At 43.5% G+C, this 42,952-nt stretch carries 16 protein-coding genes and 2 pseudogenes; 4 read left to right on the forward strand and 14 right to left on the reverse strand.

What is annotated here, in order from left to right; translation table 11 throughout:
• From NL647_RS26045 to NL647_RS26065, 5 genes are all read right to left on the reverse strand, one after another.
• Positions 1-474, reverse strand: a 474-nt coding sequence (locus NL647_RS26045; RefSeq protein ID WP_253650850.1) for an IS5 family transposase, incomplete at its 3' end; no start/stop codon positions are given.
• A gap of 1,089 nt (positions 475-1,563) precedes the next feature.
• Complete coding sequence (locus NL647_RS26050) at positions 1,564-15,531, reverse strand: non-ribosomal peptide synthetase (RefSeq protein ID WP_253650851.1); 13,968 nt, start codon at positions 15,529-15,531, stop codon at positions 1,564-1,566.
• A complete protein-coding gene (locus tag NL647_RS26055; RefSeq protein WP_101961081.1) occupies positions 15,528-22,250 on the reverse strand; it encodes a non-ribosomal peptide synthetase in 6,723 nt (2,240 codons plus the stop codon). Before NL647_RS26055 ends, NL647_RS26050 begins: the two co-directional genes overlap by 4 nt.
• Positions 22,251-22,253: 3 nt before the next feature.
• Positions 22,254-29,042, reverse strand: a complete 6,789-nt coding sequence (locus tag NL647_RS26060) for a non-ribosomal peptide synthetase (protein WP_253650852.1) — start codon at positions 29,040-29,042, stop codon at positions 22,254-22,256.
• 13 nt (positions 29,043-29,055) lie between these two features.
• Positions 29,056-29,970, reverse strand: coding sequence for a TauD/TfdA family dioxygenase (locus NL647_RS26065; protein WP_253650853.1), 915 nt, complete (start codon positions 29,968-29,970; stop codon positions 29,056-29,058).
• A gap of 172 nt (positions 29,971-30,142) precedes the next feature.
• On the opposite strand from NL647_RS26065, the gene NL647_RS26070 reads away from it, so the two are divergent.
• The 3 genes from NL647_RS26070 (at position 30,143) to NL647_RS27275 (ending at position 33,456) form a co-directional block, all read left to right on the forward strand.
• Complete coding sequence (locus tag NL647_RS26070; RefSeq protein WP_017189274.1) at positions 30,143-30,343, forward strand: MbtH family NRPS accessory protein; 201 nt, start codon at positions 30,143-30,145, stop codon at positions 30,341-30,343.
• 34 nt (positions 30,344-30,377) lie between these two features.
• The gene (locus NL647_RS26075; RefSeq protein ID WP_029790248.1) at positions 30,378-32,675 is read left to right on the forward strand and encodes a TonB-dependent siderophore receptor; all 2,298 of its coding nucleotides are present in this window, start codon (positions 30,378-30,380) and stop codon (positions 32,673-32,675) included.
• A 64-nt stretch (positions 32,676-32,739) separates the two neighbouring features.
• Positions 32,740-33,456: a thioesterase II family protein gene (locus NL647_RS27275; protein ID WP_079324616.1), complete on the forward strand. Its 717-nt coding sequence runs from the start codon at positions 32,740-32,742 to the stop codon at positions 33,454-33,456.
• On the opposite strand, the gene NL647_RS26080 is transcribed toward NL647_RS27275, so the two are convergent.
• The 8 genes and pseudogenes from NL647_RS26080 to NL647_RS26115 all read right to left on the reverse strand — a co-directional run.
• A complete protein-coding gene (locus tag NL647_RS26080; RefSeq protein WP_017817779.1) occupies positions 33,387-34,097 on the reverse strand; it encodes a 4'-phosphopantetheinyl transferase superfamily protein in 711 nt (236 codons plus the stop codon). The two genes, NL647_RS27275 and NL647_RS26080, sit on opposite strands and share 70 nt — an antisense overlap.
• A 45-nt stretch (positions 34,098-34,142) precedes the next feature.
• Complete coding sequence (locus tag NL647_RS26085; RefSeq protein ID WP_017189271.1) at positions 34,143-34,745, reverse strand: nitroreductase; 603 nt, start codon at positions 34,743-34,745, stop codon at positions 34,143-34,145.
• Positions 34,720-36,276 carry an ABC transporter ATP-binding protein gene (locus tag NL647_RS26090; protein ID WP_253650854.1) on the reverse strand — a complete coding sequence of 519 codons (1,557 nt, stop codon included), beginning with the start codon at positions 36,274-36,276 and terminating at the stop codon, positions 34,720-34,722. Before NL647_RS26090 ends, NL647_RS26085 begins: the two co-directional genes overlap by 26 nt.
• Positions 36,263-37,327 (reverse strand): ABC transporter permease, encoded by a 1,065-nt coding sequence (locus tag NL647_RS26095; protein ID WP_017817776.1) that lies wholly within the window; start codon positions 37,325-37,327, stop codon positions 36,263-36,265. Before NL647_RS26095 ends, NL647_RS26090 begins: the two co-directional genes overlap by 14 nt.
• Positions 37,324-38,379: an ABC transporter permease subunit gene (locus tag NL647_RS26100; protein ID WP_017189268.1), complete on the reverse strand. Its 1,056-nt coding sequence runs from the start codon at positions 38,377-38,379 to the stop codon at positions 37,324-37,326. Before NL647_RS26100 ends, NL647_RS26095 begins: the two co-directional genes overlap by 4 nt.
• Positions 38,380-38,381: 2 nt before the next feature.
• Entirely contained in the window at positions 38,382-40,193 is a 1,812-nt protein-coding gene (locus tag NL647_RS26105; protein WP_223295728.1) for an extracellular solute-binding protein, read from the reverse strand.
• Positions 40,193-41,842: a cyclic peptide export ABC transporter gene (locus NL647_RS26110; RefSeq protein ID WP_017817775.1), complete on the reverse strand. Its 1,650-nt coding sequence runs from the start codon at positions 41,840-41,842 to the stop codon at positions 40,193-40,195. The genes NL647_RS26105 and NL647_RS26110 overlap by 1 nt, the downstream gene beginning before the upstream one ends.
• Before the next feature lie 169 nt (positions 41,843-42,011).
• Positions 42,012-42,139: pseudogene (locus tag NL647_RS26115) on the reverse strand (IS256 family transposase); the annotation flags it as partial.
• A 97-nt stretch (positions 42,140-42,236) separates the two neighbouring features.
• Between NL647_RS26115 and NL647_RS26120 the strand changes: the two are divergent.
• Positions 42,237-42,326: pseudogene (locus NL647_RS26120) on the forward strand (regulator); the annotation flags it as partial.
• Between the two features lie 58 nt (positions 42,327-42,384).
• On the opposite strand, the gene NL647_RS26125 reads toward NL647_RS26120, so the two are convergent.
• Positions 42,385-42,952: IS5 family transposase (locus tag NL647_RS26125; protein ID WP_253650855.1), on the reverse strand; the 568-nt coding region annotated here is incomplete at its 5' end.

The following is a 42,952-nucleotide window of genomic DNA, read 5'->3' on the forward strand; positions in this document are numbered from 1 at the left end:
GTGGGTGCTTGTATCTACTGCGATATGCAGCTTACGCCAGACTCTGCGCTTCCCATCAGTACCATGCTTCTTGACCTTCCATTCACCTTCTCCATAAACCTTGAGGCCAGTGGCATCAATGGCCAGATGTTGTATTGCTCTTCTGGTTTTGGTTTTAAATGAAACTTCAACTTCCTTAGCTCGGCGGCTTATACAGGTGTAGTGCGGGCAAACAAGTGGGATGTTAGCCAGCTTAAATACTGAGTTTAGAAAACCTTGCAGCGCTCTCAGTGGCATAGAGAAAACGCGTTTCACCATCAGTGCGGTAGTAATTGCTAAGTCGCTGAATCGGCGAGGTCTACCTCGCTTGCCTTGTTTGTTTTGCTTCCACTTGGCTATCGCTTCCTCATCAATCCAAAAGGTCAGAGAACCACGGTTGATTAAGGCTTTATTGTACTGCTTCCAGTTAGTTGTTTTGTAACGAGGTTTAGGCATGAGGCTTCGACGATTGATGGGCGTAGCCGATCAGATCGTAGCTTCTTGATTTAGTTCCATCGAATTACGCAACAAAGCCTTATCCGATAAGAAAATCGTAATGCTTGCCGCATCAGAAGATGGATAAAGGAAAATAACATTAAAAATCATGTACAAAATGGCTGTGACGAAAGTTGTTCTGAAAAGCCAATTTAAACATCCTTTCTTTCGCGATTTTTGCTAATTATCAAATGCTTTACCATTCATTAACCCGTTCCTTTTTCGTTAATTGAAGCTAGATGTACGCCAAGATACTATCACTACTCAGTCGTTTATCTCATGTCACCTAACGAATGACATGGATTCCCCCTCCCGAGGATCTGCCACACTCAAGTGGTCAACACTATTACTGGAGGCACCATGTCTAATCTTTCTTATTGCGGTATAACAAGCAAAGGACCATGGAGAAGCTCTAAAACGGCGGGGATACAGCTAGCACTGAGTAATGAGTATTTGAAGCAAGTAGGATTAGCTAAGAGATGGATGGATCGCAGTTCATTATCCCAACCAGAAAGTAAGTTAGGTGTTCTAAATGAACCGCTCTGTGCGGAGCTGCATGCAGGGTGGTGGGGACTGGAGGCTAGACAACTCCGGCTACCCGATTAGCTTATTGGTCAAGAGAGTTGATGAAATAACCAATAACAACCCAACCAGTTTTACTTTTAGAGAGAGTTAAGGTTTCTGTCGATTGTTTACCCGAAAATATCGTTTGATTATGACGCTCTTGGTCGCATGCAGTATCACCCTGACTTTCACCCTAACCACGGTTTGCCTTGGAAAACGACAGAGCAAAAATATCTGATTGAGCGTTACGTGCTTGATGGACCTGAGTAAGTAAGCTTTGCGCTTGGTCGAACCATTCATACCGTGATGGCAAAAGCCTGTGAACTGCGAAAGCTTGGTCTCATGCTAAAGCCAGTCAAATTAAAACGCCATCGCCGAGTTCAACGTTCAGAAGGAAAAGTTGTTATGGAGAAGGTTTCAAGGCTGCGTAATTCAAGTCATAAGAGTGGAGTGCCTCTCTGATAAGAGGCACTATCATTACTAACTTTATGGTTCACTGATTAAAGTGGTTCGTAAGCGATTGAGTTTGTGAGAAATATCATTAGCTAATCGGACATCCCGGATAATACTATTATGGTCACCGTTTAAAATTGTTACATTCGTCTTTCCATACACATCCCACTCATATTCAGATGCCCCATGTTGATAGTCGCGATCTACGAGCGTATCGCTCGCCCACCAGACATCTATGGGCGAAGACACCGCTTCAAGTTGATGGTTTTGCATCAAAGTATGGCACTTCATAAATAGTTTCATTTGCAAATAATACAGTTCTTTATTTTCAATACCCATATTGTGACCCATCTCAACATCATGAATCACATCAGAGAAGGCATTAAAAGCAATATCATCGCGACTCGTATCAATTGCTGACTGCAAGCGCAACTCTAATTCATCTAGAAAAACAGCATGTTTGCCAAGAAGGAAGCGTCTCGCTTCATTATCTAAACACGCCAAGTAACGGCTAACATGAGGTAATGTCGGAAGTGTTAGCACTGCCCTTTGAGGATTTGCTCTCGCATCTACCAGCCCAAGCCACTCTACTCTTTCACCATCCGCTTCTAGTAAATGAGTCACTGAAACCGCCAGCCAAGCACCAAATGACCAGCCCAACAAACGTACTGCTCCCGTTTTTTGCACAGAGCGAATGAGATCAGCATACAGGCTAGCATAGCCGTTCACAGAGTTTGGTGCATTCTCCAAATTAACAAGTTGCGGTGATTGAATACCATATACGGTCTGTTCTTTTGGCAATAAGCTAACTAGTTCTTCATAAGCTTTTACATGACCACCCGCAGGGTGAAATACAAATAATGGAGGCTGCATTGACGAACCTCTATTCAAACATACCAGCAGGTCTGAATGAGGTATTTGGCTCGCTATTGGTACTTGTGGATCACTACAGTCATAGCCATGTTTGCTTTCACTTTGCTCTTCGATCAATCGCGCTAGATCACGTAGGACAGGGAATCGAAACAATTGTGTAAGGGATAGTTCAATACCTAGTTTCTTCTTGAGCCCAGATACAAAACGACCAGCTAACAATGAATTACCTCCGATAGCGAAGAAATCATCATCTGCAAATACATCCGCACTATCTAGTAAGGTTTGCCACTCCCCTGCTAGCCAAGTTTCTGTTTCCGTTGCTGGTAATAAACCAGATGGAATGGAATCGTCTGGTTCTGGCAATGCTTTGCGATCAACTTTGTTGTTTGCATTTAGTGGCATCGATTGCAAAACAACAACACGTTTCGGCACCATGTAGAAAGGCAGAGATTTACGTAATCTCTCTAAAACCTGTTCTGTATTTATCTCCTCTCCTGATGCGAGCGTTACATAACCAATTAAACATGCTTTCGCTGAGTCCGGGTAGCATAGCTTTACCGCAGACTCTTTTACTGCCGTAATTTTCGCTAGCGCAGCTTCAATGTCGCCAGCTTCGATACGATAGCCACGCAGCTTCAACTGAAAATCTTTCCTACCTACAAACTCAATCTGCCCCTTCATACCAATGCGGACAATATCACCCGTTGCATACATTCTCGCACCTTTTTGAGTACTAAACGGATCAGGGGTGAACGTTTGTGCCGTCAGGCTTGCTTGTCCAGCATAACCACGAGCTAGCCCTTGGCCACCGATGTATAACTCCCCTTCGGCTCCAACAGCGACAGGGTTTAGCCAATCGTCTAATACATAGAAATTGGTGTTAGCGATAGGTAGGCCCAGCGAAGGAGACTGTGCTTGCTGTTGATCAACATTAAGCATCGATGACCAAACTGTCGTTTCAGTCGGTCCATAAACGTTCATCACTTTCGCTCCCTGTTCTACCATGTAGGACGCTAGAGGCGCTGGTAATGCCTCACCTCCAGTCAGGACCGTCAGTGCTGACCAATTAACTGACTCGTGCTCCGCAAGCATCTGCCAGGTGACTGGCGTTGCCTGCATAAATGAGATGTCTCTTTCATCTATTAACCGAGCTAGTTGACTAGCATCACGGGCATCATCGTAACTCGCCACAAACACTTGCCCGCCGCTAAGCAAAGGTAGAAACATTTCTAGACCCGCGATATCGAAGCCAATGGTTGTTACAGCAAGCAGTCGGTCAGATGCTTGGATTTGGGTTAACTCCAACATGCTTTGCAGGAAATTAGCAAACGCAGCGCGAGAAATCTGAACTCCTTTAGGTACCCCAGTAGAACCAGAAGTAAAAATAATATAAGCCAATTGTTCGGGGTGATTCGCTGGTCTTGTGTTCATCCAACTTGGATCATAGGTACATTGATTTAATAGCTGCTGCGGCGACTTGACACAGCCATAATGGTCAAAGTCAGTCACTGATTCATCAGCTAACATTAATGCAGGACTCGCTTGCTCTAAAATCAACGCCAAACGTTCTTTGGGTTGATTTGGATCCAGTGGAATATAAGCCGCGCCAGACCAATAAACCGCTAGCAAAGATACCAACATATCAACGCCCCGACGCTGACAAACCGCTACTTTAGACTCACAACCAATACCTGACTCACTTAAGCTTTGAGCTAGATATGTCGCGCGCTCCACAAGCTGTTGATATGTCAAAGCGCCTTCAGTATCACTAACGGCAATACGTTGTGGAGATGTGTTCGCTACTGATAAAATTTCAGTTTCTAACGTCCAGCTTTCCGACCAATTTCGCAGGCTCTGCTCCACAAACTGTGATGGAAGCAAAGTAGGCTGATTCATCACATTTCCTAGCAGCTGATCACAGCTAAACACCATACTTTCAAGAACAGTTTTAAAGGTCTCTACCATTTTGATTACATGAGAATACGACAGTCTTTCGCCATCACAACCAACTCGTAAAACAAGCTCACTTCTTGGCATCACCGTAATAGATAAAGGATAGCTATTACGCTCATAACCGTCTAACGGTGTAACTGTAAGATGTTCAGCAATATTGCTTCGCTCTGACATCGCCTCGTTTTCAAACACAAGCAATGAATCAAACAGCGATTGACCGCGGTTGATTTCACTTTGAGCGATAATCTCACTTAATGGGGTGTACTCATATTCTCTTAACCTTACTCCTTGTTGATGGATATTTTGTAAAAGGGTTCCAGTATCGAGCATTGGGTTCAGTTGAACTCGAACCGGCAATGTATTAATGAAGATTCCCACCATTTGATGAGCTTCCGCCAGTTCAGCAGGTCGACCCGACGTTGTCATACCAAAAACAACGTCATGCTGACCGCTATGGTGCGCTAGGGTTTGTGCCCATGCAGCTTGGATCACCGCATTCAAGGTGACGCCTTTACGCTTAGCGAGTTCTTTTACGTTCTGTGTCAACTCATGAGACAAAGTATGATCTTCAAGGGTAAATTCTTCTCCACTCTGCCCGGGTACCAGTTTTAATGGTGAGTCAAAACCTTTTAACTCTTCATTCCAAAAGCGCTTACTGTGTTCTAAATCTTGCTGACCCAACCAATCTAAATATCGAGTGAATGGCGGCCTTTTCGAAGGCAAGCTCGCTACTTTTCCAATGAGATTGAGATAGCGATGAACCATATCTTTGATGATGATCGACGAACACCAAGCATCAACAATCAAGTGATGTCGGCTCCACACTAACCAATGGCGATTTTCATTTACTTTTATTAAATGCAGCCTCATTAAAGGCGGCTTGGCTAAATCAAACCCTTTCTCCCTATCTGTTTCACAAAGTTGCTTCAACTGAGCTTGTTGCCACTCCAGCTCTTTTCCACACCAATCGTGTCGGGACATGGGTAAAGATGAATGAGCCGAAAACCATTGAGTTGGCGCTTTGTCACCATGATCTTCGAAAGCCGCATTTAAGATAGCTTCCGCATCAACAGTCTGCTGCCAAGCCCGGACAAACGAATCAACATCAAGCTCTCCCTCAAGCTCGACGGTCGTTTGATTAAAATAGAGCGGTTCTTTTGCAGACGCACTATGTAAGAACATTCCTTGCTGTATTGGAGTCAACGGGTAATGTTTTATTTTCGTAACATTGCTCGAACGCTCTAAAGTAGCTTCGTTTTGTGACTCCGCTTTGCTTGCAACTATCGATTTCACGTTTGTTTCAAATTGTTCAAACATGTTTTTTAGTTTTGGTCCGATGTCAGATGGATATTGCCAAGAGACATAGAGTTGCCCTTCACGAATCTGTGCCGTCACTTCGATGAGTTGGCGTCGCAAGCTTTCAGGATGTCTTGATTTTCCAACACCGTCTGCGACCAACTGCCATTCACCATTAGTGCTCATAACTTGCCCTAGATAATTGAACACTAGTTGCGGGTGTACAAACGCTAATTCTTGTTTGAGGTAACGTAAAACACCGTATCCAACACCATTATTAGGCACTTGTGAAAGCGTCAATGCAGCCTCTTCAAGTGATTTCTGCTGCGCAGAAAAAGCGACAGGGTAGCGTGAAGTAAACCATCCTACTGTTTCAGATAAGTCAACATGCGAATCCAATAACTCACGGCCATGACCTTCTAGTTCAATCATTACTTTAGACTTATTGAACTGATTGCAAAGTGCTTGTGAAAGTGCGGATAACATAGCAACTTCACAGCCTGTCTTTCCGTGTATTGAACCAAGGCAAATAAGCGATTGAGTGACTCCCTCGTCGAAGACTTGTACTGTTTTGTCAGCCGTCGCAATCGTTCCATTCTGTGCCTCCGGGAGCAGTTGCCCGTCCAGTGAACGCGCTGCCATTGGTAACCAAAACTCACGAGCCCGCTTCAATACATCGGCAGAGCAATTCATTAGTGCATTATGCCAATCTGACACTGATGCCGATCCTTGACCAAGTTCGATGTTATGACCAAGACACTTTGCTTGATACGCGTGAGCCAGATCGTTTCCAATGATTCGCCATGAAACACCATCAACGACTAGATGATGGGCCACCAGCAACAAACGAGCTCCCCCTTGTTTGAGGTTAAAAGCGACCACTTTGAACACTGGGCCGGTAACTAAATTTAAGCTTTCTTGACAATGTTGTGTTAACTCTTCAACACTTTGTAATGTTTGGTTGTCAAAGGTGGTGTAAACGCCAGCAACTTGCCCACTATGACTTTGTCGTATTTCAGCGCCTTGCTTGTATGCAAAACGACTGGCCAGTGCAGCATGCTTCTCAATCAAAGCTTCAACCGCTGCCGACATCGCTTCATGATTCACAGCTTGTGGAAGAGCAAGCATGATTGCCTGGTTCCAATGATGAATTACAGGTTGCTCGACTTCATAAAACCAGTGCTGGATCGGCAATAAGTTGGACTGTTGAGAAGGCACAGTCGTTTCTATCAAAGGCGTATTAATAACGGAAGACGGCAGTACCTTGGCATCAGAATTATTCGGTTCAGAGATCACCTTATGTTCATTATCAACCAACATATCTACGAGTTCATTCAGGCGCGGCGAACTAAAGATTTGTTTAGGTGTTAACTTCAAATCGAATTTACTCAATCGAGCAATCAATTGAAGCGCCATAATCGAGTCACCTCCCAATTCAAAGAAGTGAGCATCAGGAACAATCGACTCTAAATTAAATAACTCTTGCCATATTTGAGTTAACTGACCAAGTACTTTACTACGTTCGGAGGCATTCAATGACTCTCGCGCTTCCAAATCAAAATCAGTATGTTCTTCGGTTGAAAACTCGGTATTAGATTCAATTATTGGTTCGACAGAAGATCTCGAAACGGTCGATAAGGACTGATTTTCACCCTTATCAGTTGCAGACTCTTCAAGGCGCTTAGCAAGCATACGAATACTTGGATCCTCGAAAACCATTTTAGGCGTCAATGTCAGACCTTGCTGTTTTGCTTTTGCAATCATCTGCAACGTAATGATCGAATCACCACCTAAGGCGAAGAAGTTATCATCCACATTTACTTTCTGTTTTAGAAGCTCCTCCCATAACGTTTGAAGAGTTGCTTCTGTTTTAGAGGTGGATTGAACATTCACCGCTTCAACTACCTTCGTAGCTAGTGCATTTTCAGTTTTGCGTGTTGCTGTAAACTCACTTAATTGCAGCAATGACGGCGCAGAGAAGATCTGCTTAGGCGTGAATTTAAACCCTTTACTAGCTGCTTTAGCGATAAATTGCAGGCAAATGATTGAATCGGCACCCAAGCTGAACAAGTTATCATTGGGCTGTGGCCGCTGACCCAGCAAACCTTCCCATAGTTCAGTTAATACGTGGAGGCTATCATCGTTTTCAACGTCAACCGCACTCGCTCCTCTTGGAGCGCTGCTTGAAGACTTGGATTGCTCTAACCACTGTGCGATTAGAGTACGATCAACCTTACCATTAGAATTCAGTGGTAAGGATTCAACGATCATCCAGAGCGATGGCACCATGTACTCCGGCAAAACTTCTGAGGCGCGTTGCTTAACCGCCGCCAACGAAGCTTCCTTTTCAATCACAACACAGGCCGCGAGACGCAGTCCTGAAGGCCCCGAAACTGCGGTTACGGCGCAATCAATAACAGATTCAAAACTACATAGTGTCTGTTTAACTTCATTAAGTTCTACACGATAACCACGTACTTTTACTTGGTCATCTATCCGTCCTAAGTAAATGAACTCACCATTGTCAGTTTTAGAAACTTTATCACCTGTTTTATAAGCACGAAGCATTTGCTCCTGACCTTTACTATCGATAACTGACACTGACGTAAAGCTGTTTGCTGTCTGTTCTGGCTTATTCAAATAACCTTTCGCGACACCTTGTCCTGCAATTAACAATTCACCTGGTATGCCTTGAGCAACAGGTAAGCCTTGTTCGTCGACGATTAGCGCAATACCGTTGCTAAGTTCAGAGCCCAACGTAATAGATGCTGCCCGATCGTCGACGACTTTAGCCATGCACCCAATTGTTGCTTCTGTTGGACCGTAGTGATTTGCAACATTGATTGTCGGTAATAATGCACGAACGTCTTGCACCAAATCAGTTGTTAATGACTCACCACCGGAAATCAACCATTGACGCGGAAGAAGACGCTCTGGTTTCTCTACAGCGAGTAACGCTTTTAAGTGCGACGGCACAATCTTCAGAACATCAATTGGGAAGCGCTCTAGATATTGTGCTAGTGCGGAAGGGTCAAAACTCAGTACATTCGGTATCAAAGCCAGCGTTCGACCCGTAACTAATGCGCCAAGTACGCAAGTCAAACCAAGATCCGCAGAAACTGTGGCTAATGTCGCCATCGTTGCGTTGGGTTCTATATCAATACGCTCAAACAATGCATCGACATAACTGATAGCATTGCCATGAGTCACTTCGACGCCTTTAGGTTGCCCTGTCGATCCCGATGTATAGATAACATAGGCCGTGTCTTTCGACTGTATTATTGCCGGAGGCAACAACGCGCCTGATTTCGCTGGTAGAGAGAGAAGAGTTCGAATATTTAACCAAATATAACGTTCATCCAACTCATCATTTTCCCAATACTCGGGGGTATCAAGCCCCAAGACACAGCATACGTTGGCATCCGCAAGCATGTAACTCACCCTCTCAGCAGGCAACTGCGGATCAATGCACAGCCACGCAGCCCCTTTCCACCAAGCTGCAAGCATCGCCACTATTTGTTCTTGCTCTCTTGGTAAGACAAGCGCAATGACACGTTTAGAGGCAGTAATATCTGGAAGATAACTTGCCAAATGTTCGGCTTGAGTTAGAAGATGCTGGTAAGTGATAGAAAGTTGTTCTCCCTTTTCATCAACCAATAAGCCAGTTGCAGAACCTGAGTTCGACATCACCCTTTCCAGTAGATTACCAACTGGCTTAGCCATGCTCGTCTGGAGTTTAGGGAACCCTCCTACAACCCAATCTTTAACGCGGGTTTGAAGCGTATTTGCGTCGTTGATTAATTTATCGACCGCTAATAACAATTCGTCGATCATTTTCGTAGCTATATTGTGATCAACACGTTCTAAATCTAGCAGCAGGTCAAATCTCAGGTCTTTTTGAGGTACAACGCGTAAAGTGAGAGGGAAGTTATTACGCACGTGATGATCGTCTAGCGTCAACGTCAAACCATGTTGAGGTTGTTCATCGGACGCAGGTAGGTTCTCAAACACCAATAGTGTTTCAAACAAGACTTGGTCTTGCGGAACTGAAGACGCTCGTTGAATACGAGCGATTGGTGTTTGTTCAAATTCTCGCATAACTAAGTTCTTATCTTGCAACTCAGTCAGCCACTCTAAAACCGACAGATCAGAGTTCAAATCCAATCTTAGTGGCAAGGTGTTAATGAACACGCCCAATATACGATCTGATCCTGGTAAGTCACTTGGTCGTCCCGCTGTCGTCACACCATAAACTACATCTCTCGAACCCATGTAACGAGCAAGAATACTTCCCCAGAGACCTTGAACAAGCGTATTTAGCGTCAATGAGTTTTGCTGACAGAGTCGTTCAATTTCAGCTGTACGCGCCTTACCCAGATACTGGTGAGTAATCAGATAAGCGTCTTCTTTTATTGCGTGTTTAGGTTTTGAACCTGCGATGTAAGCGGCAGGAAGTGAGTTCGTAGATGTAAAACCCGTTAGTTGCTCACGCCAAAACTTATTTGCACCTACTTCATCTTTTAACTCTAACCATTCAATGAAGTTTCGGAAAGGCACTGCAGGTTGTTTCGATATCTGCTCCCCCGATAGACGAGCAAAATACCCTTGCATCACTTCGCCTACCAGCATATTCAGGCACCACCCGTCCATGATCAAATGATGTATGGTCCAAACCAATTGGTGATGGTTTTCACTATGTTTGATAAGAACAACACGCATCATTGGTGCTTGAGAGAACTTAATCTGGGAAATTTCACGCTGACGTAAACTTTGCAGCATCAAATCTTTATCTGCCTGAGCGATGTCCTGCCAGTCTAGTTCCTCAAATGGCAATTTAGCGGACTGAAACACAACTTGATGGGGTTCGTCAACGTCATCAGTAATCACCGCAGTTCTAAGGGCTGGATGACGTTCCACGACGTCTATCCATGATTCTTGCAATTGCTGAGAGTTAAGCGCTCCCTCACACTTAGCAATGCTTTGGCTGATGTAAGCAGCATCGTGATCCAAACAATGGAAAAGCATGCCTTGTTGCACTGGGGTAAGTGGATAGACATCCTCTACCGCACAATCTACATATTTTCGAACGAGGTTAACCGCTTGATCATCGCTCAAATTCGCCAGAGGGAAATCAGCTGCAACCGCCCCCTTGAGGCTTGGGCTATTATCACATAGTGCATCCAACATATCGCCTAGTTGAGATACATACTCAGCCCCAAACTGGGCTATGGTTTCTGGAACAAATGAACTGCGCGAGTACTGAAGGTTAATTTTCAGCTGATTCTTACTGATAAACGCATTTACTTCGAGTAGCCATGATAATGGGTTCTGAGTGTCACGAAACCCTGTAAGCTTTTCCGGAGCCTGCTGCATGAAACCACTGCTTTGTGCATTATCAAGCTGCCCTAAGTAGTTGAAGACGAGTTGCGGCTCCAACGCATCGCTCAAGAATGATTTAACAGCACTAAAAGGAGTATGGGATTCTGGTAATGCACTCAACTGGCGGCGTACAGTAAGCACTCTTTCTTGCCATGAACCTAATTCACTGCTGATCAACGCTGGGTAAAGTCGAGTAAACCAGCCCACTGTTTCACTGACATCACAATCAACGAGATCACGCCCGTGTCCTTCTAGACTAATGAGGTGGTGCTGAGATTGAGTCCAATTTGACAGCGCCTTAGCGAGCGCTGTCAAACAAAGTTCGTCAATGCGAGCGCGCAGTGTACTTCCTGCATGTTTGAGCAATCGTTCGGTCTGGTCTGTCGATAGGCAAACTTGTGTGCTGCCTTGGAGACCTGCGGGGTATGGCACCTCAACTGGATCTGTTGGTAATGTGGTAGAAAGAGCCTCTCTTGATTCCGGCCTGTTTTGCCACTCATGCCACTTAATAATCCCTTCAGAGCTCGGTTTGTATTCAGCCACTTGCTCAGACCAGCGTTTGAATGGCTTAGTTTGGTATCGAGTTGGTGCCAATGATACTTTGTTACATAACTTGATATAGTCACTTTCCAACTGAGAAAGCAATATACGCCAAGAAACACCATCAACTACAAGGTGATGTGCTACTAGTAGTAAACGGCTTTCTGACCCACCAAAGTGAATTAATGCACATCGAAACACCTCTCCTTGAGCGAGCTTAAGCCGAGTCTGCTCAAATTCACTAATCTCTGAGACAGCGTGCTGTTTCTCTTCATCGGTTAGAGAGTGACGTTCATACACTGTAAACGCGATGTCTCTTTTCGCATCAGTCTCCGAAACACTTTGCACCCATTGCTTGGTATTCTCTTGGTAATTGAAGCGCGCGACTAACATTGGGTGAGCGTTTACCAAGCGCTGTAAAGCTCGACGCAAACAGGAGACATCAACCTCTGTATAACTTGCCAGCAAGAGTGCTTGATTGAAATGATCAGGGTTCACCAACGCTTGATTTAAGTACCACTGTTGAATAGGTGCCAATGGTACTTCACCAAACATATCCCCTACATCGTAATCTTGCTGCTTATCTTGTGTTGCAACAGACGCAAGCAACTCTACGGTTTGATTACGGAATATATCTTTCGGCTCAAGTTTTAGCCCCATATCTCGAGCGCGTGCTACGACCTGTAGGCTGACAATTGAATCTCCGCCAATGGCAAAGAAATTATCGTTAATTCCGATTTGCTCAACACCGAGTAGGCTTTGCCAAATCTCAGCAAGAATCTGTTCTTTCTCTCCTCTTGGTGCCACGAACTCGTTTCGATTCAATGCTGCTAAATTTGGCGTTGGTAGAGCTTTTCGGTCTACTTTTCCGTTCACACTCAATGGCATTGCATCCAATGAAACGAAAGCGGTAGGAATCATATACTCAGGTAGACTCTCTAGTAGATATGCTTGCCACTGTGTAAGTTCCGGTAGACTATGTTCACCTTTAGCTACGATATAAGCGACTAAGAAATCCGATAATTTCTCATCCTTACAAACTGCGACCACGACTTCTTTCACAGCAGAGTGCGCTGCTATTCTTGCCTCTATTTCACCAAGTTCGATACGTAATCCTCGGATCTTAACTTGGAAATCAGCGCGCCCTACATACTCTATGCTCCCATCTTCAAGGTAACGGGCGACATCACCTGTTTTGTAAAGCCGGCTGTATTGAGCATCACCCACCGCGCCGTCTTGAGCGAACGGATTAGGGATAAAGGTTTTAGCGGTGAGGTCTGGACGATTGAGATAACCGCGCGCTAAACCAATCCCGCTAAGATAAAGCTCGCCACTGGCACCGATTGGAACAGGATTGAGCTCTTCATCTAGAATCCAAGTTTGAATATTCGCAATCGGGGAGCCAATTGGCACGAGATCTTTAATATGTTGTTTTCGGCAATCCCAATGCGTCACATCAATAGAAGCCTCGGTCGGGCCATAAAGGTTATGGAGCTCTGCGCCCAGCACTGATAAGCATTGCTGCTGTAGCTGATAAGGTAACGCCTCACCACTACAGAAAATTTGCCTTAAAGAGCGACAACAGGGTGCGTGAGGGTTATCTAGGAAAACTTGCAACATGGCTGGGACAAAGTGCAACGTAGTAACTTGGTATTTCTCTATTAGCTCAATAAGTCGTTGACTGTCTTTATGCTCTCCCGCCTCCGCCAATACGAGTGTAGCTCCTGTCATCAATGGCCAGAAAAACTCCCAAACAGAGACATCAAAACTGTACGGTGTTTTCTGAAGAACCACATCTTTACTGCCAAGACAATATTCATCCTGCATCCAGAAAATTCGGTTCATAACACCGCTGTGAGGAACAGCTACACCTTTAGGTTGACCAGTTGAACCTGAAGTATAAAGCACATAAGCCAATTGATGAGGATGATACTCGGGAGTGTTAAATTCAATGCTTTGACCGTCAACCAAACTGAATGCGTCATCTAACGTCCATAGATCTTGTGTTAGCTCAGTTTTTTCAAAACGACTCGAAAACTCGGGAAGCACCAAGATTACCTTAGGTTTGGCATGTTCCACGATGTAATCTAAACGTTGTTGCGGGTGATCAGGATCAAGAGGTAGATACGCACAACCAGCTTTCACAGCAGCGAGAATGCTCACCACCATTTGAGGGCATCGAGTCATACAAATCGCCACTTTGTCTTCCGTTTTACACCCTTGAGCGACTAACCAGTTCGCAAGCTGATTAACCTTTTGGTCTAGCTCTTGGTAGCTCCATGACGCATTTTGATATTTGAGCGCAATATGATTTGGCGTTAACTCTTGCTGATCGGATAACGCCTCTGCCAATGTATTAGGCAAGTCATACTCTTTCGCAGTGTCATTCCAATCTTGTAGCTGAATTCGCTCTTTGTTTAATAATGAGGAGTGTAATGCTAAGGGCTGGTCACCCGCTGAAATTAGATACTCCAGCGCAGCAAGATAATGCTGTGCTAAGTCTGCGACAGTTTCTCTATCAAACAAGTCGACTCTGTACTGGAAAGACAGGCTGATACCGCTTCCGTCATTGTTCGCAAACAAAGATATATCAAACTTGGCGCTATACTCTGGCACAGGTAATGGTTGAAGTCTCATGTCAGCCAACTGGATCGGTTCGCTAGGCTCATTTACTAGATAATTAAACATAGTCTGAGCCAAAGGTTCATGCTCACCTTCTCTAGACGCGACCAATTCATCGACTAACTTCTCAAATGGCATCGCTGAATGTTGTTTTGCGCCTGATAGTGCTTCATTTACTTTCTTAATCCAAGACGTTGTTGTTTGCCCTTCCGACCAATGCGTTTTCACCACCATAGTGTTAACAAACAGGCCAAGCATGCTCTCTAGATCTTGATGTGCCCTTTCAGAAACTGGGCACGCGACTCGAATCTCATGCATACTTGAACGTCTTACAAGCAGCCACTGGTAAGCTGCCAATAACACGGTATTTGGCGTAACTTTATGCATGAGACAGAACGATTTAAGAGCAGTAAAGAGTTCTGGATTCAATTCGAAGTCATACCTCGCACCAGCGTGAGTCGTTTGTGGCGTTTTTGGCCGATCAGTTGGCAATGATAAGCAATAGTCTTCCGTTCCAAGTGTTTCGCGCCAATAGGTCTTTAGCTCCTCATAATAATCGCTCTCGAATAGGGCATTTTGCCACGCAGCATAATCCAAATACTGTAATTCTGATGACTGTGTTCTTGTCTCTACGCCCCCTTGTAATTTGGCCTGACATTTTTGGACAAATTGTTTGGTCAATAACTGCAATGACCAGTGGTCGATAACAATATGGTGAAAAGTTAGCACCAAGTGAGACAGATGCTCTCCCAGTTTTAATTGCGTTAGACGAAACAGTGGCGGATTAGCTAGGTCAAATGGTCGAGTCATTGCAGATTGCAATGCTTCTTTATACTCATTGGATTCAAGTTCGTTGGCCGCTAATTCAACACATTCAATCTCAAACTCTTGATCCACTGATTGAGCTTCTAGCAATTCTACCTTTGGTTTTCCTGCCACTTCCGAAAATTGAGTATGGAAAATTTCATTTTCTTTAATTAGATCAGAGAAAACTGAGCGAATTGAATCAATATCCGTTGAGCCTTCTATCGACAGCAGCGCATTGACATTGTACTGACCACTGTTTGGCTCCAACTGCTGTAAGAACCACAAACGCTTTTGAGCAGAAGACATCGGTAATACATCGCTTTCGCGATCTATAGCGTCAGGTATAGGCAACTGAGCTATCTTTTTCTGTTCAACAAGGTATTCAATAATGGCTTGTTTATTTTCCATTAACTCTTGCTTAATCTGCGTGGTTAACGCCCCCTTAGGAGCGTCAATTTTCAGTTTTTCGTTTTCCAGGCTAATTCGAATATTGCGCTGAAATAACTGCGTAATATATACAGCAATACTCATAACTCGAAGCTCTCCCATTCTTCGTCTACTTCTGTTGCTGACTCGGCTTGATGCATTAACATCTCGATATAGCCAGCTTGTTGTTCCAATACAGACATTTCCAACACGTCAGTTAATCGAATACTCAGCCCATACGTTTGGTTCACTCTATTGACTAGACGTGTGATCAGTAACGAATGTCCACCCAAAGAGAAAAAGTTATCGGTTTTACTGACTTCCTTGACATCGAGCAGTGCTTGCCAAATTTCCGCAAGGGTCTGCTCCGTTTCTGTCTCAGGAGCTACGAAAGCCTGTGTGTGCCATGCCGGTTCTGGTAACGATTTGCGATCCAATTTTCCATTTTGAGTAACTGGCATTTTGTCTAGCTCAGTCACGACTGCGGGGATCATGTATTCGGGTAAAGTTCCAGATAGATAATCGCGCCAAATATTAGGCTCACTGAGTTGGCCAACATAGTCTGGTTGAGGAATTATGTAAGTGGCTAAGTAATCCCCCGATGAGGCGTTCTGACGGACAATCGTCACGACTTCTTTTACACCATGATGCGCTGCGATAGAGGCGTCTATCTCGCCGAGTTCGATCCGTAAGCCACGAATTTTCACTTGGAAATCAGAACGCCCAACGTACTCAATAGCGCCGTCTTCACGATAGCGAGCAACATCGCCAGTACGGTACAAACGTGCATACTCAACATCAGACGACGCATTACAATCAGCAAAAGGATTGGGAATAAAGGCCTGCTTTGTCAGATCTTCACGGCCCAAGTAACCGCGAGCCAATCCGACACCAGCAAGATATAGCTCCCCTTCAACGCCTACAGGTACAGGATTGAGAGAAGAATCCAAAATCCACGTTTGCATGTTCGCGATTGGATAACCTATCGGCACGACACCTTGGATATTCTGATTTCGGCAATCCCAGTAGGTGACATCGATAGAGGCTTCCGTAGGTCCGTATAAATTGTGTAATTCGGCTTGCAACGTATGCAGACATTGCTGTTGAAGTTGGTATGGCAGAGCTTCACCACTACAGATGATTCGCGATAACGCGCTACAAGCTTGAGCATTAGGGTTATCCAAAAAGCTTTGCAACATGGATGGTACGAAATGAATGGTAGTAACATGATGCTGTTGAATAAGTGAGATCAAACAGTCAGTGTCTTTATGTTCGTTCGCTTTTGCCAACACAAGCTTGGCACCCGTCACTAGTGGCCAGAAAAACTCCCAAACGGATACATCAAAACTATAAGGTGTCTTTTGTAATACTGTATCTGCGTCTGTTAGTTTGTATTGAGCTTGCATCCAAGCTAACCGGTTGACGATGCCGGCATGCGGAATTGCCACGCCTTTAGGCTTTCCGGTCGAACCCGATGTATAAAGCACATACGCCAGATGATCGCCTTTAAGTTCTACATTAGGTGCCACATCAGGATAGGTTTGGCACAGTGAAACCGACTCGTCTAACAATATTGCACGCGCTTGCTCCTTCGCAGGTAATGCGCTTTTGCATGATTCAATCGTCAATACAACCTTTGCCCGAGCATTTTCAGCGATAAAGCCCAGACGATCGGCTGGGAGATCAGGATCAAGTGGTAAGTAAGCGCAGCCCGCCTTTAGGATACCTATTAGACTTACGACCATTTGCGGTGAACGTGTCATACAAACCGCGACCGTTTGATCAGTTTTGCATTCGTGACGGTTGAGCAAGTAATGCGCTAATTGAGAAGCTTTTTGGTTGAGCTCGTTATACGAGTATTCGCAAATTCCCTCTGACGTTTCGTAAACTAAAGCGACGCGGTCGGGTGTTCTTCTAGCTTGATCTTCAAGCCATTGAACCAGTGTTTCAGGAATTTCATCAAAGCTTGTTTCAGTTTTATTCCAAGCCCAAGGAGCGAAATGTTCTCCTCCCATGCTGATTTGACGTAGCAAACTCCCACAGCTTTGTTTTTCATCGCTGCTTTCTTGCTCTTGCGAAATCAAGACAAGCAACGACTTAAAATCAGCTAGCATGTGTTGAGCGACTGAAAAATCGATATGCTCAGGATTAATCTCAATCCTAAAGTCGAGCTGTTGATGAGGTACAACGACCAACGTTAATGGGTAGTTATTACGCTCTTTTGTTTCACGAACTGAGAGTGTGAGCTCTTCAGTGAGCGGTTGTGGCTCATTCGGATAGTTTTCGAACACTAACAAGTTATCGAACACTTCTAATTGCTGTCCGCACACCCGTTGAATGGTAGATAGAGGTAGGTGTTCGTGTTCTCGACTTTCCGCCATTTGAGATTGTAGCTTCTGTGCCAACGACACCCAACTCGCCGAAGGGTCGATGTTCGCACGTAATGGTATGGTCGTAATAAATACACCAACCATTTCATCAGCACCTAGCAAGTCATTTGGTCGACCGGAACTCGTCACCCCAAAGGCAAGGTCATTGCAACCAGTGTACCGTTGTAGCGTAAGGGCCCAGATCGCCTGGCACAGAGAGTTCAATGTCAGTCTATGCTTAGCTGCAACATTTCGAAGTACTTCAGCATCGAATATAGACAAGCTATCTAATATTTGAGTTTGGGAGCGTGCCACTGGGCTCGACGCTTCTTGAGTCATTGTCTTAGGTAAACGAGCCACATTCTCATAACCTGCAAAACACTTCGCCCAATACTGTTCACTTTTCTGCGTATCTCGCTTGTTAAGCCACGCGATGAAATCTCGATATGGTCGGTTTGAGATAAGTGCAGGTTGAGTGTGTTTACAAATAGCTGAGTAAGCTTGCTGGACATCACGCAATATAATGCTGGTGCACCAACCATCAACAATCAGGTGATGGCGAGTCCAAACTAAGCTGTGATGGTCATTATTCATTTTGACCAACTTAAATCTCATCAACCCCGCGTTAGTGAGATCAAACCCTTGCTTTAGGTCATCATTAGCTAACTGAGCAAGTTGAGCATCTAAGTTCGGTCTAAAAGCATCACCTATTGCTTGTTCAGACCAATCAATAAATTGCCAGTCATTACTGATTTCTCTTGCAACAAACTGAACAGGGTCGTCTAGATGTTTCCAGACGAACCCACTACGGAGCATCGCATGCTGATCGATAACCCACTGCCATGCCAATTCGAGCGCTGTTACATTTAATGCCCCCTTTAAATCAACCAAACTTTGGTTAATGTACATACCTTCAGAATGATCTGTTAACGTATGGTAGAGCATGCCATTTTGCAAAGGCGTCACTGGGTAAATGTCAGCTATATTTTCAATGGAATGTGGGATACTATCCACCACTTTATCAAGCTGGCTTTGTGACATGTTACACAATGGTACATCTGTCGGAGACAATGTGCTCCGAGCGTGACAACAATGTTCAACTAATAGTGTCAGCTTTTCGACAACCATTTCAGCAACGGCCTCAATTTGAGATTTCGAGTGGACTTTGTTATTGAAGTTCCAACGCATTACTAGCTCGCCATCTGTAATCATGGCGTTTAAATCTAGCCAATGAGGGCGCGTATTATCGCCGTGGCGTTGTTTTGGAATTGTCTCTTTTGCCAACCCTAATCCTGAGTTAATCATCCCTTTATCTGTTTGGCCTAGATAATTGAACACCATCGCCGGAGTAGGTACGCGCTGTAGCTCTTTGTGTAAATACTTTAATACACCAAACCCTTGCCCATGGTTAGGTACATTACGCAGTTGGTCTTTTATTGCTAGAACGTGTTGGCGTAACGCATCTTGGGATTCTACAAATGCCGAGCTCGCCAGTAGCACTGGGTAACGACTAGTAAACCAACCCACGGTCTGTGAAAGGTCAAGCGAGTCGTGGTGTCGCCCATGACTCTCAAGTTCGATTAAGAAGTCATCTTGACCTCGCCACTCCTGAATCGCTAACGACACAGCTGATAACATCAGTTCATCAACTTTTAACTGATACGCAGTTAGTGCTTTACCTGCGAGCTTATGACTAAGGTCTGCAGATAATCGCACCTCGACCACATCGGTATCCTTGATCTGGTTAAGCAGAGGAGTTTCTGGCTGAACACCAGGGATAGCAGTCCATTTTCCCTTTGTTTCTAAATCAACTTGCTCTAGAGTTTGCCAGTAGTCTCTCGCATTGCTGAGATTCTCTTCTGGCCAGTGATTTAGATCGCTGACCCAAGCTTCGTAAGAGCTTGAGAAAAGCTCTAATCCATCATTCAAAGAAGCACCTGAACACAGAGCCTGATACGCTTGCCAAATCTGTGATGCCAAAATTCGCCACGACACAGCATCAACCACTAGGTGATGTGCTGTGAAGAGGATCCGACCATGAGACTGCCCCTCTATAACCAATAAATCAACACGGAGCATTGTCCCTTCGAAAATATCCAAACGTGCTTGTTGTTGCTCTAAATAATCAGGAAGCTCTTGTAAAGAAAGCGTGTGTCTATCGATCACAATAGGAGATTGGCTGAATGATTTTTGCCAGTTCTGCTTATCTTCCTCTAAGTTATAAGCCATTCCTAACTGAGGGTGATTAGCCACGACATGTCGTACAGCTTGTGTAAATGCTTCGGTCTCTAGTTCACCCTCATGCTGTAAAAGAATAGACTGGTTCCAGTGAGACGGTTGCTCTAACGCTTGTTCAAAGAACCAGTGCTGTATTGGTGCCAACGCCGGTTTACCTGCTTCTAATGCACCATTTCCCTGTGTTTTGTGGTTTTGGTCATTAGCCGCTGAATCTCCCTCGATTAAAGCCATTGCCAAGGCTTTTGAGGTTTGCAATGCAAACACCTGTTTCGGGCTAACTTTTACGCCCTGTTTCTTAAGTAAAGCGACCAATTGAAGGCTTAATATCGAATCCCCCCCTAACTCAAAGAAACTGTCATTTTCGGTAAGAGCAGGATTATTTAACAGTTGCTTAAACGCAGACAATATGGTGTTTAAATGCGACAACTCTGACACCAAAGAAGCGGCCTTAGACTCAACTTGGCTTGTACTGTCATGCTCTATTAGCTGCTGAGCAATGGCTCTTGGAGTTTGTGCTTTAAAAAGCAGCTTAGGAGTCAAACTTAAACTATGCTTTTTAGCTTTTGCCACCAGTTGCAAGCTTAAAATTGAATCGCCCCCCAACTCAAAAAAACTGTCTTCAGGGCGAACTTCGACATCTAATATTTCTGTAAACAAAGCTATGAGTAGCTTTTCTGTTACTGAGTCGATTACATCACTGTCGACATGACGCGTGACAGGCTGAGCCGTCACATCACAGCAATCATGTTCCGCGCTTAAAGCGATAACCTGCTCTGGGTTTGCAACAAGATCTTCGAGCAATACTAAGTAACTCTCAAGCATTTCAACAATTGTCGCTTCATCAAACAGTTCTTTACTGTATTCCATATCAAGACGCAGAGCTTGCTCTGTTTCGTTTAACCTAAGGGTTAAATCAAAGCGCGCTCGATGCCTTTCGCTAGCAACTGGACTAACAGCGACCCCACCAAGCTCAATGGTTTGGCGTGGAACATTTTGATGAACAAACAGCACTTGAAAGAGCGGCGTCCAAGGCTTTCCGCGCGGGATATTGAGTGTATCTACAACCAAATCAAAAGGGACAGCTTGGTTTTCAAACGCTTGACGAGACGTAATAGATACCTGATCAATTAACTCACGGAAACTCACACGATCTTGCAGTTGGTGACGAATCACCAACGTATTTACTAAAAAGCCAATCATTCCCTCTAACTCAGGACGTTGACGACTCGCGACAGAGGTTCCCAAGCTAATATCAGACCCAGCCCCATACTGATTCAGCAGTAGGCTAAAACCTGCTTGCATCACCGAATATAAGGTCGTGCCCTGTTCTTTCGCTAACGCGTTTAAACTCATAAAAGTCTGCGTTGGGATCGTCAGCTGAACCTCTCCACCTTCATACGTTCGCGAAATAACATCAGGTCTTTGGCGATCTAAAGGTAGCGACATACATTCAGGTGAACCGGCAAGTGTTTGCTGCCAAAATGCCAACTGCTGCTCTGCCTGTTCGCTTTCCAACCATTCCTGTTGCCATTTAGCATAGTCTGCGTACTGAAGCTCAAGCGGGACCACCTTTGGCAAAGTACCGCCTTGGTTTGTTGCATTGAGATATTGCTGGTAATAGTTTGCTAGCTCTTTGATAAGAATGGCTTCAGACCAAGCATCAAAAGCAATGTGATGAACGACAAACACTAGACGCCAATGATGTTCTTTCTCTTTTAACAAATAGACACGTAATGGCAACTCAGTACTTAGGTCAAAAACGGCGTTCGCAACTTCTTGGCTTCTCTTGTCGATATCTTTGACATCCGATTCAACCCATAACGGCAGTTCAAAAGAAGCGTTAGGTCGTTGATTAGGCTTGAAAGTGCCTTCAATTGCGTCATCTTCAATGTGATACGTCGTGCGCAACACTTCATGACGTGTAATTAAAGCATTTAAGGCGTATTTCAACGCCTCTATATCGAGTTGACCGATAAGCTGAATTTGGCTGAATAAGTTATATATAGAACTGCCTTGCTCATAATGGTCAATAAACCATAGCCGTTGCTGTGCATTTGATAAGACTTCTTTACCATTCACTCGTGGTGTAGCAACAATGGGCAGTTGCCAACTATCAATGTTTTTGTCCTTTAGCAACGCGCGAAACTGTGTTTTTTTGTCATCCGGTAACTCGGCCAGACGCAGTGCAATATTTTTAGGGTTAAGTTTCTGGTTCATGTTTTACTCAAATAAATCTAATAAGTCTGACATTGCTTCTAAGTCGTCTTGCTGAATCGTTTCCCCTTCCAGCATCTGCGAAAGCTCGGCAATTGTCGGATTGTGAAAAAGATCAGCTAAAGCAATTTGCGCTTGGAAAGTACGCTGAATACGTGCTTGTAAACGAGTGGCGGTTAGAGAATTCCCACCTAAACTAAAGAAGCTGTCTTGAGTACCGATCTGATCGTGTCCTAATAACTCTTGCCATATTTCTACCAATTGCATTTCCAACTCTGTGGTTGGTGCACAATAGTGGCTCATCCCTTGCTGGGCAGGTTCAACTAACGCTTTACGATCGACTTTGCCGTTACTATTTAGGGGCAGAGCATCCATGATCATAAGTGTGCTGGGTATCATGTAAGCAGGGAGATGCTCCGCTGCTAGTTGCAGTAAAGTTTCGCTCCCTAGCACCACACCATCGCGTGCCGTAACATAAGCGACGATATAACCGTGTTGGCTGTCTGCCTGCCAAACTTTAACTACCGCCTCTTTAACGCCCTTTTGAGACAAAAGAACAGACTCAATTTCGCCAAGTTCAATCCTAAAACCGCGTAGCTTAATTTGGAAATCGCTACGCCCGAGGAACTGAAGTTCTTTGTTTTCATCCATAAACACTCTGTCCCCAGTGCGATACATTCTTGCGCCTAACTGGTCAGAAAAAGGGTTCGGAATAAAACTGCTCGCGGTAAGGTCAGCACGCCCTAGGTAGCCACGAGCCAAGCTCTCTCCTGAAATGTAAAGTTCTCCTTCAACCCCCTCTGCCACAGGATTGAGTAATTCATCGAGTACGTGAAACTGCATATTTTCAATGGGATTACCTAAAGCAACAGTCTGTCCTTGGGTATGATCAACAGTCTGACTTGATACCCACACCGTGGCTTCTGTCGGTCCATACACGTTCGTCACCGATTTCGCTTTTTGCTTCAGTCGTTTCGCCAATGTAATCGGTAGCGCCTCTCCACCAGCTAACACCTTCAACGATGCCCACCAAGCTGCATTCATATCCGCTAAGCTCTGCCAAGTTGCTGGTGTCGCTTGCATCACTGTGATGCAATGACGCTCCATCAGATCCGAGAGGCATTGGCTATCTTTGCTCTTTTGATCACTAGCGAGTACGACTGTTGCCCCATGGATTAATGGTAAGAACAACTCCAGAACCGCGATATCAAATCCAACCGTAGTTAATGCCAACAACGTATCTTCACGCGTAAGACGTGCTACTGGAGAAATAGACTGAAGGAAATGGTTAAGTGCGCCACGCTCAATTTGCACACCTTTCGGATTGCCCGTCGAACCAGATGTAAAAATGGTATAAGCAAGTTGCTTAGCATGCTTCACTTTGACTCTCTGCCCATCAATTACCGTTTGTTTGATATCGTCGATGTTGACACTTCGACATTTCGGCAAGACTACATCACTGATTGTTAACTGAGGTTGAGCCTGTTCGATAATGTTACCTAAACGAGCAGGAGGAAGCGCAGGGTCTAGTGGGATGTAACAAAGTCCCAGTTTATATAGACTCAGCAATGTAATTAGTAGTTCTGCTTTTCGGTTTAGGCAAACAGCTACAGGTTGATCATTATCGTAAGTCCAGTGTGAAAGTGACACAGCTAGCGCATCAACTTCGGTGACTAATTCACGATAGGTCAACGTTCTATCCTCTGTGATCAAAGCTACAGCGTCACCACTATCACGCGCCTGATGCTCAATCTCGGTTAGAAAGTCCCAGTTAGAATCACGCGCTGCACGTGGCAAAGGCTCAGGTATAAAGACGAGTGCTTCAACCGCTTGATGTACCTCTTGATACAGGTCTTCAGTAAGGGCGATTAATGCGAGCTCGAATGTCGAAAGCATGCGTTCAATTAGAGTATTTGACACGGACTGACAGTCGTAAGTGCAATTTAATTGAAGAGACTCGTTCGGGGTCACTTGTAGCATAATTGGAAAGTTACTCGTTCCAAATACTTCTAGCAGATCAAATTTAGGGGCTTTCATCTCAGCTAACGCTGGTGGAAATGGAAAATTCTGAAACACAAGAACAGTATCAAATAAGAGCTCACCAGGCTCTAAGCTTACGTTAGATTGAATGTTAGATAGAGGAACATGTTCAATGCCACGAAGTTCGACAACATCGAGCTGCATTTGCTTGGCAACGTCGATCAATTTGGAATCGGGATCCAATTTCACGTACACTGGCAAACTAGAAAGAAAAACGCCTGCCATTTTTTCAATTCCATCCACTTCTTGTGGTCGACCCGAGCTCGTCATCCCGAATAACACATCGTATTGACCTAAGTAACGACTAAGCGTCAATGACCACGCAACTTGGACTAATGTATTTAGAGTTAGACCATGAGAGCGAGCTTGATTCTCCAGCTGTTGAGTAACGCTTTTTGAAATAAACTTTTGGCGGCTCTTCTGCTCCTGCTTAGGTTGTGTTGGTTTAGGTAAATGCGGTACCTGTTCGACATCAGCAAGATAAGTTCGCCACTTCTGCTCTGCGACGTCTACATCTTGCTTCGCAATCCATTTGAAGTAATCTGCGTATCGAGGAGCAGGCGAAATTGGCTGATTTCTGTATATTGTCATTGCATCGTCAGCAATTAAAGTAGACGTCCAACCATCGACCACCAAATGATGGCGTGACCAAACCATTCGATAGACACTTTCATCAAACTTTATCAACGTGATTTTCATCAACGGTGATTCATCAAGAACAAAACCGGTTTGCTTCTCCTCGTCCACAAGTTCTTTAAACAGAGCTAATTGCTCTTGATGAGAAACATCGCTCCAATCCAGCAAATTCGTAGAAAATTGAACATTTCGACAAACAACAAAGTAAGGCTGATCAAGCTCATTCCAAATGAAACGCCCACGATTAATATCATGACGAAGTACTGCCTCCTCCCACGCAGCCAGAAACGCAGCACTATTTATGGGCCCGTCCAATGACATGCTCGTAACATTGAGGTACAGCTGAGGATTTTGGTCTAATAAACAATGAAACAAGATGCCTTGTTGAGTTGGTGCTAGCGGTAAAACATCTTCTATATTCGTCGCTGGAATATGTTGGCAGATCTCATTCAAATCACGTGCCGATATCTCCGCAGTGACTTCGTCGGTCGTGATGGTTAACGGTAGCCTATCTAGATCACTTCGGTGCTTTTCCTTGGCTTGCGACGCCGGTATATCAAAATCATTGTTCTCCAATTGAGGAAGAATAAATTGAGCCAGCTCATTCACACTCTGATGCTGGAAAACATGTTGCGGGAGTAGCGTTAACCCTTCTTTCTTTGCTGCAGCAATAAGCTTAAGTGCCAATATCGAGTCACCACCAATTGCAAAGAAGTTATCGTCATTGTTTACGTTTGATACAGATAGTGTGCTAGACCATAGCGATTTAACTAGGTTTTGTGCGCTTGCTAAATTGGTTACTCGAGAATCCGAGCTAATTTGGTTTTCTGCACTTTCAGTTGCTTGATGTTGCGAAGCTAAAACCTGAGTAAGCTCTTTCGCGGATTGGTGTTTGAATAACAATTGTGGCGTTAGAGCAATGCCTTGTTTTCTTGCCAAAGCAACTAATTGTAGAGCTCGAATAGAGTCTCCACCAATGGCAAAGAAACTATCTGTCGATGACACGACTTCATTCGGCATATCAAGCACTTGTGCAAACAAATTACACCAAAACGCATCCGCGCTTGATTCTTGTTCACCGCTACTTATTGCATTTTCATCGACTTTTTCCACTGCCAAAGACAAAGTGTTTCTGTCAACTTTGCCGTTTACTGCTCGAGGAATTGTTTCCTTAAATTGCCAAAAGTGAGGCTGCATATGAGCAGGTAATTGCTCGCTAAGCTGATTCTTAAGTTCAGCTAATGCCAATTTATTATCTTTTCGATGCCACTCCTTATCCAGCACCACGATCGCGGTTAAGGCCTCACGAACATTACTTTTATCAAAGAGAACTGCAGCTTCTGCAACTCCTGTTAGTGCATTGATATGACTTTCAACTTCAGCTAACTCCACGCGGTAGCCACGAATTTTTACTTGCCCATCAGCTCGACCAATAAACTGCACTCGACCATCAGGCAGTCGCTTCACACGGTCACCGGTGCTGTACATTTTTTCTTGATCGCTGAACGGATCGTCGATAAAGCTAAGCTTTGTTTTTTCTGAGTCTTTCCAATACCCCTGAGCTAATTGATTACCAGCAATATAAAGATCACCGATTGCCCCTACAGGGACGGCTTGCAGTGACTTATCCAAGATATACACCCGGCAACCGTCTAAGGGCTCTCCAAGTGCGATAGGTTCTTGCGATGATAAACTACCAGCAATAACACCAACGGTGGCCTCCGTAGGGCCGTAGTGATTAAAAATTCGCAATGATGGCGCAGTTTGCTCGATATCCTCTAGCAAGCGTTGGTTAACGCCCTCACCGCCTAGGACTAGTGCATCGCGCGGTAACAACCCTTCACACTCTGAAGCCATTAATCCTTGTAAATGGGATGGAACAACTTTGAGCATATCAACTGGATAACGATTTAGGTGCTCAGACAAAGCCTCTGCATCGAGCATAAAGTCTTCGTCTAAAAGGCGTACTGCGTGCCCTGCAAGCAGCCCCCCCCATAGAGATGTATAACCTAGGTCTGTCGCGACACTAGCTAAACTGGCATAAACGCTTCCTGATGGCATCTCCAAGCGTTTGTTAACTGCAATAACATAGGATGCAAGAGCACCATGGCTAACAGTCACAGCTTTGGGCTTGCCTGTGGATCCAGAGGTAAAAATCAGATACGCTAAATCTTTCGCGTCCACGCCCTCCGGTTCAATGGACCCAGAGGGTAGTTTGGAAACATCGATCCATTCTATCTGTTCTGCTAACCAATCCGCCCTTCTCCCGAAACCAATAACAACACTGACTTCTGCCTCTTCAAGCATCATTGCACTTCGATCAGCAGGTTGTGACAGGTCCAATGGCACGTAAGCGGCACCTACATACCAAGCTGACAGCATAGCTGTTACTTGCTCGACCCCACGAGGCAATAACACAGCGACTCTTGCTCCATGAGTTACACCTTTACCACGTAAAGCAAAAGCCAGGTTCGAAGCACTAAGACCTAACTCTTCGCCTGTAATCAATTTGTCATTATGTAAGAGTGCCGGTTCACTACGTTCACGGTTTAACCAGAGTGACAAAGCTGTTGTTTTTTGAGGAGACGATTGTTCAACTGTTGGTAGCCATTGTCGGAAAAGATGTTCGTTCAACTTCACTTCCGGTTTGTTTAATACCGTTTCCAAAATCTCCAAAAAGTCGTGTGAAATCGATTCGACCGTTTGCTTACGATACAAACTAGAATTGAACCTCCAATGCAAGCGGAACGAATCTTCATACTCATATACGACAAGATTTAAATCATGCGCAGCACCTCTTTGACCTGAACTTTCTGCGTGGTCAGTGATAGGCATGGCTAAAGAGTGATCATGAATGCGAGCATAAGTAAACATATGAGACACTATCGCTGTCTTATCAGCTCGACGTTCAGTTAACAACGATTCAGTTAGCGTAGTTAAAGGTACTTTCTGATGACGAACCGTTTTACGATAGAACTCAGTGAACGTCTTTACTAATGCCTCAAAACTCTGTGGCTCAGTGAAATTCGCTGGAATTAAAACAGGATTAACACAGTAACCAACAACACCTTTATGTCTTCGTCCATAACGCCCCATCGTTGGAGAACCTAGTAAAAACTCAGATTGACCCGAAAGTTTATGGAAAAAGAATTGGAAGGCACTGAATAAAACTGAATACGGAGTGGTATTCAACTGAGAAGAAAGCGTTCTAACTTTGCTAGTAATGGACTTGCTGGTATGAAAATGTATTTGCCCACCATCGAACTCTTGGACATCGCCGCGCTCGAAGTCTGTTGGAAGTATTAATGGTTCTGGAAGTGGCGTCAATGAGTCTTTCCAAAACTGCAACGATTTGGTCGCAGCTTCAGATGATAAGTAATCTTGTTGTTCTTGAGCCCAAGAACAATATTGTTCAGACGGCAATGGCTGGTCTTCGCCATTCGCCAAATATAAATAGTATTCTGCCCATGTCTGCATTAACTGCTCAATCGAGTAGTAATCGCCAGCGATATGGTGAAGAGTTAAGATGAGATAAGGTGTTGTCTCTTTTTCAAAAGTGTTAAAAACAACATTCGCACGACATACATAGCCTTTTTCGATGTCGAAAGGTTCATCTGTTTGTTTAGCAACCCAATCATCCAACTCTGACTTAGAGAAACTCGTATAATCAACCGTCAATTTTGCTACATCAGACGTAAACAAGTTCCCATACACCCTGCTCCCTTCCTGTGCGTATCCAGTACGAAGCGAGCGGTGATGTGAAACTGTTTCAAAAAAGCTCTCTTTAAGAATAGTTAGATCAAGCGGGGTCTGTTTTTCTCCCCCTAACACCGAAGTAAAGTACATATTATACGCACTCGATGTTGGAGATAATTGGTACAAAAACCATAAAGATTTTTGATTCGATGACACCAATAAGCGCTCAAAATACTCTGGATACTCAGACATCGTTTCAACAATGTCATCTTGGTTTGATAACAGCCATTGATGTTCCGTTTGAGACAATTTTGAATCCAGCCCAGCATTTATTGGGCTGCTGTTTATTTTCAATAAATCATTGTGAGCCTCAATCTGAATGCCTTTTTCTCGCAAATTAATCAGAGGTTTTAATAAATCCATTTGAGTTGGTTTCCTAGCAGTTAGGTTCAGCCATAGCAACGATGACTTTGCGAGTTCCTGTGAAGCAAGAACGTGCGTGTGCGACTAGCATGTTATCGAGCATTAAGATATCGCCAGATTCCCAAGGAAACTTCACCGTACAATCATCCAAAACACTTCGAATTTCATCTAGAACCGAATCCTCTATGGCAGTTCCATCACCGTAGTACACATTGCGTGGTAGGTCTTTTTCATCAACAACGGAAAGAAGCGTTTCTCTTATGTGGGGTTCTAAGTTAGATACATGGAACAAGTGGGCTTGATTGAACCAAACCATTTCACCCGTTACCGGATGTTTAGCAACAGCCTGACAAATTTGACTCGTTCGCAATTCACCATCTTCTTTCCATTCAAAGTCGATTTGATTTTGTAAGCAGAACTTCTCAACCTCCTTTGGGTTGTCTGTGCCAAACACTTTCTCCCATGGCAGGTCTAGACCATTTCCATAGTTGCGAACATATTTAAGCTTCTTCCGTTCAAAGCGTTCGCGAATTGTAGGGGAGATCTTGTTAAAAACTTGTCTGCTATCAGCTATTGGCGTCTCACCTTCCGTTTCTGCTGGCGTAATACAGTGAAACCAGATCTTCATTGGCCAATTGAGCGTATACGCTTGCTCATTGTGTAATGGAATTGTCTGATGGGCTGGATACTCTGTCGTGGTATACACACCTTCACCAAGATCGGTTCTTGGCGTTGAACCGAACTCATAACTAAGTAGAGGAAAACCGAAGGAACGCGCAAACTCTTGGAAAGGCTCCTCTCCAATTAAATCGAACCCTCTAAATAAAACACCCCCAGTGGTACGTAATTGCTCTTCAGCTATGGCATGTACTTCTTGAATACAGTCAGAGAGGCGCACACCGTTGTCAGCTGTAACGACTTGGGGCAAAAAAGAATCAGATAATAATGGTTTGATATTTAAAAACTTTGGGCTAGTCACTACTGAAGTCTCACTAAATGAAATAAATAAAAATACAAATGATAATGATTATTGATATTACCACCAAGAGTGTTATTATTTTATAAATCAATCAGACAATCAAGTAACATAAGTATTTAAAATGAAACAACAAAGCATTCTCTATAATGTCGTCATAAACATTGAAGAGCAGTACTCCATCTGGCCAACCTACAAAGCAATTCCGAGCGGTTGGAAAGAAGTGGGTTTCCAAGGCGACAAGGAAAGCTGCTTACAATTCATTCAAGAAAACTGGACCGATATGCGTCCAGCCTCTCTCAAGCTATTTCAACAAGCTCTCTAACCACACTTAAAAAGAAGTATTTACAGGAAGTATTATGTTCAAAACCAAATTGGCTACTGCTGTTCAAACAACAGTACAGCCTCATTGTTTGACTCTAGCCCTTTTAGCTTCAACACCAGTTTTCGCTGCAACGGAAGTAAATCAAAGCTCAAACGATGAAGCGCAAGAAGTAATTCAGGTAATCGGCGTTAAGCAAAGCCTGACAACAAACGTTGCGCAATCGACTATGCGCTCCGAAGCGGATTTATCGACCGTTCCTCGATCTGTTCAAGTGATCAATACTGAAGTTATTGAGCAACAAGACATTCAGAGCTTAAGTGATGCTCTTTATAACGTTAGTAACGTCGCAGAACACAACAACTACGGTGGCACACGAGATCAATTCAAAATTCGTAGTTTCGATGCTAATGCCTACGAAGACGGAACGCGTATTTACGGACTAGCACAAGATAAAGCAGTAATAGACGATTTGGAGTTCATTGAAGTAGTAAAAGGACCAGAATCAGTACTTTACGGCAACATGAGTCCGGGTGGTCTCGTTAATTTAATTACGAAACGACCGCAAGCGGTTGCCAACCACCAAGTTAAAGCAACTCTAGATGAACACGGAAAGCAAAAATTCAGTTTAGATTTTACTGGGCCCGCAAATGAAGATGAAACAATTCTTTATCGTCTTGTTGGTGTATTTGACGATTCTGAAGGGTGGCGTGACCACTCGGACAGCAAACAAACATTTATCGCGCCTAGTGTCACTTGGCTAGCAACGGAAGACACAGCTGTTACCTTTGCCTACAAATACAACAAAGAAGAAATGCCATTCGATCGTGGAACTCTGGCGGTGCGAAATGCTAGTAATACCGGGTGGGAGTTTCTTGATATCGATGAAAAACGTCTAGGCGCTACGTTTTCAAACCAAGAACGCGAAACCCATAAATATTCGCTAGAGTTAGAGCACGCTATTAATTACAACTGGACGACGCGCTTTAAAGCCCGTTATCAAGAACGTACTTATAAGGGTGACCGGGTTCACTTTTATGCAGCATCTCCAATTACGACGCCACCTGCTCAAGGGAATTTAACTTTATATATTGAAGACAGAGCGACGAACGCATTTGATGGGACAATTGCCCGTTATATTGCTAGCAGTAATGAGTCAAGCGAAACAACATTGTATTCATGGGAGAATGTCTTTGATGTGGAAACTGAAGATTTCGCTCACCGTATCATTGCAGGAGCAGACTACACATCTTACGAATCCAAGACCAAAACGATGGCATCATCTTCATGGAGCGACCCAGACCTTGTCGGATACTCTGCTTTAATTCAGCGTACGGTGAACCCTAACAGTGGTGTATACAACTACTACAACGACGCCCCTTCTACCGCTACACACCCGAATGACACGTATAACGTCAATACAGATACTTTTGAACTGAAAGAGTACAGCATATTCTTACAAGATCTAGTCGAGTATCACGACTGGAACTTTGTACTGGGTGCTCGTTACGACATCTTCGACGCCGAGTCTTCAAAAACTTGGGACTCAACTGTGCAACAAGGCGCGGCTAGACTTAACGTAACGCTTCAGAACTCTAACTCAGACAGCCCTAAAGAGAAAAACCTAAGCTTACAAGCAGGTGCGCTTTACGCGTTAAATGATCAAGTATCATTGTTTGGTAACTTCACTAATTCATACCTACCAAACCAAAAATACGACACAGTCAAAAACGAGTGGGTAGACTCTCAACGAGGCACTCAGTATGAGTTTGGTACGAAAACATCATTATTAGATTCGCGACTCAACTTAACAGCAGCTATCTTCCATATTGACTTAGAAAACGTAGCGTACCAGGGTGATGTACCAGGTAGCTACGATGTGTACAAACAACGCAGCCAAGGTTTTGAGGTTGACGGCGATTTCGCTATTACAAGAAAGCTAATGGCATTATTCGCCTACGGCTACAACGATGTTGAATTCGTGAACTCTCCATCTTCTGTTAATAAACCAGTAAATGTACCTGAGCACAATGCGAGCCTTTGGTTATCATACCAAGCAACACAAGAATGGGGAGTGGGTAGTGGTGTTCGTTACGTAGGTGACCGCGCAGGTAACCGCCGTGAAGCTTACGATTACACACTTCCAGCATATACCCTGATTGATATGGCAGCTTGGTACACACCAGATTTCGCTGATCAAGATTTACGTTTACAACTTAACGTTAAAAACGTATTCGATGAAGAGTACTACTCGGCAGGATCAGATTCGACACAAAACGCTGTGTACCTAGGCTCTCCAAGAACAATCTCTTTAACCGCAGCATACAACTTCTAATTATATTTGTGTAATAAGCTGAGGGGTACAAGGTGTACCCCTCTTATATGTTGTAAGGATAGATATGTTGACACTTTATTGCTTCCCTTCTTCAGGAAGTGCCGCAAGCATGTATCATGCATGGATACATCCATTACGCGAACATAATATCAATGTAGTTGCCCTAGAATACCCTGGCAGAGGAAGTCGATTCGGCGAACCGTTCGTCAGTAGTATTCAAGCACTATGCGAAGATCTGTGTTCACAAATTGAAGACAATTTATCAGAGAGAAGTGAATTTGCTTTCTTTGGACACAGTCTGGGTGGCCTAGTTAGTTTTGAATGTACCAAGTTAATTTGCAAGAAACACCACCGCCTACCTACCCATCTATTCGTATCTTCACGTCACTCTCCCAACAACAAAGTGGCGTCTTCGCTTTCAAACTCTTCAAGTGATTCCGATCTCACTGCAACATTGACCAAAATGGGTGGGCTTCCAATAGATATTTTAGCAAACAGCGAGCTTATGGAATTGTTACTACCCATCATCAGATCAGACCTAAATCTGAATGAGCAGTACGAGAATGTTGACCCTTCGAAAATAGCTGTACCGATCACTGCGATCTACGGTGATATAGATCCAGTGGTAGACACAGACAAAATCCAACAATGGAGAGAGTTCACCCAATCAGATTTCAAGCTACTTGAAATGCGAGGAGACCACTTTTATTTTCACTCAGACTTGGAGCAACTCTTGCCTTCACTAATTTCTGTATTTGAAAGTAGTTCTAACTTATCCTGACTTGCCATGTGTAATGAATCAACCTTTATAGCGTTGTTCCAAGCAACGCTACATACACCCCAATCAAACTTATATGTTTGAAGCCCAAATTCTTGGTTGTTCCAAAGTATCGAACACCTCTCTTTCACCAGACACTCACTACAATCAAGCTCTTTGAGATTATCCACCAACCCAGAACCAACAGCTTTTAATAGAGACTCTTTTGCCGTCCATAAGCAATAGAAACTTTTATGTTCATCAATCTTCAGTTCAAGTCTTGCTAATTCATTAGGGTGACAGATTAGTTGAATCAACTCGTTCAAATCTTCGATTTTTTGGTAGCATTCAACATCTATCCCGATTTGTAATTCACTTTGCCCCACAGCAGCCACCATTGCGACCGCTTCTTTACTATGACTCAAGTTAAATGAAATTGGTGCTGTTAAAAAGGGCTTACGCTCTGGCGATTTGGTAATCACCCAATCACTGGGGAAAATATCTGGATATTCTAAACTCAGTACATGTCTTTTAAAGTTATGAGCGAATACATAACGGCGCCTATCTAATTCATAACGAAAAGATAAAGAGTGAGCCCACTCCTCGTCATTTAAGCTAAATGGGATCGAAAATGAACTCGGTGTAACGTAGATTGCTAGATTCATATTAACAACACATTATTTTAAACCTTTTACTCCGCACAAAAATTTTTATTTTTCAAAAAGTTCGGAAGGTGGGACACCAAGCCCTTGCCATTCGAAACAGTACTTTGCGGGAGACTGACGCTTTATCTTCTTCACAAATTCGGGTAACGGCGTACCCACTGCAATAGCACCAACAATTTGGTCATCAGTTTTCATTCCAAAAAGAGGTTTCACTTGTTCGTTCGCTAAGAACGTATACCACAGACCGCCGTATCCCATTAGATGAAGTCCATTCATGATATTCTGCGCGGCGGCGGCGGCTGACAACTGCTGATCCCATATGGTCACTTTTTTATGATTGGGGTCAACGTTAGTCATTACCAAAATCATCATTGGCAGGTTACTAATATACTCTGCCGATCGCTTGCCATCTTCACTAACTTGCCCATCAGAAGACTGCCGTTTGTATAGCTCTAATGCCATCTCCCCAGCTTTTTTCATATTTTCACCACGAGCAACCACGAACTTCCATGGCTTAATATTCCCATGATCGGGGGTTGTCATTACAAGATCGAAAAGTTGCTTCAACTCCTCATCAGAAGGACCTGGATAAGTCAATTTTGAAAAACTGTAGGAACGTCTATCAAGCAGTGGCTCTAATGGATTCATTTTCATTTCCTTCTAAACTTGTAAATTCATTTTGTTGTGTTGTTAGCCAAGTGTCTGAAGACTCATAACTAATTTGCTCTCCACTTGATAAAGTTAGAACCTTGTGGCACAACGCTTCTATCAATGTTAAATCGTGAGTAATCAATATAAAACTAACTTGGTGTTTGTCTTGGATCGACTTAAGAAGGTGGATCATTCTTCGACGATTTTTTCGATCGAGAGCAGTAGTGGGCTCATCTAGAATCAAAAGCTTCGGTTGCAAAATCAATGCTCGGGCTATCATCACCCGCTGCCTTTGACCACCAGAGAGTTGATGAGGATAACGTTTTAAAAAAGCGATCGGTAAATCGACCTCTCGCATAACCTTTTTTACTCGAGATGCCAAGCCGATTGTTTTCTGTTGCGCAATACAACCTTCTTTAAGCGTCTGCTCGATAGTCATTCTCGGGTTCAAACTCGAGGAGGTGTCTTGAAATACAAACTGCATTTTGTAACGGAATGCTCTTAAATCTCTTCGATCGGCTTTTAGCCACTCCAACCCATCAAATTCGACAGAACCTTGACTTGAGATTAACCTAAGCAAACTCTTAGCAAGAGTAGATTTTCCCGAACCGCTTTTTCCAATTACACCGATACTTTCTCCCTTATTAAGAGAAAAAGATACATCGCGTAAAAGGGAGTGAGGTGACTGCCACCACAAAGTGGCTTTGATCTCGGTATTCAAATGATCGACGCGCAACAAGGGCTCTGAACTTGCAGGTAACGGTTTAGCAAATTCAATTGGTCGCATTAATGAACGGGTATAATCATGCGTAGGTGACGAAAATAATTTGCGAGCTGACTGTTTTTCGACAATAACACCTTCCTTCAAGACGACCACCGTATCTGCAAATCGCTCAACCATATTTAGATCATGAGAGATTAAAACGATAGCCATTCGGGTACGTTGTTGAATATGCCTTATTAAACTCAAGATTTGATCACGTACTGACGGATCAAGCGCAGTCGAAGGTTCATCTGCGACAAGTAACTTTGGTTTATTCGCAATCGCAATGGCGATCAATAATCTTTGTCTTTGTCCGCCCGATAATTGATGAGGGTAGCGACTGGATAGAGAAGTTGGTAATCCCACTTGTTCCAACAAAGCGGCAATACTTTTTGCTATCTTCTTGCTCGTTTGGAATTGCGTTGCGCTATGAATTAACAAGGCTCGTTTTAAATGCCAGTACACACTTTTTACTGGGTTTAGCGCAGACAATGGCTCCTGAGATACGAAACCAATCTCTTTACCTCGGATGTTTAACCAATCTTTCTCGGAAAACAGTCGGGTATTCTTACCATCGACCATTACCTCCCCCTCTACTAAACTCCCTTGGGGCTCGATTCCAAGCAACAGCTTAGAAAGTAATGTCTTACCTGCTCCGCTTTCACCGACAATAGCGAGAGTTTCACCAGCCTGTACATCAAAACTCACGTTACTTAGAAGAAGAGATTTGTCGACAAGTAGGCGGACATTTTTAACGTTGAGCATGGTGATGCTCCTTAAATGGACTCAACCACTCCTGTACAGCTTCGCCAACTAATACAACAAGCGTAATAACAAATAATATTGCACCACACCCTGTCATTCCCAGCCAGGGAGCATGAAGGTTATTCTTGCCCTGTGCTATCAACTCGCCCAATGATGGATAGCCGACTGGTAATCCAAAACCCAAAAAGTCGAGAGTAATCAGGGAGCCTAAAGATCCTGCAAAGATAAAAGGTAGAGTACTTAACGTTGTGATCAGCGCATTAGGAAGCACATGTCGCAACATTATTCGAAAATCAGACACTCCAGCAATAAGTGCAGATTGAACATATTCTAACTGACGTGTTTTGAGTACTTCGGCACGAATTAGTTGAGCAAGGTAATGCCAACCAAAGAGAGCAAGAACCAGAGTCAATGTCGCAAAGCCGGGGTTAAGTATACTTGCGACTATCATGACAACGAACATAACCGGAATAGCACCCCATATTTCAGTAAGACGCTGACCAATCAAGTCAACCCATCCACCTAGATACCCCTGAACGGTACCGGTAACAAGAGCTATCGCTGAGATAGCCGATGTTAAAGTTAAAGCAAAAGCCAAACTGATTCTCAAACCATAAATTAAGCGGGCGAAAACATCCCTTCCTTGATCATCAAGCCCTAGCCAATTTTGTTTTGAAGGCGGTGATGGGTAAGTTAAATCATAGTTAATCGTATCGTAGTGATAACGGACGAGTGGCCAAAGAACCCAACCCGACTGTTCTATCATGTTAAGTACATATGGATCTTTATAATCCGCTTCTGATTCAAAATCTCCTCCAAAAGCGGTTTCAGGATAGCTCTTGAAAATCGGCACAAACCAATCACCATCGTAATGGACTAGGATCGGTTTATCGTTTACGACTCCTTCAGCAAACAAACAAATGAAAGTCAAAAGTATCAAAACCAATGCCGCACATTTACCGCGAAAAATCACACTATTCTTTTTACGATGAACAAATGATTTATCTGTGACTTGTGCTGCAGCCAAAGGCTTATTCTTCGAATCGTTCACCCTGACACCTCAGAAAATGAGACCCTTGGATCTACCAAACGGTAAAGGAGATCACCAACTAAATTTAATATCAAACCTAATATTGTATAGACGTATAAAATACCTAACACGACAGGGTAATCGCGTTCAAGCAATGCTTCGAACCCCAAAAGAGCGATACCATCTAAAGAAAATACGATTTCAACCAGCAAGGTACCTCCTATAAACACCGATAACAGATCGGACGGCAACCTAGCGACGATAACTAATAAAGTGTTTGGTAACACATGATGAATCACAGCGCGTGACTTACTTTCACCCATACAGATTGCCGTATCTACATATTGCTCGGACATTTGGTCGAGTATGGAGTTTTTCGTCAACACGGTTAAAGACACCAATCCACTTGCGACACACGCAAGTACAGGAAGAGCTAAATGCCAGAAATAATCTAGTATCTGCCCAGTCAAACTCAATTCATTATGATTAGATGAAACAAGTCCTCGAAGCGGAAACCAGTTAAAAACGCCTCCACCAGCAAAAAGCATCAGGAATATAATGGCAATAATGAAAGTGGGGATCGCATAAGCCAGCAGCAAAATAAAACTGGAAAATGAATCAAATACACTGCCCTGTCGACTTGCCTTAGCAACCCCTAGAGGTATAGCAATCAGGTAAGTAATAAATAATGTCCACCCACCCAATGACAAAGAAACCGTTAATTTATCTAAGATGAGTTCGCTAACAGGTAAACCATTAAAGTAACTGTTGCCCAGTTCAAAAGATATATAGCGTGAAACTGTGTCTTTATAACGTTCCGATAAAGGTTTATCGAATCCATACTCCTTAGCAATTTTTTCTTGTAGCTGCTGATCTATAACATTATCCGATAGAGCACTTTCTACGCTATCAAACAGATCAACAGCTGAATTATCTACTCCTTGTAGCTTAGCTAATGCCGACTCTACTGGACCACCAGGGAGCCATTGAAGCAATAAAAAATTCAGAGATATAACGACAAAAAGCGTAGGCACTAACAATAAGAGCCTGCGGAGCACATACAAACCTAACATAGTTATTCTTTACGACTATCCCACCAAAATTCGACTTCATAGCCATACTTAGGAGCTTGCGCTGGCTTCTGGATATAACTCTGATAGGCAACTAATTGAAAATTGCGGGCCCACAGTGGTAAATAGTAATAGTTCCACTTCAACACTCTATCGAGAGCACGACCATATGCTTGAGTTTCAGCATACGAGTTGGCATGAACAAGCCCTTCAACAAGTTCATCCACCACAGGGTTACTGATACCCGTAACATTGTAACTTGCTGATACATCAGCAAACTCAGACTTGAGTGATGAGCGCAATTCTGTATTCGGCGGAATTCGAACCTTATATTGAATCGGCGTCATATCGAATTGCCTTTGCAATAACAGTTTGAAGTACTCAGTGCCCGTTTTCACTATAACATTAGACTCTATTCCTAGTCTCTTTAGGCTTTGAATGTAACCACCTATAGCGGGCTTCAGAGAAGGAGAAGGCAATAAAAATTGGATAGTCATTGCTTCACCTGACTGACCATTAATCAGTCTACCATCTTGCATAACCCAACCAGCTTCCTTCAGTAGTAGCTGAGCCTTCCTTAGATTCTGACGATTCCGTCCTGAGCCATCAGATGTGGGCAATGAAAATGAATCACTAATTACAGACTTTGGTACAGAGTCAGCGAACTGCTCTAAGATCTCGAGTTCATCTTTATTCGGCATTCCGTAAGATGCTAAAAAACTATTATTAAATAGACTCTTAGCCCTAATATATTGATGATCAAAAGCCTTCGCGTTTAACCATTCAAAATCAAACGCATAAACTAAAGCTTCTCGTGTTCTAATATCTTTAAACTTATCTAAACGAAGATTAAATGCCATTGCGGTAACAAAGGAAGGCGCCTCATAATTGATCTTATCCTTGACCACGCTACCAGCATCGAATTCTGAACCTTGATATAACTTGTTCCAACGTAAAATATCGGTTTCAGCAATGTAGTTTACTTGGTCAGATTTAAGAGCTTGCACTGCGGCAGTCCTATCACGGTAGTACTCGACCTTAATTTTCTTAAAATTGTACTTACCTTTATTGACGGCAATGTCTTTACCCCAATAATCTTCTCTCAATTCGTAAGTAATGTTACGTCCCGGCTCTACTGAAGCTACTTTATAAGGGCCTGAACCAACAGGTACATTTAAGGAAGGCTTTGTGAAGTCATGATTTTCCCATATATGTTTTGGTAAGACTGGAAGGTTGCCTGAATTCAAAATCTGGAGCTTGCTACCTTCTTCACCAAAATCAAGCTTAACTGTATGAGAGTCGATAACTGAAACTGATTTAAGCGCTTTAAATCGTGATTTGATATTACTTAGCCCATGCTTCTGATAAAGATTGATTGAGTAAGCAACATCTTCAGCATCAACAGGGTGCCCATCACTAAACTTAGCTTCTTTTCGCATGTGGTAAGTCACAGATGAATAGTCATCTTCAATAACCATTTTTTCAGCTAACCATCCGTAACGTACCTTAGCTTCATCTTTATCATGACCGCGTACAGTCAAGCGATCATAGATCCAGAACAGTCCTCGCGGCTTTTTGCCAAGATCAATGAACTGATGTAATGAGTCGAAGCTACCAATCTCCACCATAGCAAGTTCACCTTGCTTAGGTGCATTTGGGTTAGCATATTCAAAATGCTCAAAACCCGGCTGATATTTAGGTTCATCATACAGGCTAATGGCGTGTGTTGTGTCACTTGCCACTGCCGGTTGCACCATTAACAACGACAACGCCAGACTAAAAATAGTCGTCCTGTAAGAATAATTTGGTCTAATCATTAGTAAGTCACTTTCATTTGAGGTTGTTGACGATGTTCTTTTTCTACGATCGATATGTTCCCAGCATCAACTCGATACACTTTATCTGCTAAATGGAAGTAATGATCATCGTGCGTAATTGCAATTACCGTTTTGCCATGAGCTTGTAACTCTGGTAAAAGCTCTGTGTAAAATACACGCCTAAACGTCGGATCTTGGTCAGCTGCCCATTCATCAAGAATAATCAAGCTTCGCCCCTCTAGATATGCTAGAAGTAACGCCAAGCGTTTCCGCTGCCCTTGTGAAAGTTGTGTGGTGCTAAGTTGACTTTCTTCAACCGAAACTTTGTCACGCAACGCCAATTTGGTGAGGTAGCTCTCGACGAGCTTCCTATCAGGTCGTTTACCTTCCTCATTGATTAGATTTTTAAACAAATAGAAATCAGCAAAGACCACTGAAAAATGGTTTCGATACCAATCGATATTATGCTGCTCGATACGTCGTCCCGAGAACTCAATAGATCCTCTATGCGGTTGGTACAGACCTGTGATCAGTTTGGCGCATGTAGACTTACCACAACCATTTCCACCAACCCAAAAAATAAGCTCCCCTTGTTTAATTGTTAAGTCGATCGGTCCAACGGAAAAACCAGGCTCTCCGTTTTCTGTTGAATAATCATATTCAACACCTTTTAAAGTCAATTGCTGCCAGTTTTTAAGCTGTGGGTCTAGTTGTATATTATTTTCGCGTTCTTCAGAAAGCGCTAAAGAGCGAACTTTGGCGTAAGCGACTGCACCTTGAATTAGAGCCGGTAAAGACCCAACAAAACCAGCTAAAGGTGAGCGTAAGAATAAAATAGCGAGCGCATAGCCAGTTACTTGCTCTGAGGTTCCAATTGCGAACTTAACGTGCATCAAAACAACAACTGCAATAACGAGCAAAACCGAAGTATTGACCCAACTTCCATTCAATACGTTCATGCGATCCGCTTTCGTGTCTAACACTCTGGAATGCTCAGCTGTGGGCTCCAACTGATCTCGATAAAAAGACGAACGTCGTTCATAACTTAACTTAAGCTCATTTCTTCCACTCAACATTGCCTGGTACGTACCATACAAAGTGTCATCATTTTCTCGAACTTTTCTTTTGTATTCGCGGGATACCAACATTAGCTTGCGCCCCAAGAAAACAGATACGATGGTCATTGCAATGGTCGCGGCAAAAAATGGAATCGATAACCAAAACAGATAACTATATGTAAAGACAATAACCGAGATACCAAACACCACGAATGGCAAGCTGTTAAACGCTTGACTAATTGCAGTAATATCCTTGGTAAGAGTAGCAAGTATTTTAGGCTGCCCAAGTTGTTCAACTCGTTCAACTGAAGTATTCATGAGTCGACGACTAATACTTAACCTAAGTTCATATACAACTTTATGCCCTAAAGCAGTGATCATAGATTGAGATAAAAAACTCAACCCAAACAAAAACAGAATCAGGACGAAAAAAATTGAGACTGGAAACTCGCCACCGCGACTCAATTGACTGATAGCTTCATTGATAAAAGCAATAACGGAAACACCAGCCACCGCACTCAAACCACTAAGTAAGATTGCGAAAAGAAACTGACGCTGACTGCCTTTCAATAACGATAGGATTAATTTCATGGGTAGACAACACTGCTAGGAGGCTTTATTTCTGTAACTAAGCCTTCTCTATGATAAATATTTATAAAAAGAATCGTAATGATAACACTTATCAATTCTATTAACATGAGTTAATTAACAAAATTTCGCATTTGTATAACCCCCAGTCAAAACGCTTGTAGAGACGATGATGTTGGGCTAGTAGCTGTTGAAGCTGAGCTTCAACAGCTTGTGCAATAAAATCTCTAGCCCCTTGCGCATCAGTTCAGTAAGTGGGTCTTGTGGTGCATTCAATGAAACAACAGTATTATCAGTCATGCGGTGTACTTATCTGTTAATCGTTCTGGGGAGAACAGCATCAACAGATTACACCGCAACTTCCTTTCTCTTCCATACACCAGAAATCAGTATAGCTCTGAAGTATCACAAAATGGCCAAAAACTACTTTTTTCACGAATTTGAATGTGGATCATCTATTGAACAAACTGCTGAACTTTGTTTCAAAAATGGGCTTTGTTGCTTAATTAAGTGAAAAGACATGGCTGTCCCATGTTGATTAATACTTAACCAATACACTGAGTTTCAGGCATACCAAGCCCTGTAAGTTTGTTCAGTGATTTGATCATGGCGTAAGTCTCACCAACCTGAGCGTTGTAGTTTCTCAGGCTTAATTTTCCACCTAACAACTGTTTCACCCGATACATTGCTGTCTCTGATAGCGAGCGCTTATGATAGCCATACCGCTTTTTCCATTTCTTGTTGGAGCCGTAGAGCTTCTGACAACCTACTGCTAAATTGCGAGGGTGTCCTTGTTCCCAGAAGGCAGCCCCTTCTCGTGGCGGGATAAGCGGAACCGCTCGCTTTATCCGTATAGCATCATGGCAATTCCTTGTGTCATAAGCGCCATCACCTGATATCTCAATGATTTTACGACGTGTCTGCTTGAGTAAGTTAGGGAGCACTTCGGCATCGGTTACGTTAGATAAGCTCAGCTCTGCTGCGATTATTTCGTGGGTGCTTGTATCTACTGCGATATGCAGCTTACGCCAGACTCTGCGCTTCCCATCAGTACCATGCTTCTTGACCTTCCATTCACCTTCTCCATAAACCTTGAGGCCAGTGGCATCAATG

It is taken from the genome of Vibrio sp. Y29_XK_CS5, from assembly GCF_024181835.1.
Classification (GTDB): domain Bacteria; phylum Pseudomonadota; class Gammaproteobacteria; order Enterobacterales; family Vibrionaceae; genus Vibrio; species Vibrio harveyi.

What these genes read in the sequence shown, in the direction of transcription:
- NL647_RS26060 (WP_253650852.1), bottom strand. Translation starts at nt 29,042, where the DNA reads ATGGATTTATTAAAACCTCTGATTAATTTGCGAGAAAAAGGCATTCAG.
- NL647_RS26070 (WP_017189274.1), top strand. Translation starts at nt 30,143, where the DNA reads ATGAAACAACAAAGCATTCTCTATAATGTCGTCATAAACATTGAAGAG.
- NL647_RS26075 (WP_029790248.1), top strand. Translation starts at nt 30,378, where the DNA reads ATGTTCAAAACCAAATTGGCTACTGCTGTTCAAACAACAGTACAGCCT.
- NL647_RS26090 (WP_253650854.1), bottom strand. Translation starts at nt 36,276, where the DNA reads ATGCTCAACGTTAAAAATGTCCGCCTACTTGTCGACAAATCTCTTCTT.
- NL647_RS26080 (WP_017817779.1), bottom strand. Translation starts at nt 34,097, where the DNA reads ATGAATCTAGCAATCTACGTTACACCGAGTTCATTTTCGATCCCATTT.
- NL647_RS26110 (WP_017817775.1), bottom strand. Translation starts at nt 41,842, where the DNA reads ATGAAATTAATCCTATCGTTATTGAAAGGCAGTCAGCGTCAGTTTCTT.
- NL647_RS26100 (WP_017189268.1), bottom strand. Translation starts at nt 38,379, where the DNA reads ATGTTAGGTTTGTATGTGCTCCGCAGGCTCTTATTGTTAGTGCCTACG.
- NL647_RS26050 (WP_253650851.1), bottom strand. Translation starts at nt 15,531, where the DNA reads ATGAGTATTGCTGTATATATTACGCAGTTATTTCAGCGCAATATTCGA.
- NL647_RS26055 (WP_101961081.1), bottom strand. Translation starts at nt 22,250, where the DNA reads ATGAACCAGAAACTTAACCCTAAAAATATTGCACTGCGTCTGGCCGAG.
- NL647_RS26105 (WP_223295728.1), bottom strand. Translation starts at nt 40,193, where the DNA reads ATGATTAGACCAAATTATTCTTACAGGACGACTATTTTTAGTCTGGCG.
- NL647_RS27275 (WP_079324616.1), top strand. Translation starts at nt 32,740, where the DNA reads ATGTTGACACTTTATTGCTTCCCTTCTTCAGGAAGTGCCGCAAGCATG.
- NL647_RS26085 (WP_017189271.1), bottom strand. Translation starts at nt 34,745, where the DNA reads ATGAATCCATTAGAGCCACTGCTTGATAGACGTTCCTACAGTTTTTCA.